Source organism: Pseudomonas sp. NPDC096925 (assembly GCF_044762545.1).
In the GTDB taxonomy this organism is placed as follows: domain Bacteria; phylum Pseudomonadota; class Gammaproteobacteria; order Pseudomonadales; family Pseudomonadaceae; genus Aquipseudomonas.
Genome location: NZ_JBIWEM010000011.1, coordinates 1 through 55,459, shown reverse-complemented (window position 1 = coordinate 55,459; position 55,459 = coordinate 1). Strand labels below are relative to the sequence as shown.

General features: G+C 64.8%; 49 protein-coding genes, 1 other RNA gene and 1 pseudogene (1 of these 51 cut by a window edge). 28 read left to right on the top strand and 23 right to left on the bottom strand.

Annotated elements, in window-relative coordinates; all coding sequences use genetic code 11:
- Window positions 1-4,494 carry the 5' portion of an AAA family ATPase gene (locus tag ACIQYU_RS24395; protein ID WP_402802522.1) on the bottom strand. Its footprint begins 555 nt before the window's first position, so the window shows 4,494 of its 5,049 coding nt (coding positions 1-4,494); it begins with the start codon at window positions 4,492-4,494; its stop codon lies off the left edge, out of view.
- 239 nt (window positions 4,495-4,733) lie between these two features.
- On the opposite strand from ACIQYU_RS24395, the gene ACIQYU_RS24390 reads away from it, so the two are divergent.
- Both ACIQYU_RS24390 and ACIQYU_RS24385 read left to right on the top strand, forming a co-directional pair.
- Window positions 4,734-5,726 carry a response regulator gene (locus ACIQYU_RS24390; protein WP_402802520.1) on the top strand — a complete coding sequence of 331 codons (993 nt, stop codon included), beginning with the start codon at window positions 4,734-4,736 and terminating at the stop codon, window positions 5,724-5,726.
- Window positions 5,723-6,091 (top strand): response regulator transcription factor, encoded by a 369-nt coding sequence (locus ACIQYU_RS24385; RefSeq protein ID WP_207837528.1) that lies wholly within the window; start codon window positions 5,723-5,725, stop codon window positions 6,089-6,091. Before ACIQYU_RS24390 ends, ACIQYU_RS24385 begins: the two co-directional genes overlap by 4 nt.
- Before the next feature lie 176 nt (window positions 6,092-6,267).
- Here the strand turns inward: ACIQYU_RS24385 and ACIQYU_RS24380 are convergent, their stop codons facing one another.
- The 3 genes from ACIQYU_RS24380 to ACIQYU_RS24370 form a co-directional block, all read right to left on the bottom strand.
- On the bottom strand, window positions 6,268-7,758 hold the full coding sequence (locus ACIQYU_RS24380) for a YifB family Mg chelatase-like AAA ATPase (RefSeq protein ID WP_063912194.1): 1,491 nt from the start codon (window positions 7,756-7,758) through the stop codon (window positions 6,268-6,270).
- A 163-nt stretch (window positions 7,759-7,921) separates the two neighbouring features.
- On the bottom strand, window positions 7,922-8,275 hold the full coding sequence (locus ACIQYU_RS24375) for a gamma-glutamylcyclotransferase family protein (RefSeq protein ID WP_207837574.1): 354 nt from the start codon (window positions 8,273-8,275) through the stop codon (window positions 7,922-7,924).
- Window positions 8,276-8,542, bottom strand: a complete 267-nt coding sequence (locus ACIQYU_RS24370) for an accessory factor UbiK family protein (protein ID WP_207837577.1) — start codon at window positions 8,540-8,542, stop codon at window positions 8,276-8,278. It lies immediately after the preceding gene.
- Between the two features lie 405 nt (window positions 8,543-8,947).
- Here ACIQYU_RS24370 and glnK point away from each other — a divergent pair, with 405 nt between their 5' ends.
- The 3 genes from glnK (at window position 8,948) to sutA (ending at window position 11,424) form a co-directional block, all read left to right on the top strand.
- Entirely contained in the window at window positions 8,948-9,286 is a 339-nt protein-coding gene (gene glnK / locus ACIQYU_RS24365; RefSeq protein WP_002555808.1) for a P-II family nitrogen regulator, read from the top strand.
- A 46-nt stretch (window positions 9,287-9,332) separates the two neighbouring features.
- Window positions 9,333-10,664, top strand: coding sequence for an ammonium transporter (locus ACIQYU_RS24360; RefSeq protein ID WP_207837580.1), 1,332 nt, complete (start codon window positions 9,333-9,335; stop codon window positions 10,662-10,664).
- Between the two features lie 430 nt (window positions 10,665-11,094).
- Complete coding sequence (gene sutA, locus ACIQYU_RS24355) at window positions 11,095-11,424, top strand: transcriptional regulator SutA (protein ID WP_063912190.1); 330 nt, start codon at window positions 11,095-11,097, stop codon at window positions 11,422-11,424.
- A 180-nt stretch (window positions 11,425-11,604) separates the two neighbouring features.
- On the opposite strand, the gene ACIQYU_RS24350 is transcribed toward sutA, so the two are convergent.
- Genes ACIQYU_RS24350 through ACIQYU_RS24325 form a run of 6 tightly spaced genes read right to left on the bottom strand, consistent with a single transcriptional unit; the run spans window position 11,605 to window position 16,221 of the window.
- Window positions 11,605-12,300, bottom strand: coding sequence for an HAD family hydrolase (locus tag ACIQYU_RS24350; protein ID WP_207837582.1), 696 nt, complete (start codon window positions 12,298-12,300; stop codon window positions 11,605-11,607).
- Complete coding sequence (gene xerC / locus ACIQYU_RS24345; RefSeq protein ID WP_025341073.1) at window positions 12,297-13,196, bottom strand: tyrosine recombinase XerC; 900 nt, start codon at window positions 13,194-13,196, stop codon at window positions 12,297-12,299. The genes ACIQYU_RS24350 and xerC overlap by 4 nt, the downstream gene beginning before the upstream one ends.
- A complete protein-coding gene (locus tag ACIQYU_RS24340; protein ID WP_207837584.1) occupies window positions 13,196-13,906 on the bottom strand; it encodes a DUF484 family protein in 711 nt (236 codons plus the stop codon). Before ACIQYU_RS24340 ends, xerC begins: the two co-directional genes overlap by 1 nt.
- Before the next feature lie 13 nt (window positions 13,907-13,919).
- Window positions 13,920-14,750, bottom strand: coding sequence for a diaminopimelate epimerase (gene dapF / locus ACIQYU_RS24335; protein WP_063912186.1), 831 nt, complete (start codon window positions 14,748-14,750; stop codon window positions 13,920-13,922).
- A gap of 4 nt (window positions 14,751-14,754) precedes the next feature.
- Window positions 14,755-16,002: a diaminopimelate decarboxylase gene (gene lysA, locus ACIQYU_RS24330; protein WP_207837586.1), complete on the bottom strand. Its 1,248-nt coding sequence runs from the start codon at window positions 16,000-16,002 to the stop codon at window positions 14,755-14,757.
- 9 nt (window positions 16,003-16,011) lie between these two features.
- Window positions 16,012-16,221 (bottom strand): lipoprotein, encoded by a 210-nt coding sequence (locus ACIQYU_RS24325; protein WP_207837588.1) that lies wholly within the window; start codon window positions 16,219-16,221, stop codon window positions 16,012-16,014.
- A gap of 297 nt (window positions 16,222-16,518) precedes the next feature.
- Here ACIQYU_RS24325 and cyaY point away from each other — a divergent pair, with 297 nt between their 5' ends.
- The 3 genes from cyaY to rnk all read left to right on the top strand — a co-directional run bounded on the left by cyaY (window position 16,519) and on the right by rnk (window position 17,634).
- Window positions 16,519-16,851, top strand: a complete 333-nt coding sequence (gene cyaY / locus ACIQYU_RS24320; RefSeq protein ID WP_014592812.1) for an iron donor protein CyaY — start codon at window positions 16,519-16,521, stop codon at window positions 16,849-16,851.
- A 1-nt stretch (window position 16,852) separates the two neighbouring features.
- Complete coding sequence (locus tag ACIQYU_RS24315) at window positions 16,853-17,077, top strand: DUF1289 domain-containing protein (protein WP_207837590.1); 225 nt, start codon at window positions 16,853-16,855, stop codon at window positions 17,075-17,077.
- Between the two features lie 146 nt (window positions 17,078-17,223).
- Window positions 17,224-17,634 (top strand): nucleoside diphosphate kinase regulator, encoded by a 411-nt coding sequence (gene rnk / locus ACIQYU_RS24310; protein ID WP_087500868.1) that lies wholly within the window; start codon window positions 17,224-17,226, stop codon window positions 17,632-17,634.
- Window positions 17,635-17,775: 141 nt separating this feature from the next.
- On the opposite strand, the gene ACIQYU_RS24305 is transcribed toward rnk, so the two are convergent.
- Entirely contained in the window at window positions 17,776-20,631 is a 2,856-nt protein-coding gene (locus ACIQYU_RS24305) for a class I adenylate cyclase (RefSeq protein ID WP_241106085.1), read from the bottom strand.
- Between the two features lie 169 nt (window positions 20,632-20,800).
- On the opposite strand from ACIQYU_RS24305, the gene ACIQYU_RS24300 reads away from it, so the two are divergent.
- The gene (locus ACIQYU_RS24300) at window positions 20,801-21,253 is read left to right on the top strand and encodes a YaiI/YqxD family protein (RefSeq protein ID WP_013974739.1); all 453 of its coding nucleotides are present in this window, start codon (window positions 20,801-20,803) and stop codon (window positions 21,251-21,253) included.
- A gap of 179 nt (window positions 21,254-21,432) precedes the next feature.
- Here ACIQYU_RS24300 and elbB read toward each other — a convergent pair whose 3' ends face one another.
- Window positions 21,433-22,092, bottom strand: a complete 660-nt coding sequence (gene elbB / locus ACIQYU_RS24295; RefSeq protein ID WP_233694030.1) for an isoprenoid biosynthesis glyoxalase ElbB — start codon at window positions 22,090-22,092, stop codon at window positions 21,433-21,435.
- Between the two features lie 112 nt (window positions 22,093-22,204).
- Here elbB and ACIQYU_RS24290 point away from each other — a divergent pair.
- Window positions 22,205-22,831, top strand: a pseudogene (locus ACIQYU_RS24290) (sterol desaturase family protein); the annotation flags it as partial.
- A 501-nt stretch (window positions 22,832-23,332) separates the two neighbouring features.
- Here ACIQYU_RS24290 and ACIQYU_RS24285 read toward each other — a convergent pair.
- Window positions 23,333-23,977, bottom strand: coding sequence for a DedA family protein (locus ACIQYU_RS24285; protein ID WP_172827492.1), 645 nt, complete (start codon window positions 23,975-23,977; stop codon window positions 23,333-23,335).
- 213 nt (window positions 23,978-24,190) lie between these two features.
- Between ACIQYU_RS24285 and ppk1 the strand changes: the two genes are divergently transcribed.
- On the top strand, window positions 24,191-26,434 hold the full coding sequence (gene ppk1 / locus ACIQYU_RS24280) for a polyphosphate kinase 1 (RefSeq protein ID WP_233694031.1): 2,244 nt from the start codon (window positions 24,191-24,193) through the stop codon (window positions 26,432-26,434).
- On the opposite strand, the gene ppx is transcribed toward ppk1, so the two are convergent.
- Window positions 26,421-27,923, bottom strand: coding sequence for an exopolyphosphatase (gene ppx / locus ACIQYU_RS24275; RefSeq protein ID WP_063912176.1), 1,503 nt, complete (start codon window positions 27,921-27,923; stop codon window positions 26,421-26,423). The genes ppk1 and ppx overlap by 14 nt on opposite strands.
- Before the next feature lie 256 nt (window positions 27,924-28,179).
- Between ppx and trxA the strand changes: the two genes are divergently transcribed.
- From trxA to ACIQYU_RS24250, 5 genes are all read left to right on the top strand, one after another.
- Window positions 28,180-28,506, top strand: coding sequence for a thioredoxin TrxA (gene trxA / locus ACIQYU_RS24270; RefSeq protein WP_012274768.1), 327 nt, complete (start codon window positions 28,180-28,182; stop codon window positions 28,504-28,506).
- 328 nt (window positions 28,507-28,834) lie between these two features.
- Window positions 28,835-30,094: a transcription termination factor Rho gene (rho, locus tag ACIQYU_RS24265; RefSeq protein WP_003253661.1), complete on the top strand. Its 1,260-nt coding sequence runs from the start codon at window positions 28,835-28,837 to the stop codon at window positions 30,092-30,094.
- A 205-nt stretch (window positions 30,095-30,299) separates the two neighbouring features.
- Window positions 30,300-31,766: a 4-hydroxy-3-polyprenylbenzoate decarboxylase gene (ubiD, locus tag ACIQYU_RS24260; protein WP_025341062.1), complete on the top strand. Its 1,467-nt coding sequence runs from the start codon at window positions 30,300-30,302 to the stop codon at window positions 31,764-31,766.
- Window positions 31,766-32,734, top strand: coding sequence for a CDP-6-deoxy-delta-3,4-glucoseen reductase (locus ACIQYU_RS24255; protein WP_402802506.1), 969 nt, complete (start codon window positions 31,766-31,768; stop codon window positions 32,732-32,734). The genes ubiD and ACIQYU_RS24255 overlap by 1 nt, the downstream gene beginning before the upstream one ends.
- Window positions 32,735-32,980: 246 nt before the next feature.
- Window positions 32,981-33,631, top strand: coding sequence for a gamma-glutamylcyclotransferase (locus tag ACIQYU_RS24250; protein ID WP_025341060.1), 651 nt, complete (start codon window positions 32,981-32,983; stop codon window positions 33,629-33,631).
- 114 nt (window positions 33,632-33,745) lie between these two features.
- On the opposite strand, the gene ACIQYU_RS24245 is transcribed toward ACIQYU_RS24250, so the two are convergent.
- Complete coding sequence (locus ACIQYU_RS24245; RefSeq protein WP_207837599.1) at window positions 33,746-34,723, bottom strand: NADPH:quinone oxidoreductase family protein; 978 nt, start codon at window positions 34,721-34,723, stop codon at window positions 33,746-33,748.
- A 170-nt stretch (window positions 34,724-34,893) separates the two neighbouring features.
- Between ACIQYU_RS24245 and ACIQYU_RS24240 the strand changes: the two genes are divergently transcribed.
- Window positions 34,894-35,298, top strand: coding sequence for a flagellar basal body-associated protein FliL (locus ACIQYU_RS24240; protein WP_025341058.1), 405 nt, complete (start codon window positions 34,894-34,896; stop codon window positions 35,296-35,298).
- Between the two features lie 181 nt (window positions 35,299-35,479).
- On the opposite strand, the gene ACIQYU_RS24235 is transcribed toward ACIQYU_RS24240, so the two are convergent.
- The 4 genes from ACIQYU_RS24235 to ACIQYU_RS24220 form a co-directional block, all read right to left on the bottom strand.
- Entirely contained in the window at window positions 35,480-36,592 is a 1,113-nt protein-coding gene (locus ACIQYU_RS24235) for an ABC transporter permease (RefSeq protein ID WP_402802502.1), read from the bottom strand.
- Between the two features lies 1 nt (window position 36,593).
- A complete protein-coding gene (gene rbbA, locus ACIQYU_RS24230; protein ID WP_402802500.1) occupies window positions 36,594-39,314 on the bottom strand; it encodes a ribosome-associated ATPase/putative transporter RbbA in 2,721 nt (906 codons plus the stop codon).
- Window positions 39,311-40,270: an HlyD family secretion protein gene (locus ACIQYU_RS24225; protein ID WP_207837607.1), complete on the bottom strand. Its 960-nt coding sequence runs from the start codon at window positions 40,268-40,270 to the stop codon at window positions 39,311-39,313. Before ACIQYU_RS24225 ends, rbbA begins: the two co-directional genes overlap by 4 nt.
- Before the next feature lie 134 nt (window positions 40,271-40,404).
- Entirely contained in the window at window positions 40,405-40,854 is a 450-nt protein-coding gene (locus tag ACIQYU_RS24220; RefSeq protein ID WP_063912169.1) for an EVE domain-containing protein, read from the bottom strand.
- A 178-nt stretch (window positions 40,855-41,032) separates the two neighbouring features.
- Between ACIQYU_RS24220 and ACIQYU_RS24215 the strand changes: the two genes are divergently transcribed.
- Entirely contained in the window at window positions 41,033-41,185 is a 153-nt protein-coding gene (locus ACIQYU_RS24215; RefSeq protein WP_207837609.1) for a hypothetical protein, read from the top strand.
- 18 nt (window positions 41,186-41,203) lie between these two features.
- On the opposite strand, the gene ACIQYU_RS24210 is transcribed toward ACIQYU_RS24215, so the two are convergent.
- From ACIQYU_RS24210 to ACIQYU_RS24195, 4 genes are all read right to left on the bottom strand, one after another.
- On the bottom strand, window positions 41,204-41,812 hold the full coding sequence (locus tag ACIQYU_RS24210) for a 5-formyltetrahydrofolate cyclo-ligase (RefSeq protein ID WP_207837610.1): 609 nt from the start codon (window positions 41,810-41,812) through the stop codon (window positions 41,204-41,206).
- A gap of 78 nt (window positions 41,813-41,890) precedes the next feature.
- A non-coding RNA gene (ssrS, locus tag ACIQYU_RS24205) (6S RNA) lies at window positions 41,891-42,070 on the bottom strand.
- A gap of 17 nt (window positions 42,071-42,087) precedes the next feature.
- Window positions 42,088-42,408 (bottom strand): cell division protein ZapA, encoded by a 321-nt coding sequence (locus ACIQYU_RS24200; RefSeq protein WP_207837612.1) that lies wholly within the window; start codon window positions 42,406-42,408, stop codon window positions 42,088-42,090.
- Entirely contained in the window at window positions 42,405-42,587 is a 183-nt protein-coding gene (locus ACIQYU_RS24195) for a TIGR02449 family protein (protein WP_029886233.1), read from the bottom strand. The genes ACIQYU_RS24200 and ACIQYU_RS24195 overlap by 4 nt, the downstream gene beginning before the upstream one ends.
- A 181-nt stretch (window positions 42,588-42,768) precedes the next feature.
- Here ACIQYU_RS24195 and ACIQYU_RS24190 point away from each other — a divergent pair, with 181 nt between their 5' ends.
- The 10 genes from ACIQYU_RS24190 to gcvP all read left to right on the top strand — a co-directional run bounded on the left by ACIQYU_RS24190 (window position 42,769) and on the right by gcvP (window position 55,293).
- A complete protein-coding gene (locus tag ACIQYU_RS24190; RefSeq protein WP_063912167.1) occupies window positions 42,769-43,323 on the top strand; it encodes a YecA family protein in 555 nt (184 codons plus the stop codon).
- A 21-nt stretch (window positions 43,324-43,344) separates the two neighbouring features.
- A complete protein-coding gene (gene pepP, locus ACIQYU_RS24185) occupies window positions 43,345-44,679 on the top strand; it encodes a Xaa-Pro aminopeptidase (RefSeq protein ID WP_207837614.1) in 1,335 nt (444 codons plus the stop codon).
- On the top strand, window positions 44,676-45,875 hold the full coding sequence (gene ubiH, locus ACIQYU_RS24180) for a 2-octaprenyl-6-methoxyphenyl hydroxylase (protein ID WP_207837616.1): 1,200 nt from the start codon (window positions 44,676-44,678) through the stop codon (window positions 45,873-45,875). The genes pepP and ubiH overlap by 4 nt, the downstream gene beginning before the upstream one ends.
- On the top strand, window positions 45,872-46,357 hold the full coding sequence (locus ACIQYU_RS24175; RefSeq protein WP_207837620.1) for a DUF4442 domain-containing protein: 486 nt from the start codon (window positions 45,872-45,874) through the stop codon (window positions 46,355-46,357). The genes ubiH and ACIQYU_RS24175 overlap by 4 nt, the downstream gene beginning before the upstream one ends.
- 9 nt (window positions 46,358-46,366) lie before the next feature.
- A complete protein-coding gene (locus ACIQYU_RS24170; protein WP_207837622.1) occupies window positions 46,367-47,584 on the top strand; it encodes a 2-octaprenyl-3-methyl-6-methoxy-1,4-benzoquinol hydroxylase in 1,218 nt (405 codons plus the stop codon).
- 202 nt (window positions 47,585-47,786) lie between these two features.
- On the top strand, window positions 47,787-48,788 hold the full coding sequence (locus tag ACIQYU_RS24165; RefSeq protein ID WP_207837445.1) for an extracellular solute-binding protein: 1,002 nt from the start codon (window positions 47,787-47,789) through the stop codon (window positions 48,786-48,788).
- Between the two features lie 159 nt (window positions 48,789-48,947).
- Window positions 48,948-50,570, top strand: coding sequence for an iron ABC transporter permease (locus ACIQYU_RS24160; protein ID WP_233694035.1), 1,623 nt, complete (start codon window positions 48,948-48,950; stop codon window positions 50,568-50,570).
- 137 nt (window positions 50,571-50,707) lie between these two features.
- Window positions 50,708-51,790 (top strand): glycine cleavage system aminomethyltransferase GcvT, encoded by a 1,083-nt coding sequence (gene gcvT / locus ACIQYU_RS24155; protein ID WP_207837452.1) that lies wholly within the window; start codon window positions 50,708-50,710, stop codon window positions 51,788-51,790.
- A 51-nt stretch (window positions 51,791-51,841) separates the two neighbouring features.
- Window positions 51,842-52,225 carry a glycine cleavage system protein GcvH gene (gene gcvH, locus ACIQYU_RS24150; RefSeq protein ID WP_207837456.1) on the top strand — a complete coding sequence of 128 codons (384 nt, stop codon included), beginning with the start codon at window positions 51,842-51,844 and terminating at the stop codon, window positions 52,223-52,225.
- Between the two features lie 194 nt (window positions 52,226-52,419).
- A complete protein-coding gene (gene gcvP / locus ACIQYU_RS24145) occupies window positions 52,420-55,293 on the top strand; it encodes an aminomethyl-transferring glycine dehydrogenase (protein WP_233694036.1) in 2,874 nt (957 codons plus the stop codon).
- The last annotated feature ends 166 nt before the right edge of the window (window positions 55,294-55,459 follow it).

Genomic DNA, 55,459 nt, shown 5'->3' with positions numbered 1-55,459 from the left:
CAGGTCGGGCTTGGCGCGCTTCAGCCAGCGCAGGCTGGCAGCGGCGTTGGAAGCGATGCCCAGCAGCGGCTGGCTGATCTCGTGTGCGATGGACGCCGACAGCTCGTTCATCACCTGCAGTTGTGCGGCGCGCGCCAACTCCGCGCGGGAGCGGCGCAACTCGGCCTCCATCTGGGCGCGGGTCTGGTTGTCTTCGGCCAGGCGCGTGTAGAACTTGGCAGTCTGCAGCGACACTGCCGCCTGCGAGGCGAGAATTTCCAGCATGGCCAGGCGCTGGCCACCGAACAGGTTCGGCACCAGGCGGTTTTCCAGGTACACCAGGCCGATCAGCACGCCCTGGATCACCAGCGGCAGGCATAGCACCGAACGGGCGTTGCGCGCCTGCAGCTGCTCGCGGAAGGCCTCGGGGCAATCGCGCTGGGCATCATTGAGCACCAGCGGCTTCTTGGTGCGCATGGTGGCGTTGACGATCGACAGCGGCGCCTGGGTCATGAACTTCTGGCAGTCGTCCATGCTTACGTGCAGCCCGCCGTCGTCGATGTGGGCGAGGGCAGCCATCTGGAATTCGGCGCCGCTGACGATCAACAGCGCACCATGATCGGCGCCGGAGTGCTGGGTCAGGTGGCCCATCAGGGTTTCGATCAGGCCTTCAAGCAGCACTTCCTCGGACAGTGCCCGTGCTGCTTCGATGCCGACTTCCAGGTCGAGCTTGGCCTGGTGGGTGGCGCGGTAGGTTTCCTGGATCGGCTGGGTGCGCAGGAACGGGTGCAAAGCCTCCAGCTGGTGCACCTTGCCGGTCGCGCCCCAGATATGGAAACAGTCACGGGCAATACGCAGGTGCAGGTTGGCGCCGGAGATCAGGCCGCTGGGGATGCACACCTCGGCCAGCTGTTCGTGGGCCAGCGCCTGCTCGTGGATGAAACCGGCGGCGGTGGCGGCGATCTGTGCCTGGTCGAAGCAGCGGATGGCGGCCAGGCCGTCGCCCTCGAGCTTGGCGATCACGCCTTCGATCAGCAACAGCTTGTTGCGGAAGGTGGCCGGGTTGAAGCTGGCCCAGCGGTCGAAGCGCTCGCGCAGGGCCTGCAGCTCGCGCAGCTTGTCGGCCAGGCTGCCAGCGGCCTCGGGGCTGCCCAGGGCCAGGCCGCGGAACAGGTGATAGTCGGCCAGGTTGATGTGCGCCGGTGCCGCCCAGGTGTTGTCTCCGGCCAGTGCCAGGTTGCGCATGGCCTGCGGGATATTGCCCAGATAGAAGGCGCTCATGCCGGCCAGCAGGTACTGGAAGAACCGCGTGGTGGGCGATTTCGAGACTGCGCCCGCGGCCGGGCAGGGCGTGCCGCTCAAGTTGGCGATGAATGCTTGCTGGGCCTGCAGGATCTGCTCGATATCGCGGTAGCCATGGCGGCGTACGGTGGCCAGGCCTTGCGCCACTTCCTCGACCACGTCCGGCAGGCAGCGGCCCATGAACAGCGAGTCGGAAACCAGGTGGTTGCAGGCATAGCAGCTCATCGCCAGGTCGCCGCTCAGGCGCACCGAGTCGACCGCGTCCAGCGCGGTGCGGCGGGCGAACTCCATGGGCGAGGTCCAGGCGCTGACCTGGTCCAGGGCCAGTAGCGCGCTGGTCAGGTCGGCCTCGAAACCGTGCCGCTCGATCAGCTTGAGCGCGGCCAGGCAACAGGCATGGCCGTCATGGTAGGCGCCGAAATGCTCGGCAATCATCACCCCGTACCAGGCCATGCCGTAGGTGCTGCCCGGGGCAACGCCGTGCAGCAGCGACAGCTCCATGAGCTTGGCCAGGTGCAGGAAGCAGATGTCGTCCTTTACGAAAAACGATGACGACAGGGTGGCCAGCAGGCTGATCGCAACCGTCACTTCCTCCGAATCGGTGCACGGCAGCGACTCCAGGCAGTGCCGGCCTTTCTGTTCGACCAGCGCCTGTACCCGGGCATGACTGGCTTCGATCTGTTGCCAGTCGCCCCCCCGCACCGGGCTTGTACCCAGCAAGTCCAGGCCGGAGAGGGCGCTGTCGATGGCCGCCTGATAGTCGCCGCGCAAGGTGTACAGCAGAGCCTGCAGCCGGCACACCCGCGCCTGGTCCAGCGCCGAGCGTGCGCGCTGGCGGCATTCAGTGATGCGGGCCTCGGCCGCGATCATTCGCGACAGTTGCATGTCGCACTCCGTCGCCATGCAGGCGATGGCAAAGCCATGCGTGGCGCGGCTTTCCAACGTGGCGCCGTGGTGCAGCAACTGCTCGGCCGTATGCAGGTAGCCAGCGGCCTGCTCGAAGGCGCCGTCGTCGCGGGCGCGTGATGCTGCTTCGCGTAAAAGCTGCAGGAACGCTTCGCAGTCGTCCGCTGCAAACCCGTATGGGCTGGCGCGTTGCAGCTGGTTGGCGAGCTCGAACAGCACCTCGTGCAAGTCATCTTGCCAGGCGTGGCGCATGGCCAGGGCAATATGTGCATGCAGCGAGGCACGCTCGCGCTCGGGCGTGAGAGCGTACGCGGCCTCCATCACCCGTTCGTGGGCGAAGCCCAGGCCGTTCTGGCCCGGTTGCAGGAAACCCGCGCCAATCAAGGCTTTCAACGGTTCGCCGGGCACTTTGGCGAGGACTTGGTGAAGCAGGCGTTCATCGCAACGGCTGCCCGCAGCGCCAGCCACCCGCAGCAGGTCGCGCTGCGGTGCCGGCAGGCGCGCCAGGCGGTGGATCAGCAGGTCGGCGACATTGTCGGAATAGCGATGGCGGGCCACGGCCTGCAGGCACCATGACCAGCGCATGGCCTGGGTGTCGAAGGTGAACAGCTGGTCCTCGACCATGGCCCGGAGGATCTGATTGATGAAGAACGGGTTGCCCGCCGTCTTGCCGTGCACCAGTTCGGCCACCTGAAATGCGTCCTCGGGGCCGACGTGGTAGCGCTCACCGATCAGCTCGGTTACCGCCCCAACGCCCAGGGGCTGCAGGTTCAGTGTGGTGCTGCGCACCGTTGCTGGTAGGGCAAGGGGTGTACTGCCGGCTGGCGCATCATTGCGCCGGGCGAAGATCAGCAACAGGTTGCCGGGTGCGTGAGCGAGCAGTTGCGCCAGCAGCTGCTGGCTGGCGTCGTCGGCCCACTGCAGGTCATCGAAGAACAGCACCAGCGGCTGGCCGGGGCGGCTGAACACCTGCAGGAATTCGACGATCGCGCGCTGCTCCTTCTGCAGTGCCAGGCGCGTGGGCTTGGCCGGCAGATCGGGCAGGGGGCCGAGGATCAGGTGCAGGTCTGGCGCCAGCTTGCCGAGCAGCCGGCCATGGCCTTTGATGCGGCGCAGGATCTCGCGGCGCAGGGTGTCGAGGTCCTGGCTGTTCTTGGCCAGCAACTGGGTGGTCAGCGCGCCGAGAATTTCGACCCAGGGCGCGTAGGACACGGACTGGGCAACGCTGTTGCACTTGCCGATGGCCCAGTAGCCTTTGGCGTTGGCCTTGAGAGCTGCCTCGACCAGGCTCGACTTGCCCATGCCGGCGGCGCCGTTGATGAACAGGGCATGTGGATTGCTGTCGCGGCGCAGGGCCTTGAGCAGCATGGCAATGGCTTTCTGTTCGGCGCAGCGGCCATACAGGCGTGCACGGCTGGGCGTGACCGGGTCGGCACAGCCTGGTTCGAAGGCCTCCATGGTCTTGCTGGCATCCCACTGCCGCTGGCAGTGGGCCAGGTCCACCGCCAGGGCGCGGGCACTCTGGTAGCGGGCGTCCGGCTCTTTGGCCAAGGCCTTGGCCAGGATTCGGCTGAGGGGTTGCGGCACATTGCTGTCCACTTCGCAGGCCGCCCGCGGCTGCACGCCGGCATGCAGCTGGCGCCAGTGCTGGGTGTCGCGCCCGGCCAGCGGCAGTTCGCCCAGCAGTAGCTGGTAGAGGATCGCGCCCAGGGCATAGATGTCGCTGCGTCGGTCGCTGCTGCTGCCATGCGGGCAGACCTGTTCCGGCGCCAGGTACGCCCAGTTGCCGAGCGGGGTGCCCTGTTCGCTGATAAGCTCCGCCGGGTCGGCGCGAAAGCAGCCCAGCCGCACTCGCTGATTGGCGTGCAGACACACATGCTCGGGCTGCAGCGCGCCGTGCAGTACATTGCGTTCGTGCGCCTGGGCCAAGGCATTGGCCGCGTTCACCGCGATCTCGAGAAACGGCGCCAGGGCCGTCGGGCCTTCAGCGATCAGGTCAGCGAGGGAGCGGTCGGCCGGGTACACCAGCAGCGGGCCTTCGGCCGAACGTACGAACGCCGAGGGGATCACCGCCCACTGCGGGTCCAGTTGCAGGCGGTAGTCACGCTCCAGGCGCTGGCAGGCGGCTGGGGCCTCGCGCGGGGCGCGTACGGCTATCCAGGCCTGGTGGGTGGCAGGGTCTTGAAGACGGAAGTAGCTGAGCTCACCTTCCTGGCCGAGCGCGCTGATATCGCACCGGTTCAGCCAGCCCTCATCCACCGACTGGTCGTAATCGATGGGCCTGTGGGCAAGGCGTTCATCGAGCATAAAGCACCCCCTGCTAGCGACATCATGAAGCGCGAGTATACGCAGCCGGCCCAGTACGGATGCGGGCTGCAGCCGGCCTGGCAGGAACGGGCACGCTGTTGTCCGTTATCGTCCCCTGGGGGCTGGCGGGCTTTTGTATAGTCCTCAAGCCAACCTATCCCTCGGGATAATTGTCTGAATGCGTACGCAGGCCTAGGCTGGCGGGGCTGCGAATACGCCTGTGCCCGCGCGAGGAAGCCATGATCCGAATCGGTAATGCCCAGGTGTCGCTGGAGCGGCGCGAAGCCTTTGTTGACGGCAAACCGGTCCTGTTGGGCGGGCGTGCCTTCGAGGTGCTGGCCACGCTGATCAGGGCCAATGGCCGGGTGGTCGGCAAGGAGGAATTCTTCAGCCAGGTATGGGCCGGCACGGTGGTCGAGGACAACAACTTGCAGGTGCAGGTGTCTTTGCTGCGCAAGGCCTTTGGCGACCGCGGCCTGATCCAGACCGTGCCGCGCCGGGGCTACCGCCTGGCCGCCGAGATCAGCCTCGAAGTACCTGGCAAGGCGCTGGACAAGTCGCCGTTGTGCGCTGTGGCCGACACTGTCGAGCTGTTCGATGAGCGCTTGAACGTGCCGGTGCTGGTGGTGGATGACGACCCGTCGGTGCGCACGGCGTTGGGCCGTCTGCTGCGCTCGCAGGACATCCCGCATCATTTGTTCGCCAGTGCCGAGGCACTGTTCGAGGCCCGCCTGGAAACCCCCTATGCCTGCCTGTTGCTGGACATGCACCTGCCCGATACCAGCGGCCTGGAGGTGCAGGACGCGCTGCGCCGGCTGGCGCTGCCCTGGCCGATCGTGTTCATGACCGGCTTCGGTACCATCCCGATGACCGTCCAGGCCATGCGCGCCGGGGCCGTGGAGTTCCTGACCAAGCCGTTCGACGAAGACCAGCTGCTGACACTGTTGCAGGCGGTGCGCACGAGTGCCGTGGCCGAAGGGCGCAAGTGGCGTCATGCGCGGCAGGTCGAGGAAAAATATCAGCGCCTGACCCAGCGCGAGCGCCAGGTGTTCTCGTTGGTGGTCGGCGGCCTGTCGCACAAGCAGATCGCCAGGCAGATCGGCACCAGCGAGGTGACGACCAAGGTGCACAAGAAGAACATCATGAACAAGATGCAGTCCCGTTCACTGCTGGAGCTGGTGGCCATGCACAACGTCATCGGATTGCAGCCTGAGGGCCTGGGCGGCGCATGAGCAGAGCGGTGTGCATCGTCGACGACGATGCGTCGGTGCGCAAAAGCCTGGCCAACCTGCTGCGTTCGGCAGGGCTCGAGACTTTGTCGTTCGCTGCGGGGGACCTGTTCCTGGCCTCGGCATTGGCACGGCAGGCGGGGTGTGTGCTGCTCGATCTGAAGATGCCTGGGATGAGCGGGCTGGCGGTGCAACGCGAGCTGGCCCGGCTGGGGTGGGGGTTGCCGGTGATCTGCATGTCGGCGCATTGGGATGAAGGGGCGGTGCGGGCGGCGATGGCGCTTGGGGCACTGGTGTGCCTGGGCAAGCCATTTTCCGAAGAGGTGCTGCTGAAGGTGGTTGAGGATGCTTTGGTGGGTAGCCAGTGAAGCCTGTAGCGGCCCTTTCGCGGGTGAACCCGCTCCCACAGGTACTGCGCTGGTCTCAAGAACTGTGCAGTACCTGTGGGAGCGGGCAAGCCCGCGAAGAGGCCGATAGCTTCAACCGCCATCTCAGCACACTTGCGCAATCAATATGCTTGTAGCGAGGTAATGCTCGCCGCAATCTAACTGCTCCCTGGCCGGTACTGCAGCGCCTCGGCAAGATGCGCCCGGCCAATTGCCTGGCTACCCTCCAGATCCGCCAGCGTTCGCGCCACCTTCAGCAACCGGTGTGCCGCGCGCAACGACAGGGACAGCCGCTCACAGGCCCCCTCCAGCCAAGCCTGGTCCGCCGCCGCCAACCCACAATGGCGGCGCAATCCCTCAAGGTCGAGAAACGCATTCGCACACCCCTGCCGCCGCTGTTGCACTTCGCGCGCTTCGGCCACCTTGGCCGCGACATCGGCACTGGTCTCGCCGCAGGGCTGGTTGTTCAGCGTGGTGCTCTCCCGGGCCACGGTCAGGTGCAGGTCGATACGGTCCAGCAGCGGCCCGGACAGCTTGTTGCGATACCGCGCGATCTGCTCGGTGCTGCAGCGGCAGCGGCCGGTAGGGTCGCCCAGGTAGCCACAAGGGCAGGGGTTCATTGCCGCCACCAGTTGGAAACGTGCGGGGAAACGCACCTTGTCGCGGGCCCGGGCAATCACAATCTCGCCCGACTCCAACGGCTCACGCAACACTTCCAGCACCCGCCGCTCGAATTCCGGCAGTTCATCCAGGAACAGCACCCCATGGTGGGCGAGGGTGATTTCGCCCGGTTGCGGCCGGCTGCTGCCGCCGACCAGCGCCGGGCCGGAAGCGGAGTGGTGCGGATGGCGAAAAGGACGCTGCGGCCAACTGCTCAGTGGCGTATGGCCGCTGACCGACTGGATCGCCGCCACTTCCAGTGCTTCGTGCTCGTCCAGCGGTGGCAGCAGCCCCGGCAGGCGGCTGGCGAGCAAGGTCTTGCCGGTACCGGGAGGCCCGGTGAACAGCAGGTTGTGCGCCCCGGCCGCCGCTAGCAGCAGTGCGCGCTTGGCTGCCAGTTGGCCCTGCACCTCGCTCAGGTCCGGGTACGGGCGTTGCTGCAGGATCAGCCCGTTGGCGGCATACGGCGGCAACGGCACCTGGCCGTTCAGATGGGCGACCAGCTCCAGCAGATGCCCCACCGCATACACCACCAGCCCGCCTGCCAGGCTGGCTTCCTCGGCGTTCTCCCGTGGCACCACCAGCGCCCGGCCGGCTTCGCGTGCCGCCAGTGCCGCGGGCAACACGCCCTGCACCGGGCGCAAGTTGCCAGACAGCGCCAGTTCACCCAGGCATTCGACTTCGGCAAGGGTGGCCGTTGGCACCTGGCCATCGGCGGCGAGAATGCCCAGGGCAATGGCCAGGTCATAGCGCCCGCCATCCTTGGGCAGGTCGGCGGGGGCGAGGTTCTGGGTGATGCGCCGCTGCGGGTAGTTCAGGCCTGAGTTGACGATGGCGCTGCGTACCCGGTCCTTGCTCTCTTTGACCGTGGTTTCCGGCAGGCCGACCAGGGTGAGATGGGGCAGGCCGTTGGCCAGGTGGGTTTCGACGCTGACGGCTGGTGCCTGCACGCCCACCTGGGCGCGGCTGTGGACGAGGGCTAGGGACATGGACGCTCCGTTGTCGCTGAACAGGGCCGCTTCCTGCGGCTTTGCAAGCATAGCGAGGGCGGCCCGGGTCGGCGCAAGAAGTGTGCGTCGTAGTTTTTCAGGCAGGGGTTGCCCCCTGCATTCTCACCCCGTTGGGTTCGTGCCTGCTGCACGCCCGAAGAACTCAGGCGCGGACATAAACCCAGGCGGTCAGGCCCGAAGCGAGGGTGACGGCCACGCGCTTGTAGTCGGCGACTTCATAGCGGTCCGCTGCCGCCAGCTCTTCTTCGCTGATCTGGAAGACCATGCCGGCCACGCTGTCGTCGGCCTGGCTGCTGGGGGTAACGATAGGGTGATGGGACTTGCCGCTGGCTGCCAGCACGGCCGGGTCGGTGATCTCGACCCAGTCCTGGCGGTAGCCCAGCATGCGGTCGGCCTGCCCGCTCAGTTCGCGGCCGAAGTTGGCCAGTTGCACGGCCTTGTCCTGCAGGGTGCCGTAGGAAAACAACAATACCGGGTAAGCGCTGGAGGGCTGCATTCACTCATCCTGTGGGGTCGGGTCAAGCCGGGCTTCCAGCTCGGCTACTTGTTTTTCCAGGGCCTCGAGGCGTGCACGGGTGCGCGCCAGTACGACCATCTGGCTGTCGAATTCTTCGCGGCTCACCAGGTCCAGCTTGCTGAAGGCACCCTGCATCAGCACCTTGAACTGGCTTTCCAGTTCGGCGCGGGGCTGGGCGGTATCACTGCTGAACAGGCGCGAGGCCTGGTCGCTCAGGGCGTCGAGAAGGGCTTTGGGCGCAAGCATGGGGCTGTCCACTGAAACTGAGAAATGGCCGGCAGTGTAGCACGGGCGACACTGGCACCAGATTGCACATTGTTCCCACAAATAGCATGCGCCCTCGCCACGCAGTTGCACATTTTTCGAGCAACGCGTCAGGTGGGTGTGCACCGAAATTGTGCATGTTTTCCATGCTGGCGACTGGCCAATCCCGACCAAATCACATAACTCGCTGTTTTCCCGTGCGTTGGCAGAACTGGCAAGGTTTCTGCAATGACCCGTATGAGCCATGCACTGATGCAGTTCCTTGTGACCAGGCAGTGCGCACGCGGAGCCGGATGCCGACGACGCGTTACAAAGCCAAGCGCTGCGCTTAGACTTGAGACGGGTTTGTTTTCCTGGGGCAAGTCCACCAAATCGGGAGAGAGTTTCATGAAGCTAGTCACAGCCATCATCAAGCCGTTCAAGCTGGACGACGTGCGCGAGTCGCTGTCGGAAATCGGCGTGCAGGGCATCACCGTCACCGAAGTCAAAGGCTTCGGTCGGCAGAAGGGCCACACCGAGCTGTATCGCGGTGCTGAATACGTGGTCGATTTCCTGCCCAAGGTGAAGATCGATGTCGCCATCGATGACAAGGACCTTGATCGGGTAATCGAAGCCATCACCAAGGCAGCCAACACCGGCAAGATCGGTGACGGCAAGATTTTCGTGGTGAATCTGGAGCAGGCGATCCGTATCCGTACCGGCGAAACCGATACCGACGCGATCTAAGCAGCAACAAAGCCTCACCAAACCCAACGCCCCAGGAGAAAACAACATGACTCTGCGTAAGATCGCAGGGCTAGGAGCCCTATTGTCCCTCGTAATGCCCGGGCTTGCCCTGGCCGAGGAAGCTGCCCCAGCGCTGAACTCCGGCGACACCGCCTGGATGCTGACCGCAACGGCGCTGGTGCTGTTCATGACCATTCCGGGCCTGGCCCTGTTCTATGGCGGTATGGTGCGTTCCAAGAACGTGCTGTCGGTGATGATGCAGTGCTTTGCGATCACTGGCCTGATGAGCATTCTCTGGGTCATCTACGGCTACAGCATGGCCTTCGATACCACCGGTATGGAAAAGGGCGTGCTCAACTTCAATTCCTTCGTCGGTGGCTTCTCCAAGGCGTTCCTCAGCGGCGTCACGCCCTCGAACCTGACCTCGGCTGCCGCACTGTTCCCTGAAGCGGTATTCATCACCTTCCAGATGACCTTCGCCATCATCACCCCGGCATTGATCGTCGGTGCCTTCGCCGAGCGCATGAAGTTCTCCGCGATGCTGGTGTTCATGGGCATCTGGTTCACCCTGGTCTATGCGCCGATCGCGCACATGGTCTGGAGCGGTGACGGTGCGTTGATGTGGGACTGGGGTGTGCTGGACTTCGCCGGCGGCACTGTAGTGCACATCAACGCCGGTATCGCTGGCCTGGTCTGCTGCCTGGTGCTGGGCAAGCGCAAGGGCTACCCGACCACCCCGATGGCCCCGCACAATCTGGGCTACACCCTGATGGGCGCGGCCATGCTGTGGATCGGCTGGTTCGGCTTCAACGCAGGCTCTGCCGCTGCCGCCAACGGCACCGCCGGCATGGCCATGCTGGTGACCCAGATCGCCACTGCCGCCGCGGCCCTGGGCTGGATGTTCGCCGAGTGGGTCGGCCACGGCAAACCGAGCGCCCTGGGCATCGCCTCGGGTGTGGTCGCCGGCCTGGTCGCCATCACCCCGGCTGCCGGCACCGTGGGCCCGATGGGCGCCCTGGTGATCGGCCTGGTCTCGGGCGTGATCTGCTACTTCTGCGCCACCAGCCTCAAGCGCAAGCTGGGCTATGACGACTCGCTGGACGCCTTCGGCGTGCACGGTGTCGGCGGTATCATCGGTGCCATCCTCACCGGCGTGTTCGCGGCACCGGCCCTGGGTGGCTTTGGCGCGGTCACCGACATCGGTGCCCAGGTCTGGATCCAGGCCAAGGGCGTGATCTTCACCGTGGTCTACACCGCCATCGTCACCTACGTGATCCTCAAGGTGCTGGATCTGGTGATGGGCCTGCGGGTCAGCGAAGAAGAAGAGTCGGTCGGCCTCGACCTGGCTCAGCATAACGAGCGCGGCTACAACCTGTAACTGCGGCGCGGTAAAAACTTGCCCGGCTTGCCGGGCATTTTTTTTGCCAGATTTTTAGCATTTCCCGCACGGCAAACGGTTTATCCGACACGTTCGCGACGTAGGCAGAAAACTTACAAAACGCAGAGCATTCATGGTGCTTTGTTTTTTCCGCTGGCGCGCTAGAATGCGCGCCGAAGGGTGTTTGACGAGTAGTCCACACGCTTCGCCAGCCTTTGCTAGGCTTGCCAATAGCGTGTGGCCAGCAGGGGCTAAAGGATTTGTCGGGTCCTGCCAGGAGCAGGGCCTGCCGGGTGCCGCCTCCCATCAGGAGCGCTGACCCAAGGGCAGTGGCCTAACCCACGGCCAGTTGATTTTTCACTGGTGGCTGCCGGTCTACGGCTGCACTGGTCTATAACTAACCTGCTTTTCGCAAGTCATGAGGTAGAACATGAGCGACGACGATCTGGAAAATGATGACCTCGAAGTAGGCGACGAAGACGAGGGCGATGAAGGCCTCGAAGCGGCAGCCGACGATGGCGCCGAAGACGCTGGCGATGACGACAGCAGCCCGGCACCCGTTGCCAAGGGCAAATCCAAGGCGGCGGTCTCGGTAGACGAGATGCCGAGCATGGAAGCCAAGCAGAAGGAGCGTGACGCCCTGGCCAAGGCCATGGAAGAGTTCCTCGCTCGCGGTGGCAAGGTTCAGGAAGTCGAGGCCAACGTGGTCGCCGACCCGCCCAAGAAGCCGGACAACAAGTACGGCAGCCGCCCTATCTGAGTGGCTGATCCAAAAAAGCCCGCCGTCGCTGCGGGCTTTTTTGTGCCTGTCGGTTTTGTTTTGCCTGTGCCGGCCTCTTCGCGGGTAAACCCGCTCCCACAGGGACGGCGCAGGACCTGAGGGCAGTGGTGAACCTGTGGGAGCGGGTTTACCCGCGAATGGGCCGCGCAGCGGCCCCTGTCAGCGCCAGCGCGCGAGGATGTCGGGCAACTGCGACAGGCGCTGGATCTCGGCATCCGGCGCCTGCTCGCCTACCCAGGGCTTGCCCAGGGGGTTGAACCACACCGCCCGCAGCCCGGCACGCTGGGCACCGGCGATGTCATCGCCGGGGTGGTCGCCAATGTGCACCGCCGCGCTGGCCTCCACGTCACCGCGGCGCAGGGCTTCGAGGAACGGCGCCGGGTCCGGCTTGCCGATGCCGAGATCCTCGGCACACAGGGCAAAGCGGAAATAATCCGCCAGCCCCAGCCGGCTCACGTCGGCATTGCCGTTGGTGACCACGCCCAGGGTGTAGTGATGGCGCAGGATCTCCAGCACCGGCTGCACCTCCGGGAAAATCTCTACCTGGTGGCGGGCATGCAAGAACACTTCGAAGCCTTCATTGGCCAGTTCCTGCGCATGCTTTTCGCTGTAGCCGACTTCTTCCAGTGCATGGAACAGCACCCGTCGGCGCAGGGCGCTGATACGGTGCTTCAGGCCGGGTTCGGCTTGCACCAGGCGCTCGCGGATGGCGAACAGGTGCTCCACCGGCACGCCGCCAAGGATTGGGGCGTTGGCTTCGAGCCAGTCGCGCAGCACGACTTCCGCGCTGGCGATTACCGGCGCGGTATCCCACAGGGTGTCGTCGAGGTCGAAAGTGATCAGCTTGATGCTCATGAGTCTGTGCCTTTGCTGCGTTTGGCCCGAGGGTGGGCGCTGTCGTACACCGCGGCCAGGTGCTGGAAGTCCAGGTGGGTGTAGATCTGCGTGGTGCCGATGTCGGCATGGCCGAGCATCTCCTGCACCGCGCGCAGGTCCTGGGACGATTCCAGCACATGGCTGGCGAAGGAGTGGCGGAGCATGTGCGGGTGCAGGTGCTGGCCCAGCTCGCGCTCACCGGCTGCTTTCACCCGTTGTTGAACGGCCCTTGGGCTGATGCGGTTGCCCTGGCGGGTGATGAACACTGCGCGGTCGCGCGGGTTGCCGATGCCGCGCAGGCGGTACCATGCCTGCAAGGCCTCGCGGGCCTTGCGGCCAACCGGTAGCACGCGGGCTTTGCCGCCCTTGCCCAGCACCTGCACCAGGCCGGCGGCGAGGTCGAGGTGATCGAGGTCGAGGTTGGTCAGCTCGGACAGGCGCAGGCCCGACGAATAGAACAGCTCGAGGATAGCCTGGTCGCGACGGGCGATGAAGTCATCGTCGACCCCGCCATCAAGCAGTTGCAGGGCGCGGTCGGTATCCAGCACCTTGGGCAGCCGGCGTTCGCCCTTGGGCGCGCTCAGGCCGCTGGCCGGGTCGTGCTGGCACAGGCCTTCGCGGTTCAGGTAGCGGTACAGGCCGCGCACTGCCGACAGCAGCCGCGCCAGGCTGCGCGATGACTGGCCATGGTGGTGCTGGCGGGCGATCAGCTGGCGCAGCTGCTGAATCTGCAGCGCCTGCCAGCCGGCAATGCCGTGTTCCTTGCAGTAGGCGACGACCTTGTCCAGATCGCGACGGTAGCCCAGCAGGGTGTGCTCGGACACCTGGCGCTCATTGCGCAGGTGTGCGCAATAAGCCTCCAGCTGGCGTTCCATCAGCGTACCGGGCGCAGGGTCTGGGTAACGCGTGGCACAACGCGGCCAAGTACTTCGGCGATGTAGCCGAGGAACAGGGTGCCGACGCTGCTCTTGTAGTGTTGCGGGTCGCGGCTGCCGATCGCCAGCACCCCGTGCAGGCCCTGGTATTCCAGGGCAGCCACGGCGCTGGAGCCTACTTCCCGGCGCTGTTCTTCACCGAACAGGAAGGCCAGTTCGTGCTCGCGCAGGTTGCCGCTGACCGTCTTGCCGCCGCCCAGCAGGGCTCCGATGGCCTGCTGTGCTTCGGCGTTGCTGACCCAGCGCCCGACCGGCGCGACGTTTTCGCCGAACAGGATCAGGCTGACGAAGGGCACCTGGAATTCCTGGCGCAGGCTGTCTTCGACCGCCATCACCACTTCTTCCAGGTTGCCGGCGTCGAGCAGGTCGAGGATCAGCCGGCGGGTCTTGTCGAACAGCCGGTCGTTGTCGCGGGCTACATCCATCAGTTGCGACAGGCGGTGGCGCATCTCGATGTTGCGGTCGCGCAGCAGCTTGAGCTGGCGCTCCACCAGCGACACGCTGTCGCCACGCTGGTGGGGGATGCGCTGTTCGATCAGCAGCTCGTCGTGTTCGGCGAAGAAGGTGGGGTGGGCGCGCAGGTAGGCGACCACCGCTTCGGCATCGAGCTCAGCGGACTGCTGGGGTACAACCTGGGGCTGATCGGTCATGGCGGTTACTCGCTTAGAGACGAACCTGTCCTTCGTAGACGCGTACGGCCGGGCCAGTCATCACAACGGGCTTGCCGGGGCCGGCCCATTCGATGTGCAGGCGGCCACCGGGCAGGTCGAGGGACACCGGGGAGTCCATCCAGCCCTGGCTGATCGCTGCCACGGCGGCGGCGCAGGCGCCAGTGCCGCAGGCCTGGGTTTCGCCCGCGCCGCGTTCCCACACGCGCAGGTTGGCGCGGTGGCGGTCGATGACCTGGAGGAAGCCGGCATTCACCCGCTGCGGGAAGCGCGGGTGGTTCTCGATCTTCGGGCCCAGTTGGTGCACGGGGGCGGTACGCACGTCGTCGACACGCAGCACGGCATGCGGGTTACCCATGGACACGGCGGCAATCGAATGCACCTGGCCGTCGACTTCCAGTGGGTAGCTCAGCGCCTGCTCGTCGGCGACGAAGGGGATTTCGGCAGGGATGAAGCGCGGTGGCCCCATGTCGACACTGACCTGGCCGTCATTCTGCACGTCCAGTTCGATGATGCCGCTCTTGGTTTCCACGCGGATACGCTTTTTCGCGGTCAGGCGCTTGTCCAGCACGAAGCGGGCGAAGCAGCGCGCACCGTTGCCGCACTGCTCGACCTCGGAGCCGTCGGCGTTGAAGATGCGGTAGCGGAAGTCCACTTCCGGGTTGTTCGGTGCCTCGACGATCAGCAACTGGTCGAAGCCGATGCCGGTGTGGCGGTCACCCCATTGCTTGGCGTGCTTGGGCTGGATGTGCGCGTGCTGGCTGACCAGGTCGAGGACCATGAAGTCGTTGCCCAGCCCATGCATCTTGGTAAAACGCAGCAGCATGGGCTTACTCCGGCAGCAGGCTTTCGCCAGCGTACAATTCGGCGATGGTCTCGCGGCGGCGTACTTCGAAGGCCTGGTCACCGTCGACCAGGATTTCAGCGCAACGGCCACGGGTGTTGTAGTTGGAGCTCATGACAAAACCATAGGCGCCCGCGGACTGTACGGCCAGCAGGTCACCTTCGGCCAGGTTCAGCACGCGGTCCTTGCCGAGGAAGTCGCCAGTCTCGCAGATCGGGCCGACCAGGTCGTAGGCACGGCCTTCGCCTGTGCGTGGCTTGACCGCACTGACGCCCATCCAGGCCTGGTACAGGGCCGGGCGGATCAGGTCGTTCATCGCCGCATCGATGATGGCGAAGTCCTTGTGTTCGGTGTGCTTGAGGTATTCCACGCGGGTCAGCAGGACGCCGGCGTTGGCCACGATATAGCGGCCCGGTTCGAACACCAGTGCCAGGTCGCGGTCGCCAACGCGTTCGCGGATGGCCTTGATGTAGTCGCCCACCAGCGGCGGCTCCTCATCGCGGTAACGTACGCCGACACCGCCACCCAGGTCCAGATGGCGCAGGTGGATGCCGCACTCGGCCAGGCGGTCGACCAGCACCAGCAGGCGGTCGAGGGCATCGAGGAAAGGCTCGACGGTGGTCAGCTGCGAGCCGATGTGGCAGTCGACACCGACCACTTCCAGGTTCGGCAGCTGCGCGGCGCGCACGTAGATGGCCTCGGCATCGGCGATGGCGATGCCGAACTTGTTTTCTTTCAGGCCGGTGGAGATGTACGGGTGGGTGCCGGCGTCGACGTCCGGGTTGACCCGCAGCGAGACCGGGGCAACCTTGCCCATCTCGGCGGCCACCACTTGCAGGCGCTCCAGTTCATCGGTGGATTCGACGTTGAAGCAGTGCACGCCGACTTCCAGGGCACGGCGCATGTCGTCGCGGGTCTTGCCAACGCCGGAGAACACCACGCGGTCGGCACGGCCGCCAGCGGCCAGCACGCGCTCCAGCTCACCGCCAGAGACGATGTCGAAGCCTGCGCCCAGGCGCGCCAGCACGTTCAGTACGCCGAGGTTGGAGTTGGCCTTGACCGCAAAGCACACCAGGTGCTCGGTGCCTTGCAGGGCGTCGGCGTAGCTACGGTACTGGGCCTCGATGTGGGCACGCGAATAGACGTAGGTCGGGGTACCGTAGCGTTCGGCGATGGCCGACAGGCCCACGCCTTCCGCGAACAGCTCGCCGTCGCGGTAGTTGAAAGCGTTCATCTGGTTTCCTTACTGCGCTGGCGACTGCTCGGGCTCGGACTGCAGCTCGGGCTGCTGCGTCGGGGCCGGCTTGGCTTTTGGCTGGTACTGGTGCGACTTGTGGCTGGCCTTGCCGTCCTTGCCGTCTTCAGGCAGGTACAGCGGGCCTTTCTGACCGCAGGCCGAAACGAGGCAGGCAACAGCGACCAGCGCCGCGAGGGAGGAAATCAGGCGCTTCATGGGTGAAATCCTTAGAAATATGCAGTATTGCGACCGAGTATACCGAGCGACCGACGGCTTGCCTATGCAAGGGCCGGCCCGCCGGGCGGGCTATTCTTACCGCCTGCAAAGGCCCTTTCGCGGCTAAAGCCGCTCCCACAGGTACTGCACTGGCCTCGGGCCTTGCGCTACCCCTGTGGGAGCGGCTTTGGCCGCGAAGGGGCCTGTGAAGGTAGCGGCTAAACCTTTGCATTCGGCGGCAAGCGCCCGTATCTTGCCGGGCTTGCCTGTAACGCAGCCAATTTCGAGGTTCCTGCAATGAGTTTGAGTGAAGCGCGTTTCCATGATCTGGTCGACGCGACCCAACAGGCCCTGGAAGACCTGTTCGACGAGAGCGGCCTGGACCTGGACATGGAAAACTCCGGCGGCGTCCTCACCGTCAAGTTCGAGGGCGGCGCCCAACTGATCTTCAGCCGCCAGGAGCCGCTGCGTCAGCTGTGGCTGGCCGACCGCTCCGGCGGTTTCCACTTCGACTACGACGAAGACAGCGGCAAGTGGGTGTGCGAGAAGAGCGAGGAGCTGCTGGGCGAAATGCTCGAGCGCATCGTCTGGGAGCGGGCCGGCGAGAAGCTGGACTTCGACGAGATCTGACATGAGTAGCACCCAGACCCGGCCGCCCAAGCCGCTCTACAGCAATGTCAGCCCCGCCGTGCCGTCGCCCTGCATCAGCGTTTGCCGGCTGGACGAACAGCGGGTCTGCACAGGTTGCCACCGGCATGTCGAGCACATCCGCGAATGGCGCTCGGCCGATGACGAGAGGCGCCGGCAGATTTGCCGCGAGGCCCAGGCCCTGCGCGACCAGGCTAAGGCACACTGATCGCAAGGGCTTGAGTATTTACCCGGCTGTGGTAACGTCGGGTTCTGCGTCGGTGACGCCAAAGCCTTCACAAACCCCGCCCTTGGGCGGGGTTTTGCTTTATCTGCACGATGAAAACCGCCTGTTCAAAGGAGTCTGACTGGATCATGAGCACCAAGCCTTCCCTCATCCTCACCCGATTGGACGTACAACGTCTGGAGCGTCTGATCGACAGCCTCGACGAGAGTACGCCGGGTGTGCTCGCCTTGATGGGCGAGCTGGACCGCGCCGAGCAGGTGGTCGGTCACGAGGAAGTCCCGGCTGGCGTGGTGACCATGAACTCGCGCGTGCACTGCCGTGAGGAAGCCAGCGGCAAGGATTACCACCTGACCCTGGTGTACCCGAAGGATGCCGGACCGGAAGGCAAGGTCTCGATCCTGGCGCCGATTGGTTGCGCCTTGCTGGGGTTGTCGGTGGGCGAGCAGATCGACTGGCCGGCACCGGGGGGCAAGACCCTCAAGCTGAAGTTGCTGGAAGTGGAATACCAGCCAGAAGCCGCGGGCGATTTCGACCTGTAAGGGCCATGGGGGCCGCTTTGCGGCCCATCGCGACACAAGGCCGCTCCTACAATGTCCGCGTAGTCCCCATGAGTTGGGTTTGCACGATCGATGCAGGAGCGGCCTTGTGTCGCGAAAGGGGCGCAACCCGCCCCTGGCAATTCAAGCCTCTTGCGCCAAAACCTGCTCCAACCCCTCGTTCAAAGCCTGCTCCAGCTCCCGCTTGTAGCGCAGGTACACCTGTGTCGACCCCAACTGGTCATCCAGCAACTCGGACAAGTCCAGGTCGGTGATGTAGCAGCGGTACTGCCCTGCACCTCGTCGCTGGCCGATGATCTGCCGGGCCACCACCGCATACAGCTGCTCACCATGCTCCAGTTCGGAAAACTCCTGCTGGTCGCAATACAGCGTCACATGGGCCGCGCCGGCCACCCCGGCCTGGATGATCGCCTGCACCTCATAGTAAGGCTGGTCGCTACCTTCGACCGGGGCCAGGCGCGGCTCGATGCTGCGGGCCTTGCCTGGCCCGGACGGCAACAGTTGCGCGTAGAGGATGTCCAGCGAGGCCGGCCGCAGGTTATCCAGCGGAAGCCGGGCATCGCGGCGCATCACCACCGAGCGCAGAAAACGCTGCAGCGGCAACAGCAGGTGGGCTTCGTCGTGCAGGGGCAGGCGTTGTTGCCACAGGGCGTTGTATTCATCCAGCACATACAGCTCGGCCCAGCCACTCTGCAGGCGGTAGAACACCTGGATGCAGGCCGGCCGGCCCTGCTCCAGCACCAGGCGCAGGTCGTGGTCCTGCAAAGCGTTGGCATCCAGGTACAGCGGGCTGTAGGCAATACGCTCTTCGCCCAGGTGCTCCAGCAGCGCCTCATGTTCGGCCAGGGTGGTCAGGCCGACATGCCCGGGCAGCAGCTCCAGCACATGGGTGTGCTGGGCCACCTGCAGCAGGTAGCGGTGGTTCAGGCCCTGGTCCAGCAGCAGCTGCACGGTGTCGAAAATTTCCTCCACGCGTTGGCCGATGGCCTGGGCGCGGCTCTGGCAGAAGCAGCGCACCCGCACCCTCGGCCGGTGGCCGCGCAGCACGGGGCTGTTGAGGAAGTCGCGCAGGCAGCGCACCAGCGCGTGCTCGCCATCAAAGCGCTGGACCAATACCTCGTTCCAGCTGTTGAGGGTGACCTGGTCCAGGGTCAGTACCAGGTTCTCGCGCACGCCTGCATAGCTCAACGAGTCGGTGCGCTCGGTGGTCATCAGGATGTTCAGGTCGCGGTGGTGACGCAGCGGGTCGATGGCGACGTTGACCAGCAGCAGCACTTCGTCGGCAACGCTGGGTTGCAGCAGGCGCACCTCGCTGACGGTCGGCAAGGGCAGGGGGATGCTTTGCTGCAGGCAGCCGACCAGGTTGAACAGCTCGTATTCGCTGAGGTCGCTGACACCCGGGTGCAGCGCCAGGCGCGTGCTGCTGTCGATCACCCCGTTGCGATGGGCCCAGGTCAGCAGTTCGAGCAGCTCGCGGCAGCGCTTGAGCGGGCTGAAGTGGTCCACCTCATGGGGGCTCAGGTTGCCGGTGTACAGCCCCCAGTGGTGGCTGCCGGGCTCCTTGCGGTTGGGCGCCTGGACCAGGGTCAGGGTACCTTCGGCCAGGTCCGGGGCGATACCAGGGTTGATCACTTCGACCTTGCCGGCGCGGCGCTCGAAGGCCGCGTAAAGCCGCCTGCCCAGCACATTGAGATCGCGCTGGTCGGCGCGGCTGCTGGCGTTCTGGGTGCGGGCGAACTGGCTGAGGAAGCGGTAGCTGTGGTTCAGTTCGGCCACCAGTTCACGGCGTTCGACGGCAACTTGCTGCACTTTCCATTGGCTGCGGCTGTCCAGCAGGGCCAGCTGGCGCTCGTCCCAGCCCCACTCGTCGGCCAGGCGTTGCAACAGTCGGCGTTGCCAGCCATTGGCCCGGGCCGGGTCGCTGAGCTTCTTGTTCACCTTCAGGTACAGGCTGCGCCGCACCAGCTCCAGGCGCGCGAATTCGCCACGCTGCAGCAGGTAGCGCTCGATACGCCGGTACACCATCACGTAGGGGTCCAGCTCGTCGAGGTCAAGCTGGTTGGCGAACACAGCCTGCTTGTAGTCCAGGCTCAGGCAGCGTACGGAGGGGTGTTCGCTGGCGTAGGCCTCGGTCAGCAGCAACTTGAGCAGCGACTTGTAGGGTGAGTCGATACCTTTGAACAGTTGCCACAAGCCGGCGCCGACGAACTCGCCGGGCGGGATGTGGGCCAGGTTGCCGAGATCGAGGGCGTCCTGACTGCGGATGAAGCGCTTGGACAGCAGGGTCTGGGTGTAGGCGTGGTAATGGTGTTCCTGGTAGACCGGCACCAGCCACCACAGCGGCGTACGCCCGGCCAGCCAGATAGTGGTGCGATAGAACTCGTCCAGCAGCAGATAGTGCTGGGTGGTGCCGCAGTCGTCGGAGCCGAGCTGGCCTTCGCGTTGGCCCTGGGCGAAACCTTGCGTGTCGATCAGGAAGAAGTGCGCCTCGGCACCCAGGCTTTCCGCCCACGCCTCCAGCAGCTGGCATTTGCGCCGCAGTTCGTCCAGCAGCTCGTCGGCCAGGCCGGGTGCATGGCACACCCACAGGTCCATGTCGCTTTGCTCGGCCTGGGCCAGCGAGCCCAGGCTGCCCATCAGGAACAGGCCGTGGATCGGCCGAGGTGAATTGCCATGGCGGGCCTTGTAGGTGAACGAGCGGGCCAGGCGCTGGGCCTCGACTACCAGGTCGGTACTTGGCTCGTAGCCCGATACGCCAGCGGGGGTGCTGCCGGAGACATAGCCCGGCAGCAGAGGGTGGTTCACATGAAACAGCAGCGGCAGCAGCGTCAGCACCTGTTGCTGGCGCGTCGACAGGCCCTCCAGGGCCCGCTGCAGCCGGCCCTGGTTGAGCCGCAGGAAGCGCGCACGCAATGTCGCCAGGACCTTGCGGTCGATACCTTCGTCCAGGTCGGGGCGGATTTCGTGGGGGTGGTTCATTGCGCACTCGGGCAGGCCAGCGGAGCTGTGGCGAGTTTAGCCTGAGTGGCGCAGGTGGATAAGCGGCAATTGAAATATTGGCGCCATTTTTCCAGCGTGCGTGAGCTGCTCCAGCTTTCGCTGCGCTTGAGGCATGATGGCGGCCTAAAGCTGATTGCGAGGTTTTCCGATGCGTGTTTGGATCGATGCCGACGCCTGCCCCAAGGCGGCCAAGGATCTGATCGTCAAGTTCGCCCTCAAGCGCAAGTTCGAGGTGGTGATGGTGGCGGGCCAGGCTGTGGCCAAACCGGCGTTCGCGATCGTGCGCCTGATCGTGGTGCCCAGCGGCATGGACGCGGCCGACGATTACCTGGTGGAGCACGCCGTGCCCGGCGAGCTGGTGATCTGCAGTGACGTGCCGTTGGCCGACCGCCTGGTGAAAAAGGGCGTGGCGGCGCTGGACCCGCGCGGGCGCGAGTTCGACGAGCGCAACATGGGCGACCGCCTGGCTGCGCGCAACCTGTTCACCGAGCTGCGCGAGCAGGGCCAGGTGGGAGGAGGGCAGGCGCCTTATGGCGAGCGTGAGAAGCAGGCGTTTGCCAATGCGCTGGACCGGATCATTGCCCGGTTATCCAAACCCTGAAGCGACCCTGCTGGCGGGGTGGGTGCGACGTGTGGGAGCGGCCTTGTGTCGCGAAAGGGCCGCGAAGCGGCCCCAGGATTTCAGCTTCGCCGCATAAATTGCCGGGGCCGCGCTGCGGCCCTTTCGCGACACAAGGCCGCTCCCACAGGGACCGCGTCAGATTCTGAATCTTGCACCCGTTACTCGTGGGTCAGCTCCAGCACCCGATCCACCAGCTTGTAGATCCCGCCAGCCGCTTCACTGATCGACTTGGCCTCCATGTATGCCGGGGTAGTCACCAGCTTGCGCTGGATGTCCTCGACAATATCGTGCACATCGCACTCTTCATGGGTGCCACCCATCTTCGTCACGGCCGCCGCAGTGCCGGCGTCGCTACCAATGGTGCAGACCACGCCTGGCCCGTAGATCTTCGCCGCCAGCGCCGGCGAGATGCAGATCAGGCCAACCGGCTTGCAGGCGTCGGCAAAGGCTTCGGCCAGGGCCAGCACATCCGGGTGGACGCTGCAGTTGGCGCCTTCCACGGCAAAGTTGGACAGGTTCTTCGCCGCCCCGAAACCGCCCGGCACGATCAGCGCATCGAAGTCTTCGGCCTTGGCTTCGCGGATGTCCTTGACCTCACCGCGGGCAATGCGCGCCGACTCCACCAGCACATTGCGCGACTCGGGCATTTCCTCGCCAGTCAGGTGGTTGATCACATGCATCTGCGCAATGTTCGGCGCGAAGCACTGCACCTGCGCACCACGCTGGTCGAGGCGCAGCAGGGTGATCACGCTTTCGTGGATTTCGGCGCCGTCATAAACGCCACAGCCGGAAAGAATCACCGCTACTTTTTTTGTCATGCTTTTTACTCCAGTGTCGAGGCGCTAAATGTCCTCTAGTTTGGCAGATGTAGCCATAGGGATTCCTGCGAGCGCGGCCTAATCTTGGCGGATAACGTCTGAGGTCGTACCCATGGACCTGATCCTGCTGGCCGTGCCGTTCTTCTTCGTGCTGATCGCCGTCGAGCTGGTGGCTGACCGCGTACGTGGCCAGCGCAACTTCACCCTGGCCGACTCGATCAACAGCCTCAGCACCGGCGCGCTGTCGACCAGTACCGGCTTGCTGACCAAAGGGGTAGGGCTGGTGACCTATGCCCTGGCGTTCGAGCACCTGGCGCTGCTGCGCCTGCCACCGCAGGCCTGGTGGGTGTGGCTGCTGGCCTTTGTCCTGTATGACTTCTGCTACTACTGGCTGCACCGTCTTGGCCACGAGCGCAACGTGCTGTGGGCTGCGCACTCGGTGCATCACCAGAGCGAGGAGTACAACCTCACCACGGCGCTGCGCCAGACCAGCAGCGGGTTCATCTTCTCGTGGCTGTTCTACCTGCCGCTGGCGTTGCTCGGTGTGCCACCGCTGGTGTTCATCACGGTGGCCTCGCTCAACCTGCTGTACCAGTTCTGGGTGCATACCCGGCACATTCCCAAGCTGGGCTGGCTCGAGTGGGTGTTGATCACGCCATCCAACCATCGCGTCCACCATGCGCAAAATCCTGCTTACTTGGATCGCAATTATGGCGGCGTGTTCATTCTCTGGGACCGTCTGTTCGGCACCTTCAAAGAGGAGGACCCGGCCGAACCGGTGGTGTTCGGGGTGACCACGCCGCTGGCCAGCTGGAACCCGTTGTGGGCCAACCTGCAGTTCTATGCCCAGCTCTGGCACGATGCCCGGCGCGCCGGCAGCCTGTGGGACAAGCTGCGTATCTGGTTCATGCCCACCGGCTGGCGCCCGGCCGATGTGGCCGCACGCTACCCACAGGCCAAGCAGGACCTGGCGTTGTTTCGCAAGTTCGAGGTGGCCCTGGGCCGCGCGCAGCAGGCCTATGTGGCGGCGCAATTCGTGGTTTACGTGGCGCTGGGCAGCTACCTGATGGATGTGGCCGAGCGCGTGCCAACCGCCGCACTGGTACTCGGCTGGGCGCTGATGGCGTTTGGTTTGTTCGTGCTGGGCGCGCTGCTGGAGAACCGGCCATGGGCCGTGCGCCTGGAGTGGGTACGGCTGTTGGCGAATGCGCCGGCGCTGTACCTGGCCGGCGCACTGGGCTTAGCGGTGGTCGTGCCGCTGGCCTGGTTCCTGCTCGTGGCTTACAGCCTGCTCAGCCTCTGGGGCCTGGGGCATGCCCGCCGCCTTGCGCTCCGCGCGCAACGTGCGGAAGCGCCGGCGCAGCCACAGCAGGCCGCCCAGCGCCAGCAGGCCGCCGAGCACCCATAGCTCGTAGCGCTTCACATTGCCCAGCAGGCCTTCGAGGATGGCGCCGAAGTGATACGCGGCCGCGCCCAGGGCCACTGCCCAGATGGCCGCGCCGATACCGTTCAGCAGCAGGTAGCGGCGTGGCGGGTAGCCGGACAGACCAATGGCCACCGGCATGACCGTGCGCAGGCCATAGACGAAGCGGAAACTCAGTACCCAGATGTCGGGGTGGCGACGGATGTGGTCCAACGCCCGGTCACCCATCGCCTGCCAGCGTGGTTTGCGTGCCAGGATCCTGCGCCCGTGGCGACGGCCCATGAAGTACCACAGCTGGTCGCCGGCATAGCTGCCGAAAAACGCCACCAGGCACACCAGATTGATGTCCATGTAACCGCGGAACGCAAGGAACCCCGCAAGCACCAGAATGGTCTCGCCTTCGAAGAAGGTGCCTAGAAAAAGGGCGAAGTAGCCGAAATCCTGCAGGAATTGTTGAAGCATTTTCTGAGGTGCTGGCGAAATGAACGCGAAGCCTACCCCTTCGCGCGCGTTCGTGAAAGTGTCCAAATGTGTCTCGACATGAACAATTCCTGCTCGGAGAATGCCAGAAGCCACGCGCCATGGCTTGCCCTGGTGTGTAATACAGGCGTCATAATGGGCGCTTATCTTGCCGCTCAATTGATGATAGGGCGTTAACGTCCTCAGGAACGCCAGATGAATAATGAAGTGCTAACCCCTGTCGCGATCAAGGATGCTCAGGAAATCCCCGAAGAGATGGTGCAGACCCCGCCAGACCTGCCGCCGGCGCCCGTGCCTGCGGCAGAACCGGTGGCAGAGCCTGCGGCTCCGGCGCCCGCACCGGCCCCGGCGATCATCGTCCCAGGCCTGGACGACAGCAGCCTGTACATTCATCGCGAGCTCTCGCAGCTGCAATTCAATATCCGTGTGCTGGAACAGGCGCTGGACGAGAACTATCCGCTGCTCGAACGCCTCAAGTTCCTGTTGATCTTCTCCAGCAACCTCGACGAGTTCTTCGAGATCCGTGTCGCCGGCCTGAAGAAGCAGATCAACTTCGCCCGTGAACAGGCCGGCGCCGATGGCCTGCAGCCGCACCAGGCACTGGCGCGCATCAGCGACCTGGTGCACAGCGAAGTAGAGCGCCAGTACGCAATCCTCAACGACGTGCTGCTGCCCGAGCTGGAAAAACACCATATCCGCTTCATCCGCCGCCGTTACTGGACACCCAAGCTCAAGACCTGGGTGCGCCGTTACTTCCGCGACGAAATCGCCCCGATCATCACCCCGATCGGCCTGGACCCGACCCACCCGTTCCCGCTGCTGGTGAACAAGAGCCTCAACTTTATCGTCGAGCTCGAAGGTGTCGACGCCTTTGGCCGCGATTCGGGCCTGGCGATCATCCCGGCCCCGCGCCTGCTGCCGCGGGTCATCCGCGTGCCGGAAGATGTGGGGGGGCCAGGCGCCAACTACGTGTTCCTGTCGTCGATGATCCACGCGCACGCCGACGACCTGTTCCAGGGCATGAAGGTGAAAGGCTGCTACCAGTTCCGCCTGACCCGTAACGCCGACCTGGCGCTGGACTCCGAAGAAGTCGACGACCTGGCCCGCGCCCTGCGCGGTGAGCTGTTCTCGCGCCGCTATGGTGACGCCGTGCGCCTGGAGGTGGCCGACACCTGCCCGAAACACCTGTCGGACTACCTGCTCAAGCAGTTCAGCCTCAGCGAAAGCGAGCTGTACCAGGTCAACGGCCCGGTCAACCTTACCCGCCTGTTCAGCATCACCGGCCTGGACAGCCATCCCGAGCTGCAGTACACCCCGTTCACCCCGGCGATCCCCAAGCTGCTGCAGAACGCCGACAACATCTTCAGCGTGATCGGCAAGCAGGACATCCTGCTGATGCACCCGTTCGAGTCCTTCACCCCGGTGATCGACCTGCTGCGCCAGGCCGCCAAGGACCCGCACGTGCTTGCCGTGCGCCAGACCCTGTACCGTTCCGGAGCCAACTCGGAAATCGTCGACGCGCTGGTGGACGCGGCGCGTAACGGCAAGGAGGTCACCGCGGTGATCGAGCTGCGGGCGCGCTTCGACGAAGAGTCCAACCTGCAGATGGCCAGCCGCCTGCAGGCTGCCGGTGCGGTGGTGATCTACGGTGTGGTCGGCTTCAAGACCCACGCCAAGATGATGCTGATCCTGCGTCGCGAGCAGGGCGAGATCGTGCGTTATGCGCACCTGGGCACCGGCAACTACCACGCCGGCAACGCCCGCCTGTACACCGACTACAGCCTGCTGACCTCCGACGACGCCCTCACCGAGGACGTCGGCAAGCTGTTCAGCCAGTTGATCGGTATGGGCAAGACCCTGCGCATGAAGAAACTGCTGCACGCGCCGTTCACCCTGAAGAAGGGCATGCTCGACATGATCGCGCGGGAAACCCAGTTCGCCCTCGAAGGCAAGCCGGCGCATATCATTGCCAAGTTCAACTCGCTGACCGACGCCAAGGTCATCAAGGCGCTGTACAAGGCCAGCCAGTCGGGCGTGAAGATCGACCTGGTGGTGCGTGGCATGTGCTGCCTGCGCCCAGGCATTCCGGGGGTTTCCCACAACATCCAGGTGCGCTCGATCATCGGCCGCTTCCTCGAACACACCCGGGTGTTCTACTTCCTCAATGGCGGCGAAGAGCAGATCTACCTGTCCAGTGCCGACTGGATGGAACGCAACCTCGACAAGCGCGTCGAGACCTGCTTCCCGGTGGAAGGCAAGAAGCTGTTGCTGCGGGTGAAGAAGGAACTGGAAGGCTACCTGACCGACAACACCCACGCCTGGACCCTGCAGCCGGACGGGCGCTACGTGCGCAGCACGCCGACCGGCAACCAGAACCCGCGCAGTGCCCAGGCGACCCTGCTGGAGCGCCTGAGCAACCCGGTCCTCAACGTACGCTGAGGACGAAGCCGACCCGGGCCAGCCACTCTGCCTCGTTGGCGAAGTCGGCCTGGGTCAGCTGGTTCTGTTCCAGCCAGCCCTCCGGGAAGGCCACATCGAGGCTGCTGTCGGCAGCCTTGAGCTCGACCTTCGGCATCTGCTGGTTGCCACGGATGTGGTGGAACAGGATGGCGAAGCGCAGCAGCACGCACAGGCGCAGCAGCTTGACCCCTTCCTCACCCAGCTCGGCGATCTTGTCCTTGGGGATGTTGCGGCGGTGGCCGCGCACCAGCAAGGCCATCATCTGCTGGTCCTCGCGGGAGAAGCCCGACAGGTCGGAGTGCTCGATCAGGTAGGCGCCGTGCTTGTGGTAGTGGTAGTGGGCGATATCCAGGCCGATTTCGTGCACTTTCGCTGCCCAGCCGAGTAGATCGCGCCAGTTCCCGTCTTTCAGGTCCCACGCGTCGGCCACCTGGTCGAAGGCGTGCAAGGCCTTGCGCTCGACGCGCGCGGCCTGGCCCTGGTCCACGTGGTAGCGTTCCATCAGCGAGTTCAGGGTGCGTTCGCGCACGTCTTCGTGGTGGTGGCGGCCCAGCAGGTCGAACAGCACGCCTTCGCGCAGGGCACCGTCGCAGTGGTCCATGCGTTGCAGTTCCAGGGCATCGAAGATCGCTTCGAGAATCGCCAGGCCCGCCGGGAAGATGGTGCGGCGGTCCGGCTTGACGCCTTCGAAGTCGATCTTGTCGACCTCGCCCAGCTTGAACAGTTTGCGCTTGACCCAGGCCAGCCCCTCGGCGTTGACCTCGCCATTGCCCAGGCCGCCAGCCTTGATGGCGGCGCCGATGGCGCGAATGGTGCCGGACGAGCCGATGGCCTCGTCCCAGGTCAGGCGATGCAGGGCATTCTCGATGCTCATCAGTTCCAGGCGCGCAGCAGTGTAGGCCTGGGCGTAGCGGGCCGGGGTGATCTTGCCGTCGCGGAAGTAGCGCTGGGTGAAGCTGACGCAGCCCATCTGCAGGCTTTCGCGCAGCAGCGGCTCGAAGCGCTGGCCGATGATGAACTCGGTACTGCCGCCGCCGATGTCGGCCACCAGGCGTTTGCCCGGGGTGTCGGCCAGGGTGTGCGACACGCCCAGGTAGATCAGGCGCGCTTCTTCACGGCCGGAGATCACCTCGATCGGGTGGCCGAGGATGGCTTCGGCGCGCTGGATGAATTCGTTGCGGTTGCGCGCTTCGCGCAAGGCGTTGGTGCCGACGATGCGTACCGAGCCTGCCGGCATGCCGTTGATCAGCTGGGAAAAGCGCTTGAGGCAGTCCAGGCCTCGTTCCATGGCTTCTTCGCTGAGCATGCGCTCTTCGTCGATGCCGGCGGCCAACTGAACCTTCTCGCCGAGCCGCTCGAGAATGCGGATTTCGGTATGGTGGGCCTTGGCCACGACCATGTGAAAGCTGTTGGAGCCAAGGTCGATGGCGGCGATCAGGGACAGGTTCTTCGCGATGGTATGCGGCATGATCTGGTTTTTCTCGGTCGTTAACCCGGCAATCGTGCCACGATAGCAGGCTATCGCCAACGCGTGACACTCAGCCGTTGTGCTGGCCTTGATGCAAGGCAATGTGCCATTCGATGCTATGACACTCGTATGACGGTTTCGATTCGCGGCGTCTTGCACAACTATAGTTACACTCAATCGTCCGCGACTTCCTGTAGGAGACGGGTGCGGCTATGATGGGCAACGTTTTTTATTGCTTACGACCTTGGAGATTTCCATGAGCGACAAAATCAAACACGTCACCGACGCCAGCTTCGAAGCCGACGTACTGCAGGCTCAAGGCCCGGTGCTGGTCGACTACTGGGCTGAATGGTGCGGCCCATGCAAGATGATCGCTCCGGTTCTGGACGACATCGCTGCTACCTACGAGGGCAAACTGACCGTCGCCAAGCTGAACATCGACGAGAACCAGGAAACCCCGGCCAAGCACGGTGTGCGTGGTATCCCGACGCTGATGCTGTTCAAGAACGGCAACGTCGAAGCCACCAAGGTCGGCGCCCTGTCCAAATCGCAGCTGGCCGCGTTCCTCGACGCCCACCTGTGATGTGAAAAAGCCCCGCAGATGCGGGGCTTTTCTTTGTCCGAAGGGCCTGTGGGAGCGGGTTTACCCGCGAATTCGATGCCGAACCCGCTGCCGCCTTCTCGGGTAAACCCGCTCCCACATGGCACGATTTACCCGGTCAAAACCACTAGACGTCGAAAAAAGCAAGTGTTACATTCGGCCTCGCACTGCTTTTCCAGTGCCCTCTACACGCCGTCGCCGAAGCATCCCTAATTCGAATCAGTACGCGATCCTGTCGCCATCTAGCGGCGCGGCCTCATTAAGCCAGAAGCTTAATTCTCCCTTCTTACATGATTACGTCATTCCCCTTATGAACCTGACTGAACTCAAGCAAAAGCCGATTACCGATCTTTTGGAAATGGCCGAACAGATGGGCATCGAAAACATGGCCCGTTCGCGCAAACAGGACGTGATTTTCGCCCTGCTGAAGAAGCACGCGAAAAGCGGCGAAGAGATCTCGGGTGACGGCGTGCTGGAGATTCTCCAGGATGGTTTCGGTTTCCTGCGTTCGGCTGATGCGTCCTACCTGGCCGGCCCTGACGATATCTACGTCTCGCCCAGCCAGATCCGCCGTTTCAACCTGCGTACCGGCGACACCATCGTCGGCAAGATCCGCCCGCCGAAGGAAGGGGAGCGTTACTTCGCCCTGCTGAAGGTCGACACCATCAACTTCGACCGCCCGGAAAACGCGAAGAACAAGATCCTGTTCGAAAACCTGACGCCACTGTTCCCGAACAAGCGCCTGAAGATGGAAGCCGGTAACGGTTCCACCGAAGACCTGACCGGCCGCGTCATCGACCTGTGCGCCCCGATCGGCAAAGGCCAGCGTGGCCTGATCGTTGCCCCGCCGAAAGCGGGCAAGACGATCATGCTGCAGAACATCGCGGCCAACATCACCCGCAACAACCCCGAGTGCCACCTGATCGTCCTGCTGATCGACGAGCGCCCGGAAGAAGTGACCGAAATGCAGCGCACCGTGCGCGGCGAAGTGGTCGCCTCTACCTTCGACGAGCCGCCAACCCGCCACGTGCAGGTTGCCGAGATGGTGATCGAGAAAGCCAAGCGCCTGGTCGAGCACAAGAAGGACGTGGTCATCCTGCTGGACTCCATCACCCGTCTGGCGCGGGCTTACAACACCGTGATCCCGAGCTCCGGCAAGGTACTGACCGGTGGTGTCGACGCCCATGCCCTGGAGAAGCCGAAGCGCTTCTTCGGTGCTGCGCGTAACATCGAGGAAGGCGGTTCGCTGACCATCATCGCCACCGCGCTGGTCGAAACCGGCTCGAAGATGGACGAAGTGATCTACGAAGAGTTCAAGGGCACCGGCAACATGGAGCTGCCGCTGGACCGCCGCATCGCCGAGAAGCGTGTGTTCCCGGCCATCAACATCAACCGTTCCGGTACCCGCCGCGAAGAGCTGCTGACCGCCGACGACGAACTGCAGCGCATGTGGATCCTGCGCAAGCTGCTGCACCCGATGGACGAAATCGCCGCCATCGAGTTCCTGGTCGACAAGCTCAAGCAGACCAAGACCAACGACGAGTTCTTCCTGTCGATGAAGCGCAAGTAAGCGTTTCAGGCCAGGCAGTAATTGGGGCCGCTTTGCGGCCCTTCGCGGGCACGCCCGCTCCCACAGGTTCAGTGAGATCCTTGTGGGAGCGGGCGTGCCCGCGAAGGGGCGCGAAGCGGCCCCAATGCATTTTTGCCCCCAAACAAAGCCCGAACGGCGCTACACTCTGCACCCCCGACCGATACGGCCAACACGAGGCTTCTGCATGCAGTATCGCGACTTGCGCGACTTCATCCGTGGCCTGGAACAGCGCGGCGAACTCAAGCGCATCCAGGTTCCGATCTCCCCCGTCCTGGAAATGACCGAGGTCTGCGACCGCACCCTGCGTGCCAAGGGCCCTGCATTGCTGTTCGAAAAGCCGACCGGCTTCGACATCCCGGTGCTGGGCAACCTGTTCGGCACCCCGGAGCGCGTGGCCATGGGCATGGGCGCCGAGTCGGTCGATGAACTGCGGGAAATCGGCAAGCTGCTGGCCTTCCTCAAGGAACCCGAGCCCCCGAAGGGCTTGAAGGATGCCTGGTCCAAGCTGCCGATCTTCAAGAAAGTCGTGTCGATGGCGCCGAAAGTGGTCAAGGACGCAGTGTGTCAGGAAGTGGTGGTCGAGGGGGACGATGTCGACCTCGGCGCACTGCCGATCCAGCACTGCTGGCCGGGCGACGTGGCGCCGCTGATCACCTGGGGCCTCACCGTCACCCGCGGCCCGAACAAGGACCGCCAGAACCTGGGCATCTACCGCCAGCAGGTGATCGGCCGCAACAAGGTCATCATGCGCTGGCTCAGCCACCGTGGCGGTGCCCTGGACTACCGCGAGTGGTGCGAGAAGAACCCTGGCCAGCCGTTCCCGGTCGCCGTGGCCCTGGGCGCTGACCCGGCCACCATCCTCGGCGCCGTGACCCCGGTGCCGGACACCCTCTCCGAGTACGCCTTCGCCGGCCTGTTGCGCGGCAACCGCACCGAGCTGGTCAAGTGCCGGGGCAGCAACCTGCAGGTACCGGCCACCGCCGAAATCATCCTGGAAGGCGTGATCCACCCGGGCGAAATGGCCCCGGAAGGCCCGTACGGCGACCACACCGGCTACTACAACGAAGTGGACAGCTTCCCGGTGTTCACCGTCGAGCGCATCACCCACCGGCAGAAACCGATCTACCACAGCACCTACACCGGCCGCCCGCCAGATGAGCCGGCAATCCTCGGCGTGGCGCTGAACGAGGTGTTCGTGCCGATCCTGCAGAAGCAGTTCCCGGAAATCGTCGACTTCTACCTGCCGCCGGAAGGCTGCTCCTACCGCATGGCGGTGGTGACCATGAAGAAGCAGTACCCGGGCCACGCCAAGCGCGTGATGTTGGGTGTGTGGTCGTTCCTGCGACAGTTCATGTACACCAAGTTCGTTATTGTCACCGATGACGATATCAATGCCCGCGACTGGAACGATGTGATCTGGGCCATCACCACGCGCATGGACCCCAAGCGTGATACGGTGATGATCGACAACACCCCGATCGACTACCTGGACTTCGCGTCGCCGGTATCCGGGCTGGGGTCGAAGATGGGGCTGGACGCCACGCACAAGTGGCCGGGCGAGACTACACGCGAATGGGGACGGGTCATCGTCAAGGACGAAGCCGTCACCCGCCGTATCGATGAGCTGTGGGATCAGTTGGGAATAGATTGATGCAGGTAACGTTGCAGCCGTCCGGGGCGGTGCTGGCGCTCGAACCCGGGGAACGGATCCTGGATGGAGCGCGGCGGCTGGGCTATGACTGCCCGAACAGCTGCCGCAATGGCAATTGCCATGTCTGCGCCGCGCTGTTGGTCGAAGGCCGGGTACGCCAGGACGGCGAAGTCCGTGACCATGGCGAACTGTTCACCTGCATTGCCGAACCGCTGGAGGACTGCGTGTTGCTCTGGGATGGTGTGCTCGCCCTGGGCGAGCTGCCGGTGCGCAAACTGGCGTGCAGTGTCAGTGAGTGCGTCGAGGTCGGTGGCGACGTCTGGCGTGTGCGTTTGCGCGCGCCAGCCGGCAAACCGCTGCGTTATCACGCCGGGCAATACCTGATGATCGAGCGTGACGGCGGCAAGCAGGCGGCCTTCTCGCTGGCTTCTGCGCCGCATACCGGGCGTGAGCTGGAGCTGCATGTGCTGGCGCGCGAGCCCAGTGCGCTGCAACTGATCGAGCAGCTCAAGCGCGACGGCCTGGCACGCATCGAAATGCCGTTCGGCGACACCCATCTGGCCGAGTTGCCCGACGGGCCGCTGGTGCTGATCGCTGCCGGCACGGGCATGGGCCAGATGCACAGCCTGGTCGAGCATTGCCGGGCCCAGGGCTTCAAGCACCCGGTACACCTGTACTGGGGCGTGCGCCGGCCCCAGGACTTCTACCAGATCGAGCACTGGGAAGAATGGCAGCGCCTGCCCAACCTGTTCCTGCATCAGGTGGTCAGCGACCTGTGCGGCTGGGAAGGCCGATGCGGCATGCTGCATGAGGCGGTCTGCGAGGATATTGCCGACCTCAACAGCGTGCATGTATATGCCAGCGGCTCGCCGAACATGATCTATGCCACTCTCGACGCGTTGGTCGAAGCCGGTATGGATGCGCATCGCATGCGCGCCGATGTGTTTGCCTACGCACCCCGTGGCTAATAACCGAAGTTTGAAAGTATGGGTATAAGGCGGTAATTGTTACCGCCTTGGCTAATAACTTTCACCGTTTTTGAAACAGTACTTTCCGGTCGTCGGCAGCGCGGATGAAACGCTGGCGTGAGGGCTTGAGTATTCCTGCCTTTCTGTCCTATGGTTACTGCAAGCGCCCTTGGTAAATAGGCCTTGGGCCGCATCGTAATCGAATCTCGCTACATCCGTAGTTCACAGGGATAATGGCGGCAGCTTATGTCGGCACTTGAAAGTATGTCCTGGGAAGTTTCATATCCTCCGACACTCGACTTCGGTCAGCAACATACTCGCGAACAGTTGTTCAATTCCATGAAGACAACCATGTCTCGCCATCAGGGTGGGCCGGTGTGGCTGTTCGCCTATGGTTCGTTGATCTGGCGGCCGGAGTGCAACTCCGTGGAGCGCCAACGCGCGCGGGTACATGGTTACCACCGTGGCTTGTACCTGTGGTCGCACGAACACCGCGGCACCCCGGAAACTCCCGGCCTGGTGTTCGGCCTGGACCGTGGTGGCTCCTGCAGTGGTTTTGCCTACCGGCTGGATGAAAGCAGCCTGGACGAGTCGCTGATGGCCCTGTGGCAGCGCGAGATGCCGTACCCGGCGTACCGGCCGCACTGGCTCAGTTGCCGGTTGGGCGATGGCAGCAAGGTGCAGGCCCTGGGCTTCGTGCTGGAGCGGCATTTGCCGTGCTATGCCGGGAACCTGCCGGACACCTTGCTCAGCCAGATCCTGGCCAGTGCCAAGGGGCGCTATGGCACCACGCGCGATTATGTCGAGCAAACCTTGAATGCCCTGCGCAGTCACCAGATGCCTGATCGCAACCTGGAGGCGCGGTTCAGGCGCTGCCATAACCTGCGGGAGGTTTGATTACCTGTGCCGGCCTCTTCGCGGGTGAACCCGCTCCCACAGGTACTGCACATTCCTTGAGGGCGGTGCGGTCCCTGTGGGAGCGGGTTCACCCGCGAAAAGGCCGGAACTGTCTTACCTGGCCAGTACGACCAACTTACCCACAGCCTGCCGCTGCCCCAACTTTTCAATGGCAGCCCCCGCCTCAGCCAGTGGATAAGTCTGCGACACCAGCGGCTTCAACTTGCCTTCGGCATGCCAGGCAAACAGCTGCCGGAAGTTGGCCGCATTGTCCTCCGGCTGACGCTGGGCAAACGCCCCCCAGAATACCCCGAGCACCGCCGCGCCCTTGAGCAACACCAGGTTGGCCGCCAGCTGCGGGATAGTCCCGCTGGCAAAGCCCACCACCAGCAACCGGCCATTCCAGGCCAGCCCGCGCACCGCCTGCTCGAACAGCTCGCCGCCCACCGGGTCGTAGATCACGTCCACCCCCTGGCCACCGGTCAGGCGTTTGATCTCGTCACGCAGGCTGGCCTGGCGGTAGTCGATCAGTTCGTCCGCCCCGGCCGCCTTGGCCACGGCCAGTTTTTCCGCACTGCTGGCGGCCGCGATTACCCGCGCACCCATGGCCTTGCCGATCTCCACCGCTGCCAGGCCGACCCCGCCGGACGCGCCCAGCACCAGCAGGGTCTCGCCCGCCTGCAGCTGGCCGCGCTGGCGCAGGGCGTGCATGGAGGTGCCGTAAGTCATGCCGAACGCCGCAGCAGTGGTGAAGTCCATGCTCGCCGGGATCGGCAGCACGTTGTAGAACGGCACCGCCACTTGCTCGGCAAACGCACCCCAGCCGGTCAGCGCCATGACCCGGTCGCCGACCTTGAACGCGCCGGCCTTTTCCCCGACTGCGGCCACCACACCCGCCGCCTCGCCGCCGGGGGAGAATGGCAATGGTGGCTGGAACTGGTACTTGCCTTCGATGATCAGGGTGTCGGGGAAATTGACCCCGGCGGCCTGGACATCCAGCAGGATCTCGTTTTTCTTTGGCACCGGGCTGGCCACCTCTTCCAGCACCAGGTTTTGCGCCGGGCCCAGGGTTTTGCACAACACAGCTTTCATCGGGGCTATTCCTTTGCGGGTCGTGGCCGATAAGTGTAGGAGGGCCGCCTGCCCGGTCAACGAGCATGGCCTGCCCTGATGTGCAGGCATAAGTGGCGGCACAAGCCCGGGCTTGGGTTTGAGCGGCATGCTGGGTAAGCTGGCGCCAACTGTATTTGAGGAGCGAATTCGTGAAAGCGTGGATCTTGATGGTGCTGGCGCTGCTGCTGCCGGCTGCGGCCATGGCCGAGGAAGCCAAGGAAGGGGCGCCCAAGGTAGCCTACATCAGCCTGAGCCCGCCCTTTGTCGGCAACTATGCCCTCGACGGCAGCCCGCGGCTGCGCGTGTACAAGGCCGACGTGGCCCTGCGCGTGACCGGCGACGAAGCCGCGAAGGCGGTGAAGCACCACGAGCCGCTGATCCGCAACCAGCTGGTGGCGCTGTTCACCCAGCAGTCGGTGGACAGCATGAGCAATGTCGAGGCCAAGGAGCATCTTCGCCAGGAAGCGCTGAAGCAGGTGCAACAGGTGATGGAAGCCGAAGAGGGCAAGCCGATCGTCGAAGACCTGCTGTTCAACAACCTGATCGTGCAGTGACCGGCAAGCCGGCTCTCTCAGGAACAGCGCAATCCGGACTGTGGCGCGATCCCTGTGGGAGCGGCTTTAGCCGCGAAGAATCCAACGCGGTGCATGGCACCGGCTGCGCCGGTGTTCGCGGGTAAACCCGCTCCCACAGGAATCGCGCAATCTTTCAGATTTTGAGCCGGGTATGCGCGGCTCAGGACGCCAGGCTACGGCGAAACCGCGCCAGCGCCACGCTGAAGAACACCAGGCCGATCACGGCCAGCGCCAGGATGTCTGGCCACACCACCGTCCACCCGGCATCACGGAACAGGATTGCGGCGCCAAGGCTGACGAAGTGCGTCGATGGCGATCCCTGCATCACCCATTGCAGCCACTGCGGCATGCTGTCCAGCGGCGTGCTGCCGCCGGACAGCAACAGCATCGGGATGATCACCGGGATCGCCAACAGGCCGAACTGCGGTGTCGAGCGCGCCAGGGTGGCGAGGAAAATGCCCAGCGCGGTACTGGCGAACAGGTACAGTGCGGTCACGGCCAGGAACAGCCCCATCGAACCGGACAGCGGCACGCCCAGTGCGCCCTTGACCACCACCACCAGCGAAATCCAGGTGCAGATCACCACCACCAGCGCGTTACTGGCGATTTTCGCCAGCATGATTTCCAGCGCGGTCAACGGCAGTACCAACAGGTGGTCGAGGGTGCCGTGCTCACGCTCGCGCAGCAGCGCGGTGCCGGTAAGGATGATCGCCAGGATGGTGATGTTGTTGACGATCTGGATCACCGCCAGGAACCAGCCACCCTCCAGGTTGGGGTTGAACAGGGCCTTGGCGTTGATTGCCACCGGGCTCTGCGTGTTGATCCGCTGGCTGTCGTCGAGCAGCTCGCGCTCGAAGATGCGGCCGATGTAGCCGGCACCCATGAATGCCTGGCTCATGGCCGTGGCGTCGACATTGATCTGCAGTTCCGGCGAGCGCCCGGCCAGCAGGTCGCTCTGGAAATTCACCGGCACGTTGATCACGAAGGTGTACTGGCCGCTGTCCATGGCCTGGTCCAGGCGCCCCGGGGCCAGCGGCACGGCGGGCTGGAACTCGGGCGGTTGCAGGGCTTCGCCAAGCTTGCGCGACAGCTGGCTGTGGTCTTCGTCCACTATCGCGACACTGGCGTTGTGCACGCCGATCACCGAGCCGGCTGCGGGCATGTAGATGGCCACGCTGAAGGCATACAGCAGGAACAACAGCAGCACACTGTCATGGCGCAGGCTGGTCAGCTCTTTCAGGCCCAGGCGCAGGGTGTGGTTCAGGCGCGACATCTCAGGCCTCCTGCTTCTTCAGCATGGCCAGGCTCAGGCCGGTGAACACGGCAAAGAAGCTGAGCAGGATCAGGCACTGCGGCCACAGTTCGCGCAGGCCCAGTGCCTTGGTGAAGGTGCCGACCGCGATGTCGAGGAAGTAGCCCGCCGGGAACAGCTGGCCCATCACCGCTGCCGCGCCGTCCAGCGACGAGCGTGGCACGATCAGCCCGGAAAACTGGATGGTCGGCAGGCTGGTGATGATCATGGTGCCCAGAATGGCGGCGATCTGGGTGCGGGTGAAAGCCGAAATCAGCAGGCCCAGGCTGGTGGTCGCCAGCAGGTAGGCGACGCCGCCACAGGCCAGGGCCAGCACGCTGCCCTTGAGCGGCACGGCGAACAGCCAGCGGTTCATCGCCACCAGCAGCGCCAGGTTGACCAGGCTCACGGCCAGGTAGGGCGCCTGCTTGCCGAGCAGGAACTCCAGGCGGGTGAGGGGCGTGGCGTAGAAGTTGGTGATGGAACCGAGCTCTTTCTCGCGGACGATGCCGAGCGCGGTGAGCATGGCCGGGATGAAGGCCAGGATCAGTGCCATCACCCCCGGGCCGATGGCGTTCACGCTGACCACATCCTGGTTGTAGCGAAAACGGGTTTCCAGGCGCACCAGGTCCTGGCGCGGCTGCGGCTGCGGGCTGGCCTTGGCCAGTTGCTCGAGGTTGGCCTGGTGCACGGCTTCCACGTAGTTGCGGCTGGTTTCCGCGCGGAACGGCATGCCGCCGTCGAGCCAGGCGGCCACTACCGGTTGGCGCCCGGCGTACAGGTCGCGGCCAAAGCCGGGCGGAATTTCCAGCGCCAGTTTGATTTCCGAGCGCTGCAGGCGCTGATGCATTTCGCGGGTATCGCGGATGGGCGCCTGTTCGGCGAAATAGCGTGAGCCACGGAAGGCTTCGAGGTAGGCCCGGCTTTGCGGGCTCTGGTCCTGGTCGTGCACGGCGAAGGCGAGGTTTTCCACATCCAGGGAAATGCCATAGCCAAAGATCACCATCATGAACATCGCACCCAGCAGGGCGAAGGCCAGGCGCACCTTGTCCCGCAGCAGCTCCTTGCCCTCACGGCTGGCCACGGCCAGCAGGCGACGCAGGCTGAAGCCCTGGCGCAGCGCCGGCGCAGGCGTGGCGGCCTGCTCCAGCACGGCGTTGTCGGTGGCTTGTGGCGCCAGTTCCTGGGCCTGTTCCAGGCAGCGAACGAACGCGTCTTCCAGGGTGTTGCCCTGATACTGGCGCTGCAGGGCATCCGGCGTGTCGCAGGCCAGCACCCGGCCGGCATGCATCAGCGAGATGCGGTCGCAGCGCTGGGCTTCGTTCATGAAGTGGGTGGAGAGGAAAATGGTCACGCCCTGCTCGCGTGACAGCTCCACCAGCAAGCGCCAGAAGTCGTCGCGGGCGGCCGGGTCGACGCCGGAGGTGGGTTCGTCGAGGATCAGCACTTCCGGGCGGTGCAGCACCGCCACCGCCAGTGACAGGCGCTGGCGCAGGCCGAGGGGCAGGGCGGCGGATGGCTGGTCGGCGATGGCGCCCAGGTCGAAGCGCTCGATCAGTTCGTCGATACGCTGGGCGCTCTCGGCCTTGGGCAGGTCGAACAGGCGGGCATGCAGGGTCAGGTTCTGCCGGGTGCTGAGCTCTCCATACAGCGAGAAACTCTGTGACATGAAACCGACCCGCTTGCGCGTGGCCAGGTCGCTGGCATCCACCGGGCGGCCGAGCAGGCTGGCGCTGCCCTCGCTGGCCGGCATCAGGCCGGTGAGCACTTTCATGGTGGTGGTCTTGCCACAGCCGTTGGAGCCGAGGAAGCCGAAGATCTCCCCGCGGCCAATGGCGAAGCTGACCTTGTTCACTGCAGTGAAATCGCCAAAGCGCAGGGTCAGGTCGTGGGCCTCGATGGCGACCGGGCTGTCAGTGGCCGGACGCGGTGGAATGATGAGCGGAGAGTGTTGCGCCTTGCCCGCGCCCTGGTAGTGGGTGAAGGCGTCGTCCAGCTTGCCGCTGGGGGTGACTGCGGCCAGTTCATGGCTGGGGCCTGCGGCCAGCAGGCGGCCGCCATCGAGCATCAGGCAATGCTCGAACTGTTCGGCTTCCTCCATGTAGGCGGTGGCCACCAGCAGGGTCAGTTGCGGGCGCTGCGCGCGCACCTGTTCGACCAGCTCCCAGAAGCGCCGCCGTGACAGCGGGTCGACGCCGGTGGTCGGCTCGTCGAGGATCAGCAGGTCCGGCTCGTGGATCAGTGCGCAGCACAGGCCCAGCTTCTGCTTCATGCCGCCCGACAGCTTGCCCGCCGGGCGCTCGGCAAAGCGCTGCAGGTCGGTGGCCTGCAGCAGGTTGGCCATGCGCTGTTCGCACTCGCGGCGGCCGAGGCCGAACAGGGTGGCGAAAAAGCGGATGTTCTCGCGGATCGACAGCTCCGGATACAGGTTGTTGCCCAGCCCCTGCGGCATGAACGCCACTTTCGGGTACAGTGCCGCGCGATGGCGGCGCTGGCGGATCGAGCCACCCAGCACCTGCAGCTCGCCCTGTTGCAGGCGCTTGACGCCGGCAATCAGCCCTAGCAGGGTCGATTTGCCAGCCCCGTCAGGGCCGATCAGCGCGCAGCGAGTGCCCGCTGGCAGGCTGAAGCCAAGGGGGTGCAGGGCCAGCAGGCCGCCATAGCGATGGCTGATACCTTCGGCCAGCAGTGCCGGGGCGTTCATTGCAGGTTGGCCGGCCAGTCCACCTCAGCCGTGCGGACATAGCCGGCGCCTGGCATGCCCGGCTTGGCCTGCGGCACGGCGCCAGGGTCGGTCAGGCGTAGCTTGACCCGGAATACCAGCTTCTGCCGCTCGTCGCGGGTTTCCACCTGTTTGGGGGTGAACTGGGCCTTGGCCGCGACAAAGGCCACCTTCGCCGGCAGCGCCCGCTCGGGCAGGGCGTCGAGCACGATCCGCGCCTGGTCGCCGACGGTCAGCCGGCCGCTGGTGGAGGCCGGCAGGTAGAGGTTCATGTACTGGTCGCTGGGGTCGATCAGCATCAGTACGCGGCCGCCGGCACCCAGCACTTCACCGGGTTCGGCCAGGCGCAGCTGGATGATGCCGTCGATCGGTGCGCGCAGGCTGCTGTCGTCGATCTCGCTGGTGAGCTGCGCTACCTGGGCCTCGGCGGCGCCGATGGCGGCCTTGATCGCCGCCAGTTGGGCGCGGGCGGCGACCACGGCGGCGTTGGCCGTGTCGAAGCGCGCCTGCTGTTGGTCGAGCAGCTGCTGGCTGGCGTACTTGCGCTGGAAGATCTCGCGCACGCGCTTGAGCTCCTGGCTGGCCAGCAGCAGTTCGCTCTGGCGCAGCTGCACGCTGGCCTGGGCGGCGGCGTAGTTTTCCCGGGCGCGCAGTACTTCGGCTTCGGCCTGGCTGCGCTGGGCCTGCATGGTGCGGGTGTCGATACGCGCCAGCAGCTGGCCGCGAGTGACCTTGTCACCTTCGTCGACCAGCACCTCGGCCAGGCGCCCGGGGATCTTGCTGGCGATCTGCACTTCGGTGGCTTCGAGGCGGCCGTTGCCCATGCTCAGGCCTTCGGGCAACTGGTCGTGGAGCGACTTCCAGTATCCCAGCCCGCCGGCTGCTGCGAGTAGGGCGATCAGCGCGGTGGCGAAGATCCTGGGGGCGTATCGGTTCATCGGTCTGCATCCTTGCGGTCATGCACACTGCATCATGGCTTGCGGTCATGAGCGACGTGTTGATGCCGGTCAAAGTCCTTATGCGGTGCCTGTGGGAGCGGCCAACTGTGCAAAGACTGACCTTAGCCGCAGTTTCAACGCAAAGCGACAATCACTGCCCATTGCTCTGGCGTCACCGGCATCACCGACAGGCGGCTGCCCTTTTGCACCAGCGGCAATTCGGCCAGGCCGGCCTGCTGTTTCAGCCAGCCCAGCTCCAGCACCCGCGGCAGGGTTTGCACGTGGGCCACATCCACCGCGCTCCACGGGTTCTTGTCGGTCGTGGCCTTGGCATCGTAGTAGTGGCTTTGCGGGTCCAGCGCGGTCGGGTCCGGGTAGGCCGCGCGGGTGATCCTGGCAATGCCGGCGATGCCGGGCTGCGGGCAGCTGGAATGGTAGAAGAAGAACTCGTCGCCAACGCTCATGGCCCGCAGGAAATTGCGCGCCTGGTAGTTGCGCACGCCGTCCCAGCGCGCTTCGCCGAGGCGGCCGAGGGCTTCGATGGAGAGCTCGTCGGGCTCGGATTTCATCAGCCAGTAGGCCATGGGTGCTGCTCCTGAAATGGTTTGAAATAACCTGTTGCACGAAACCGACAGCCGGTTGACGTCAAGGTTTGCGTGCGGACGCAGGTTGTCGGAAAATGCGCCCCGATTAAAGCGCGATGCTCCGGCGATACCCAGAAAATCGCCGAGCCTGAACAGTTTGCCTGGGGGGCAATCTTCGATGAATCAACGTAACAAGCCGGATCTGCTGTGGATCCTGGTGTTCATTTTCGGCCTGGGTGTGGTCACTACCGGTTATGCGCAAGGGTTCTGGGAGCGCAAGCTGGACAACGCCTATCAGATGCCGGTCGACGCCAGCCAGCCGCAACGTTGATGCCCCCGCCGGCGCCGCTCAACGCGGCGCCAGGTACCAGCCCCGGTCCGAGACCGTCCCCTGCAGCGGTACATCCCAACTGGCCTGGGCAAGCCGCTCGACCTTCTGGCATTCATGTGCCAGCCCCAACAGCAACGGCTTTTTCCAGCTCTGCCGACGCGCCTGGTAGGCCAGGCTGCGATCATAGAAACCACCGCCCATTCCCAGGCGCCCGCCCACTTCGTCGAAACCCACCAGCGGTAGCAGGATCAGGTCCAGCGACCAGATCGGGCGCTGGCGCTTGCGCTCGGTGACCGGCTCGGGAATGCGAAAGCGGTTGGGCTTGAGCTTCTCGCCCTGCTCGAAGCGCTGGAACACCATGCGCGTGCGCGGCCAGGCGTGCAGTACCGGCAGGTAGGTGCGCTTGCCGCGGCGCTGGGCTTCGCGCAGCAGCAGGCAAGGGTCGATTTCGCCGTCGTTGGGCAGGTACAGGGCAATGTGCCGGGCGCGGCGGAACAGCGGGTGCTGTGCCAGCTGGCGGTACAGGCCAACGGCGGCCTGGCGTTGCTGGGCAGGGGTGAGGGCGCGGCGGGCATTGCGGAGCAGGCGACGGAGCTGGGGGCGGGTGAGCTGCGCGGTGTCGGTCATGGCACGGGCGATCCCAGGTGCTGGCCAACGTGGTCGGCCAAAACGAATTGCCCGCCACAGGGGCGGGCAAGAGAATTCAGGCTCCCCGACAAGACCGCTATCGGTGTAGCCCTTGAACCCGAAAGTTCAAGGTGGAGATTGCAGGGGGCGTTAAGGCTTTCCGTCGGGCGGACATGCACACCGGCCCCAGCGTGCAACCCCCGTGGTTGTGCGTATCGGCTCAGGGACATAACCGACTGGCGCATCCCCCAGGGAGTGGCGCCAGTATACCAATCTCAGCCGATTTTGGTATCCGTGTCGTCGGACAGTGCCTGGTCGACCCGTTCCAGCAGGTCGCGCACCTGCTCGCGGGTGGTGCCGCCTGCCGGGGCAGCGTTGCGGTCTTCCTGGCGGTGCAGCATTTCGTGGGTGATGTTCAACGCAGCCATGACCGCGATGCGATCGGCGCCGATCACCTTGCCGCTGCTGCGGATCTCGCGCATCTTGCCGTCCAGGTAGCGCGCGGCGCTGACCAGGTTGTTGCGCTCTTCCGGCGGGCAGATGATCGAGTATTCCTTGTCGAGGATCTGCACGGTGACGCTATTGCTTGAACTCATGAGTCTTGCTCCAGGGCCTTGAGGCGTAAAATCATCGACTCGACCTTGCGCTTGGCGATCTCGTTCTTTTCGATGAGGTGGGCGCGCTCTTCGCGCCAGGATTTTTCCTGAGCTACTAGGAGTGCATTTTGCCGTTTTAGTTGCTCGACACGTTCGATCAGCAACTCGAATCGGCTCATCAGTGCCTGCAGGTCGTTCTCTTGCGTGGGTTGCACTCGATTCGCTCCGTCGTTCAGTCACCTGGCGATGATGCCTCTCCCTGGGCGGCGACGGCCAGTGCCGATGGTCTTGGCGCGCCTGCCGGTGCTAGGATACAAGGTCTCCATTCTAGTCATTGCGCCGTCTGGCGCCTAGCTGCCCATGCCCAATACCCAATCGCCCTACATCGCCTTCGCCATGCTGCTGTCCAGCAATGGTCATCCTGTCACCCCGGCCGAACTGCACGGCCTGCTGATCGGCCGCAGCTGCGCCGGTGCCGGCTTCGACGCCGACGGCTGGCTGGCCGATGCCGCCCAGTTGCTGGAAACCGAACCCGGTGACAGCGTGCGCAACGCCCTGGTCGGCCTGCAGGAAATGGTCAAGGGCGAGCTGACCAGCGACGACATGGCGATCGTCCTGCTGCTGCCTTCCGACGACGCCGCCCTGAGCGACCGCGCCACCGCGCTGGGCCAGTGGTGCCAAGGCTTCATTACCGGCTTCGGCCTGAATGCCGGTGGCAAGGACCTGTCCGACGAAGCCAAGGAAGTGCTGCAGGACCTGGTGGCCATTTCCCAGGTTCAGGAAGCCCTCGAAGAGTCCGACGATGGCGAGAGCGACTACATGGAAGTCATGGAATACCTGCGCGTGGCACCCCTGCTGCTGTTCTCCGAGCTGGCCAAGCCGGCCGCCCCCGCGCCCAAGCCATCGCTGCACTGATCAACCGGGGGTAGTCTGCCCATGAGCCACATTCCCAAGGCCGAATATGCCCGTCGGCGCAAGGCGCTGATGGCGCAGATGGTCCCCAACAGCATCGCCATCCTGCCCGCCGCCGCGGTTGCCATCCGCAACCGCGACGTCGAGCACGTGTACCGCCAGGACAGCGACTTCCAGTACCTCAGCGGCTTCCCCGAGCCGGAGGCGGTGATTGCGCTGATCCCGGGGCGCGAGCATGGCGAATACGTGTTGTTCTGCCGTGAGCGCAACCCCGAGCGCGAGCTGTGGGATGGTCTGCGAGCCGGCCAGGAAGGCGCGGTGCGCGATTTTGGCGCTGACGATGCCTTCCCCATCACCGACATCGACGAGATCCTGCCGGGCCTGATTGAAGGCCGCGAGCGGGTCTACAGCGCCATGGGCAGCAACCCCGAGTTCGACCGCCGGCTGATGGACTGGATCAACGTGATCCGCTCCAAGGCGCGCCTGGGTGCCCAGCCGCCGAACGAGTTCGTTGCGCTGGATCATCTGCTGCACGACATGCGCCTGTATAAATCGGCAGCGGAAGTGAAGGTGATGCGCGCTGCCGCAGCTATCTCGGCGCGGGCCCACGTGCGGGCCATGCAGGCCTGCCGGGCCGGGTTGCACGAGTACAGCCTGGAAGCCGAGCTGGACTACGAGTTTCGCAAGGGCGGGGCGAAGATGCCGGCCTACGGCTCGATCGTCGCGGCCGGGCGCAATGGCTGCATCCTGCACTATCAGCAGAACGACGCCCCGCTCAAGGATGGCGACCTGGTGCTGATCGATGCCGGCTGCGAGATCGACTGCTACGCCAGCGACATCACCCGTACCTTCCCGGTCAGCGGGCGGTTTTCCCCCGAGCAGAAGGCCATCTACGAGCTGGTGCTCAAGGCCCAGGCCGCGGCGTTTGCCGAAATCGCCCCCGGCAAGCACTGGAACCACGCCCACGAGGCGACCGTGCGGGTCATCACCGCGGGCCTGGTGGAACTGGGCCTGCTGACCGGCGAGGTGCAGGCGCTGATCGACAGCGAGGCCTATCGAGCCTTCTATATGCACCGCGCCGGGCACTGGCTGGGCATGGATGTGCACGATGTGGGCGAGTACAAGGTGGGCGGCGAGTGGCGGGTGCTTGAACCCGGCATGGCGCTGACCGTCGAGCCAGGCATCTACATAGGCGCCGACAATCAGGCCGTGGCGAAGAAATGGCGCGGCATTGGTGTAAGGATCGAGGACGACGTGGTAGTGACCAGGCAAGGCTGTGAAATCCTGACTTCGGGCGTGCCGCGCACGGTCGCCGAAATTGAGGCGCTGATGCAGGCTGCCCGCAAGGACGCCGCATGAATCGGGTAAACCTGGCGATCATCGGTGGCGGCCTGGTGGGCGCGAGCCTGGCCCTGGCCCTGCAGGCCGGGGCCAAGGCGCGAGGCTGGAAGATTCTGCTGATCGAGCCGTTCGCCCCCGGTGACAGCTTCCAGCCCAGCTACGATGCGCGTTCGTCGGCACTGTCGTTCGGTACCCAGCAGATCTACCAGCAGCTGGGCCTGTGGCAGGCCATCGGCCATCGCGCCGAGCCGATCCGGCAGATTCACGTGTCCGACCGCGGCCGCTTCGGCGCCACCCGCCTGGATGCCCTGGAAGAGGGCGTGCCAGCGCTTGGCTACGTGGTGGAAAACGCCTGGCTGGGCCAATGCCTGTGGCAAGGGCTGGACAGCGAGGTGGTGAGCTGGCGCTGCCCGGCGGAAGTGACCGCGATGCAGGCCATCGAAGGCGGCTACCGCCTGCAGCTGAACGACGACACCCAGCTGGAATGCGACCTGGCGGTACTGGCCGACGGTGGCCGCTCCGGCCTGCGCGAACAACTCGGCATCCACGTGCGCCACACGCCTTACCAGCAGAGCGCGTTGATCGCCAATATCACCCCGGGCGAGGCCCACGGCGGCCAGGCCTTCGAGCGGTTCACCGAAGACGGCCCCATGGCCCTGCTACCGCTGCCGGATAACCGCTGCGCGCTGGTCTGGACCCGTCAGGGTATGGACGCGCGGCGTCTGGCCGACATCGACGAGCGCAATTTCCTGCGCGAGCTGCAGGGCGTGTTCGGCTATCGCCTGGGCGCCTTGCGCCAGGTGGGCGCAAGGCACCTTTACCCACTGTCGCTGATCGAGGCCCAGGAGCAGGTGCGGCCGCACCTGGTGGTGCTGGGCAACGCCGCGCACAGCCTGCACCCCATTGCCGGCCAGGGTTTCAACCTGTCGCTGCGTGACGTGCAGGCGCTGGCCGAGGCGTTGCTGGCCGGCCCGCAGCAGCCGGGCGACCTGACCACATTGCAGGCCTACCACCAGCGCCAGCGCCTGGACCAGGCGATGACCATCGGTTTTTCCGACCAGGTCACCCGCCTGTTCGGCAGTAGCCAGCCGTTGCTGGCTGCCGGGCGCAACCTTGGTCTGCTTGGGCTCGACCTGCTGCCACCGGCGAAAAGCTGGTTCGCCCGCCAGGCCATGGGCCTGGGCACCCGCCCCGATCCGCGAGGTCAGTCATGAGTGACGACGCGCGCAGGCTGGCGCGCCGGGCGCGCCTGTTGCGCTGGCGGCTGAACCTGTTCCCGCCGCACCTCGGCGCTGGTATCCACGTGCAGCACATCAGCCCGGACCTGCGCAGCGTCAAGGTGGCGATGAAGCTGACCCGCTGGAACCGCAATTATGTCGGCACCCAGTGCGGCGGCAGCCTGTACGGGATGGTCGACCCGTTCTACATGCTGCTGTTGATCGAGCAGCTGGGGCGTGACTACATCGTCTGGGACAAGGCCGCCAGCATCGATTTCATTTCGCCGGGCAAAGGCCCGGTGTATGCCGAACTCCACGTCGATGACGCGCTGCTGGACGAAATCCGCCAGCAGACCGCCACCGGCAAGAAGTGCCTGCCGCGTTTGCAGGTCGATATCCGCGACGGTGCCGGCGAGCTGGTGGCGCGGGTCGATAAAACCCTATATGTGCGGCTCAAGCCGCAAGCGAGGCTGGCGTAAGGCATGGAAATGCGCGCAGATCTGTTGATTGTCGGTGCCGGTATGGTCGGCAGCGCCCTGGCCCTGGCATTACGCCACAGTGGCTTGCAAATCCTCTTGCTCGACGGTGGCCCGCTGACGGTCAAGCCGTTCGATGCCCAGGCCCCGTTCGAGCCGCGCGTCAGCGCGCTGTCGGCAGCCAGCCAGCGCATCCTCGAGCGCCTTGGCGCCTGGGACGGTATTGCCCAGCGGCGTGCCACGCCCTACTCGGACATGCATGTGTGGGATGGCAGCGGCACCGGGCAGATTCACTTCTCGGCCGCCAGCGTGCATGCCCAGGTGCTCGGCCATATCGTCGAGAACCGGGTGGTGCAGGATGGCCTGCTGGAGCGCCTGCATGACAGCGACATCGGCCTGTTGCCCAACGCGCGGCTCGAACAGCTGCGCCGCTCCGGCGACGAGTGGCTGCTGACCCTCGCCGATGGCCGCCAGCTGCGTGCGCCGCTGGTGATCGCGGCCGACGGTGCCAACTCGGCAGTGCGGCGCCTGGCCGGCTGTGAAACCCGCGAGTGGGATTACCTGCACCACGCCATCGTCACCAGCGTGCGTTGCAGCGCGGGGCACCAGGCCACGGCCTGGCAGCGCTTCACCGATGACGGGCCGTTGGCGTTCCTGCCGTTGACCCGCGATGGCCAGCAAGACTGGTGCTCGATCGTGTGGTCGACCACCCCGGAGCATGCAGAACAGTTGATGGCGCTGGATGAAGCGGCCTTCCTGAAGGCCCTGGAGCGGGCTTTCGAGGGGCGCCTGGGGGATGTGCTGCAGGCCGACCCGCGGGTGTGCGTGCCGCTGCGCCAGCGCCACGCCAAGCGCTATGTGGATGAAGGCCTGGCATTGATTGGCGATGCTGCGCACACCATTCACCCGCTGGCCGGGCAGGGCGTCAACCTGGGCTTCCTCGATGCGGCGGTGCTGGCCGAAGTGCTGGTCAACGCCTGCGAGCGTGGCGAGCGGCTGGCGGATGTGAAGGTGCTGAGCCGTTACGAGCGGCGGCGCATGCCGCACAACCTGGCGCTGATGGCGGCGATGGAAGGGTTCGAGCGGTTGTTCCAGGCCAACCCGTTGCCGTTGCGCTGGTTGCGTAACAGCGGGTTGAAGCTGGTGGAGCAGATGCCGGAGGCCAAGGCGCTGTTCGTGCGGCAGGCGCTGGGTTTGAGCGGTGACCTGCCGGATCTGGCCAAGGCTTGAGATTGCCGGGGCCGCTTTGCGGCCCTTTCGCGACACAAGGCCGCTCCCACAGGGGGACGCAATCTCTTGTGGGAGCGGCCTTGTGTCGCGATGGGCTGCACAGCAGCCCCCTCTGCAACATCCGGTAACGCCTATGTAGATGAGTCGGAAAATGGGATTCACTACCATTTGCGCCTCTCATACGATCCGAGGAGTGCTTTCCATGTTGCCACGCAAGCCCCTACTGGCCGCCCTGGCCCTGACCCTGTTCGGCGGCATCGCCCAGGCAGCGGACGAAGTGGTGGTGTACTCCTCGCGCATCGACGAGCTGATCAAGCCGGTGTTCGATGCCTATACCGCCAAGACCGGGGTCAAGATCAAGTTCATCACCGACAAGGAAGCCCCGCTGATGCAGCGCATCAAGGCCGAGGGCGACAACGGTGTGGCCGACCTGCTGCTGACCGTCGATGCCGGCAACCTGTGGCAGGCCGAGCAAATGGGCATCCTGCAGCCGATCAAGTCCGACATCATCGACCAGAACATCCCGCCGCAGTACCGTGCCTCGTCCCACGACTGGACCGGTCTGAGCCTGCGCGCCCGCACCATCATCTACTCCACCGAACGGGTCAAGCCGCAAGAGCTGAGCACCTACGAAGCCCTGGCCGACAAGCAGTGGGAAGGCCGCCTGTGCCTGCGCACGGCGAAGAAGGTGTACAACCAGTCGCTGACCGCCACCCTGATCGAGACCCACGGCGAGGCGAAGACCGAGCAGATCGTCAAAGGCTGGGTCAACAACCTGTCCACCGACGTATTCTCCGACGACAACGCGGTGATCCAGGCCATCGAAGCCGGCCAGTGCGACGTGGGCGTGGTCAACACTTACTACTACGGCCGCCTGCACAACCAGAACCCGAAACTGCCGGTGAAGATCTTCTGGCCCAACCAGGGTGACCGCGGCGTGCACGTGAACCTGTCGGGCATCGGCCTGACCAAGCATGCGCCACACCCGGAGGCGGCGAAAAAGCTGGTGGAGTGGATGACAGGCGAGGAAGCACAGAAGCTGTTCGCCGACATCAACCAGGAGTTCCCGGCCAACCCGAAGGTCAAGCCATCGGACGAAGTAGCGGCGTGGGGCAGCTTCAAGGCTGACAGCATTCCGGTGGAAATTGCCGGCAAGCGCCAGGCTGAAGCGATTCGCTTGATGGATCGGGCTGGCTGGAACTAAGCGCCAGGCTTTATCCTTCCGGGGCCTGCAAGGGCCCTTTCGCGGGTAAACCCGCTCCCACAGGACCGCACAACACTCAAAGGCAGTGCAGGTCCTGTGGGAGCGGGTTCACCCGCGAACGACCGCGCAGCGGTCGCCATCGCAATCGAGAATCAAGCCTTGCCCCACACCCCCCAACGCCGCTGGTACCTCCCGGTCGCCCTGATCGCCGCCCTGGTGCTCCTGCCCCTGAGCGTCCTGCTGCTGTCCTGGCAATCGATCGACCTGCAGATCTGGTCGCACCTGCTCGACACCCAGATGAGCCGCCTGCTGGGCAATACCCTGACCCTGGTAGCGGGCGTGGGCATTGGCGTCACCGTGCTGGGCGTCAGCCTGGCCTGGCTCACCAGCCTCTGCGAGTTCCCCGGCCGGCGCTGGCTGGACTGGGCGCTGATGCTGCCGTTCGCCATCCCAGCGTACGTGCTGGCGTTCGTCTTCGTCGGCCTGCTCGATTTTGCCGGCCCGGTACAAAGTGCCCTGCGCGAGGTGTTCGGGCCGATGCGCCTGCCGCGGGTGCGCTCCACCGGCGGGGTGATCGTCGTCCTGGTGCTGGTGTTCTACCCGTATGTCTACCTGCTGGCGCGCACCGCATTCCTGGCCCAGGGCAAGGGCCTGATGGAAGCGGCGCGGGTGCTGGGGCTGTCCCCGCTGCAAGCGTTCTGGCGCGTGGCCCTGCCCATGGCTCGGCCTGCGGTCGGTGCCGGTATTGCCCTGGCCCTGATGGAAACCCTGGCCGACTTCGGCGCGGTGGCGGTGTTCAACTTCGACACCTTCACCACGGCCATCTACAAGACCTGGTACGGCTTCTTCAGCCTGTCCAGCGCGGCCCAGCTGGCCAGCCTGTTGCTGCTGGCGGTGATGCTGGTGCTGTATGGCGAGCGCCGCGCCAGGGGGGCCAGCCGCAGCGGCAACGAGCGGCCGCGCGGGCAGGCGCTGTATCACCTGCGCGGGGTAAAGGCATTGCTGGCCAGTGGCTGGTGCCTGCTGGTGTTTGCCTGTGCCTTTGTCATCCCGTTGCTGCAACTGCTGGCGTGGTTCTGGCAGCGCGGCCGGCATGACCTGGACGAGCGCTATGTCGGCCTGGTGCTGCACACCCTGTACCTGGGCGGCATGGCGGCGCTGGTCACGGTGTGCGTGGCGTTGCTGCTGGCCTTTGCCCGGCGCCAGGCGCCGACGGGCGGGATCCGCGCCGGGGTCGGCCTGGCCAACCTGGGCTATGCCTTGCCCGGCTCGGTGCTGGCGGTGTCGATCATGCTGGCCTTCAGTTACCTCGACAATCATCTGGTCATCCCGCTGTCCAGCTGGCTGGGTGGTGCCGGCAAACCGCTGCTGCTGGGCAGCCTGGCCGCCTTGCTGCTGGCCTACCTGGTGCGTTTCATCGCAGTGGCCTACGGGCCGCTGGAGAGCAGCCTGGAGCGTATCCGCCCGTCATTGCCCGAGGCATCCCGTAGCCTGGGCGTCGGTGGTGCGGGATTGTTTTTCAAGGTGTATCTGCCGCTGCTGGTGCCTGGCGCCCTCAGCGCCGCCTTGCTGGTGTTCGTCGACGTGCTCAAGGAAATGCCGGCCACCTTGCTGATGCGCCCGTTCGGCTGGGACACCCTGGCGGTACGGGTATTCGAGATGACCAGCGAGGGTGAGTGGGCGCGTGCATCGCTGCCGGCCCTGACCCTGGTGCTGGTGGGCTTGCTGCCGGTCATCGGCCTGATCCGCCGTTCGGCACGTCGACCCGGTCACAGTCACTGAGGGTGCCAGCTGGCGCCCTTGCGGCTACAATGCGCGGCACTCGCGCGGCGGGTGTCTGCAACAAAAGCTGATAAGAAAAGCTGACGACCCAATGTCATCGACCGCCGCCGCTTCGCCACGCCCGGAAGGAGAAACCCATGGGACAGCGCACGCTTTTGTATGACCTGCACCTGGCGCTTGGCGCCAAAACGGTCGATTTCGGTGGCTGGGACATGCCCCTGCACTATGGCTCGCAGGTCGAGGAGCACCATCAGGTGCGCAGCGATTGTGGGGTGTTCGATGTTTCCCACATGACCGTGATCGATGTCGATGGCTGCGACGCCACTGTCTGGTTGCAGCGTCTGCTGGCCAACGACGTGGCCCGCCTCGACGACACCGGCAAGGCGCTGTACAGCCTGCTGTTGCAGGCACAGGGCAGGGTGATCGACGACCTGATCGTCTACCGCACGGAACTCGGCTACCGCCTGGTCACCAACGCTGCCACCCGGACCAAAGTACTCGACTGGCTGCAACTGCAGCGCGAGGGCTTTGCCGTGGACTTCCAGGTCCGCTCCGACCTGGCCATTCTTGCCATCCAGGGCCCGCATGCCCGCGAAAAGGTCGCGGCCCTGCTCAGCCCCGCGCGCGCGGCGCTGATCCGCGAACTGCGCCCGTTCGAAGGTGTTGCCGAAGGTGACTGGTTCATTGCCCGCACCGGCTATACCGGTGAAGATGGCCTGGAAATCATGCTCCCGGGCGAGCAGGCCGTGGCCTTCTTCAACGACCTGGTCGGCGCAGGCATCGCCCCCAGCGGCCTGGGCGCCCGCGACACCTTGCGCCTGGAAGCTGGCATGAACCTGTACGGCCAGGATATCGACGAAACTCACACCCCGCTCACCTCCAACCTGGGCTGGAGCATCGCCTGGGAGCCGGCCGAGCGTGACTTCATCGGTCGCGCCGGTCTGCTGGCGGAAATCGAACAGGGCGTGCAGGAAAAACTGGTCGGCCTGGTGCTGGAGGAGCGCGGCGTGCTGCGTGCCCATCAGGTGGTGCGTGTGGCCGGGATTGGCGAAGGAGAGATCACCAGTGGTAGTTTCTCGCCTACGCTGAGCAAGTCCATTGCCCTTGCCCGCGTGCCCATGGCCACCGGCGACCGGGCCGAGGTGGAAATCCGCGGCAAGTGGTACCCGGTGCGGGTGGTCAAACCGACCTTCGTGCGCCACGGCAAGATCCTGATCTGAACAATTTTTAACCGGCGGGCGTACCGCTGAGCCAATCGAGGAATTCAAGACATGAGCAATATCCCCGCCGACCTGCGTTTTGCCGAAAGCCACGAGTGGGCTCGCCTGGAAGCCGATGGCACCGTGACCGTGGGTATCAGCGACCACGCTCAGGAAGCCCTGGGTGACGTGGTGTTCGTCGAGCTGGCCGAAGTCGGCAAGGTGTTTGGCGCTGGCGATGCTGCCGGTGTGGTCGAGTCGGTCAAAGCCGCTTCGGACATCTATGCCCCGGTCGCCGGCGAAGTGATCGCGGTCAACGAAGAGCTGGCCGACAGCCCTGAACTGCTCAACGAAGAACCTTACGAGTCGTGGATCTTCAAGCTCAAGCCAAGCAACCCGGCCGAGCTGGACAAGCTGCTGGATGCTGCTGGCTACAAGGCTTTGATCGGCGAGTAAGACCGCGTCGCCTTCTTCGCGGCTAAAGCCGCTCCCACAGGTACTGCATAGCGTCTTATACCTGTGCGGTCCCTGTGGGAGCGGCTTTAGCCGCGAAGAGGCCGGGCCTGCAAGCAACTTTCCCCGCAAAATCGGCAATCCCTTCCTAGACTTGTAAGTCTCCATGAGAGCTGTTCCAGGAAGAGAGCGTCGTCATGTCCCAGTCGCCATCCCTGCATCAACTGCAAGAGCTCAACCCTTTCCTGCGTCGCCATCTGGGCCCCGATGCCGCGGAGCAGCAGGCCATGCTCAACGCGCTGGGGGTCGCCAGCCGCAGTGAGCTGATCGAGCAGACCGTACCGCCAGACATCCGCCTCAATCGCCCCCTCGACCTGCCGCCGGCGCTGGACGAACAGGCCGCCCTGGCCAAGCTCGCCGGTTACGCCGGGCAGAACCAGGTCTGGACCAGCCTGATCGGCATGGGCTACCACGGCACCATCACCCCCACGGTCATTCTGCGCAACGTGCTGGAAAACCCCGGCTGGTACACCGCCTATACCCCCTATCAGCCCGAAATTGCCCAAGGCCGGCTGGAGGCGCTGCTGAACTTCCAGCAGATGGTCATCGACCTCACCGGGCTGGCCCTGGCCAATGCCTCGCTACTCGACGAAGCCACCGCCGCCGCCGAGGCCATGGCCTTGGCCAAGCGGGTGGCGCGCAACAAGAGCAACGCTTTTTTCGCCGACGAACACTGTCACCCGCAGACCCTGTCAGTACTCAAGACCCGCGCCGAGGGCTTTGGCTTCGAGCTGATCGTCGACTCTGTGGATAACCTTGGCAAACACGCAGTTTTCGGTGCCTTGCTGCAGTACCCGGACACCCACGGCGAGGTACGCGACCTGCGCCCGCTGATCGACCATTTGCACAGCCAGCATGCCCTGGCCTGCGTCGCCGCCGACCTGCTCAGCCTGGTGGTGCTGGCACCGCCCGGGGAGCTGGGCGCCGATGTGGTGCTGGGCTCGACCCAGCGCTTTGGCGTGCCGATGGGCTATGGCGGCCCCCACGCGGCCTATTTCGCCTGCCGCGATGACTACAAGCGGGCCATGCCGGGGCGCATCATCGGCGTGTCGCGCGATGCCCGTGGCAACACCGCGCTGCGCATGGCCCTGCAGACCCGCGAGCAGCATATTCGCCGCGAGAAGGCCAACTCCAACATCTGCACGGCTCAGGTGCTGCTGGCCAACATTGCCGGCTTCTACGCGGTGTACCACGGCCCGGAAGGCCTGCAGCGCATTGCCCAGCGTGTGCACCGGCTGACCTTCATCCTGGCCGCCGGCCTCGAAGCCAAGGGCATCAAGCGCCTCAACCAGCATTTCTTCGACACCCTCACCCTGGACGTCGGCGGCACCCAGGCGGCCATCATCGAAAGTGCCGAAGCCGCGCAGATCAACCTGCGCATCCTCGGCCGCGGGCACCTGGGCGTGAGCCTGGACGAGACCTGCTCGGAGCAGACGGTGCTGCGCCTGTTCGACATCTTCCTGGGGGTGGACCACGGCCTCGATATCGCTGCACTCGACCAGTTGGCCCTGCCCGAAGGCATCCCTGCCAGCCTGGTGCGGCGCACGCCGTTCCTGGCCCACCCGGTGTTCAACCTGCACCACAGCGAAACCGAGATGCTGCGCTACCTCAAGCAGCTGGAGAACAAGGACCTGGCGCTGAACCAGTCGATGATCCCGCTGGGCTCCTGCACCATGAAGCTCAACGCCACCAGCGAGATGATCCCTATTACCTGGCCTGGCTTTGCCCAGCTGCACCCGTTTGCTCCGGCGGCCCAGGCCACCGGCTACAAGGCGATGATCGACGAACTGGAAAGCTGGCTGTGCGCCATTACCGGCTTCGATGCCATCTGCATGCAGCCCAACTCTGGTGCCCAGGGTGAGTACGCCGGCCTGATGGCCATTACCCGCTACCACCGCAGCCGCCACCAGCCGCAACGTACGCTGTGCCTGATCCCGTCGTCGGCCCACGGCACCAACCCGGCGTCGGCGCAAATGGCCGGCATGGAGGTGGTGATTGTCGATTGCGACGATGATGGCAACGTTGACCTGGCAGACCTCAAGGCCAAGGCTCACGCGGCCGGGGACCGTTTGTCGTGCCTGATGATCACTTACCCGTCGACCCATGGCGTGTATGAAGAGGGTATTCGCGAAATCTGCGAAGTGGTCCACCAGCACGGTGGCCAGGTGTACATGGACGGCGCCAACCTCAATGCCCAGGTGGGGCTGGCACGGCCGGCGGATATCGGCGCCGACGTTTCGCACATGAACCTGCACAAGACCTTCTGCATCCCCCACGGCGGTGGTGGCCCGGGCATGGGCCCGATCGGTATCGGCGCGCACCTCAAGCCGTTCGTCGCCAGCCACCCGGTGGTGCCGGTGCCCGGCCTGGACCCGAACAACAGCGCGGTCAGCGCCGCGCCCTGGGGCAGTGCGAGCATCCTGCCGATCAGCTGGATGTACATTGCCATGATGGGCCCGCAGCTGGCCGATGCCAGCGAGGTGGCGATCCTCTCGGCCAACTACCTGGCCAGCCAGCTGGGGGGTGCCTTCCCGGTGCTGTACCGCGGGCGCAACCAGCGGGTGGCGCATGAGTGCATCCTCGACCTGCGGCCGCTGAAGGCGCTGACCGGCATCAGCGAAGAGGACGTGGCCAAGCGCCTGATGGACTATGGCTTCCACGCGCCGACCATGTCGTTCCCGGTACCGGGCACGCTGATGGTCGAGCCGACCGAGAGTGAATCGAAAGCCGAGCTGGACCGTTTCGTCGAGGCAATGCTGGCGATTCGGGCGGAAATTGGCGAAGTGCAGGAGGGCAACTGGCCGGCGGAGAACAATCCGCTCAAGCATGCGCCGCATACCCTGGCCGATGTGCTGGCGGTGTGGGACAGGCCCTACAGCCTGGAGCAGGCGGTGGCGCCCAGTGCTCACGTGCGCCAGCACAAGTACTGGCCAGCGGTGAACCGGGTCGACAACGTGTATGGGGACAGGAATCTCTTCTGTGCTTGTGTGCCGGTGGAGGCTTATCGCTAATTGTAATTTGCCTTTGCCGGCCTCTTCGCGGGTAAACCCGCTCCCACAAGGTTTGTACAAGTTTTGAGTACTGCGCAATACCTGAACTGCGCCCCTGATGTTGGACAAAAATCCAACCTCAGGGGCGTTTCACATGAGCAAGCACACCAGACAGTTCAAGCTTTCC

What these genes read in the sequence shown, in the direction of transcription:
- ppx (WP_063912176.1), bottom strand. Translation starts at nt 27,923, where the DNA reads ATGCCGCATACCATCGCGAAGAACCTGTCCCTGATCGCCGCCATCGAC.
- ACIQYU_RS24245 (WP_207837599.1), bottom strand. Translation starts at nt 34,723, where the DNA reads ATGAAAGCTGTGTTGTGCAAAACCCTGGGCCCGGCGCAAAACCTGGTG.
- ACIQYU_RS24390 (WP_402802520.1), top strand. Translation starts at nt 4,734, where the DNA reads ATGATCCGAATCGGTAATGCCCAGGTGTCGCTGGAGCGGCGCGAAGCC.
- ACIQYU_RS24285 (WP_172827492.1), bottom strand. Translation starts at nt 23,977, where the DNA reads ATGCTTCAACAATTCCTGCAGGATTTCGGCTACTTCGCCCTTTTTCTA.
- ACIQYU_RS24360 (WP_207837580.1), top strand. Translation starts at nt 9,333, where the DNA reads ATGACTCTGCGTAAGATCGCAGGGCTAGGAGCCCTATTGTCCCTCGTA.
- ACIQYU_RS24195 (WP_029886233.1), bottom strand. Translation starts at nt 42,587, where the DNA reads ATGAGCCGATTCGAGTTGCTGATCGAACGTGTCGAGCAACTAAAACGG.
- ACIQYU_RS24210 (WP_207837610.1), bottom strand. Translation starts at nt 41,812, where the DNA reads ATGACCGACACCGCGCAGCTCACCCGCCCCCAGCTCCGTCGCCTGCTC.
- ACIQYU_RS24220 (WP_063912169.1), bottom strand. Translation starts at nt 40,854, where the DNA reads ATGGCCTACTGGCTGATGAAATCCGAGCCCGACGAGCTCTCCATCGAA.
- ACIQYU_RS24300 (WP_013974739.1), top strand. Translation starts at nt 20,801, where the DNA reads ATGCGTGTTTGGATCGATGCCGACGCCTGCCCCAAGGCGGCCAAGGAT.
- cyaY (WP_014592812.1), top strand. Translation starts at nt 16,519, where the DNA reads ATGAGTTTGAGTGAAGCGCGTTTCCATGATCTGGTCGACGCGACCCAA.
- ACIQYU_RS24200 (WP_207837612.1), bottom strand. Translation starts at nt 42,408, where the DNA reads ATGAGTTCAAGCAATAGCGTCACCGTGCAGATCCTCGACAAGGAATAC.
- ppk1 (WP_233694031.1), top strand. Translation starts at nt 24,191, where the DNA reads ATGAATAATGAAGTGCTAACCCCTGTCGCGATCAAGGATGCTCAGGAA.
- gcvH (WP_207837456.1), top strand. Translation starts at nt 51,842, where the DNA reads ATGAGCAATATCCCCGCCGACCTGCGTTTTGCCGAAAGCCACGAGTGG.
- gcvP (WP_233694036.1), top strand. Translation starts at nt 52,420, where the DNA reads ATGTCCCAGTCGCCATCCCTGCATCAACTGCAAGAGCTCAACCCTTTC.
- ACIQYU_RS24235 (WP_402802502.1), bottom strand. Translation starts at nt 36,592, where the DNA reads ATGTCGCGCCTGAACCACACCCTGCGCCTGGGCCTGAAAGAGCTGACC.
- ACIQYU_RS24385 (WP_207837528.1), top strand. Translation starts at nt 5,723, where the DNA reads ATGAGCAGAGCGGTGTGCATCGTCGACGACGATGCGTCGGTGCGCAAA.
- ACIQYU_RS24340 (WP_207837584.1), bottom strand. Translation starts at nt 13,906, where the DNA reads ATGACCGATCAGCCCCAGGTTGTACCCCAGCAGTCCGCTGAGCTCGAT.
- ACIQYU_RS24375 (WP_207837574.1), bottom strand. Translation starts at nt 8,275, where the DNA reads ATGCAGCCCTCCAGCGCTTACCCGGTATTGTTGTTTTCCTACGGCACC.
- elbB (WP_233694030.1), bottom strand. Translation starts at nt 22,092, where the DNA reads ATGACAAAAAAAGTAGCGGTGATTCTTTCCGGCTGTGGCGTTTATGAC.
- ubiH (WP_207837616.1), top strand. Translation starts at nt 44,676, where the DNA reads ATGAATCGGGTAAACCTGGCGATCATCGGTGGCGGCCTGGTGGGCGCG.
- ACIQYU_RS24350 (WP_207837582.1), bottom strand. Translation starts at nt 12,300, where the DNA reads ATGAGCATCAAGCTGATCACTTTCGACCTCGACGACACCCTGTGGGAT.
- rnk (WP_087500868.1), top strand. Translation starts at nt 17,224, where the DNA reads ATGAGCACCAAGCCTTCCCTCATCCTCACCCGATTGGACGTACAACGT.
- ACIQYU_RS24190 (WP_063912167.1), top strand. Translation starts at nt 42,769, where the DNA reads ATGCCCAATACCCAATCGCCCTACATCGCCTTCGCCATGCTGCTGTCC.
- ACIQYU_RS24380 (WP_063912194.1), bottom strand. Translation starts at nt 7,758, where the DNA reads ATGTCCCTAGCCCTCGTCCACAGCCGCGCCCAGGTGGGCGTGCAGGCA.
- rho (WP_003253661.1), top strand. Translation starts at nt 28,835, where the DNA reads ATGAACCTGACTGAACTCAAGCAAAAGCCGATTACCGATCTTTTGGAA.
- ACIQYU_RS24175 (WP_207837620.1), top strand. Translation starts at nt 45,872, where the DNA reads ATGAGTGACGACGCGCGCAGGCTGGCGCGCCGGGCGCGCCTGTTGCGC.
- ACIQYU_RS24255 (WP_402802506.1), top strand. Translation starts at nt 31,766, where the DNA reads ATGCAGGTAACGTTGCAGCCGTCCGGGGCGGTGCTGGCGCTCGAACCC.
- ACIQYU_RS24325 (WP_207837588.1), bottom strand. Translation starts at nt 16,221, where the DNA reads ATGAAGCGCCTGATTTCCTCCCTCGCGGCGCTGGTCGCTGTTGCCTGC.
- ACIQYU_RS24370 (WP_207837577.1), bottom strand. Translation starts at nt 8,542, where the DNA reads ATGCTTGCGCCCAAAGCCCTTCTCGACGCCCTGAGCGACCAGGCCTCG.
- ubiD (WP_025341062.1), top strand. Translation starts at nt 30,300, where the DNA reads ATGCAGTATCGCGACTTGCGCGACTTCATCCGTGGCCTGGAACAGCGC.
- gcvT (WP_207837452.1), top strand. Translation starts at nt 50,708, where the DNA reads ATGGGACAGCGCACGCTTTTGTATGACCTGCACCTGGCGCTTGGCGCC.
- ACIQYU_RS24225 (WP_207837607.1), bottom strand. Translation starts at nt 40,270, where the DNA reads ATGAACCGATACGCCCCCAGGATCTTCGCCACCGCGCTGATCGCCCTA.
- sutA (WP_063912190.1), top strand. Translation starts at nt 11,095, where the DNA reads ATGAGCGACGACGATCTGGAAAATGATGACCTCGAAGTAGGCGACGAA.
- pepP (WP_207837614.1), top strand. Translation starts at nt 43,345, where the DNA reads ATGAGCCACATTCCCAAGGCCGAATATGCCCGTCGGCGCAAGGCGCTG.
- ACIQYU_RS24165 (WP_207837445.1), top strand. Translation starts at nt 47,787, where the DNA reads ATGTTGCCACGCAAGCCCCTACTGGCCGCCCTGGCCCTGACCCTGTTC.
- ACIQYU_RS24315 (WP_207837590.1), top strand. Translation starts at nt 16,853, where the DNA reads ATGAGTAGCACCCAGACCCGGCCGCCCAAGCCGCTCTACAGCAATGTC.
- ACIQYU_RS24215 (WP_207837609.1), top strand. Translation starts at nt 41,033, where the DNA reads ATGAATCAACGTAACAAGCCGGATCTGCTGTGGATCCTGGTGTTCATT.
- ACIQYU_RS24170 (WP_207837622.1), top strand. Translation starts at nt 46,367, where the DNA reads ATGCGCGCAGATCTGTTGATTGTCGGTGCCGGTATGGTCGGCAGCGCC.
- xerC (WP_025341073.1), bottom strand. Translation starts at nt 13,196, where the DNA reads ATGGAACGCCAGCTGGAGGCTTATTGCGCACACCTGCGCAATGAGCGC.
- ACIQYU_RS24305 (WP_241106085.1), bottom strand. Translation starts at nt 20,631, where the DNA reads ATGAACCACCCCCACGAAATCCGCCCCGACCTGGACGAAGGTATCGAC.
- lysA (WP_207837586.1), bottom strand. Translation starts at nt 16,002, where the DNA reads ATGAACGCTTTCAACTACCGCGACGGCGAGCTGTTCGCGGAAGGCGTG.
- rbbA (WP_402802500.1), bottom strand. Translation starts at nt 39,314, where the DNA reads ATGAACGCCCCGGCACTGCTGGCCGAAGGTATCAGCCATCGCTATGGC.
- trxA (WP_012274768.1), top strand. Translation starts at nt 28,180, where the DNA reads ATGAGCGACAAAATCAAACACGTCACCGACGCCAGCTTCGAAGCCGAC.
- glnK (WP_002555808.1), top strand. Translation starts at nt 8,948, where the DNA reads ATGAAGCTAGTCACAGCCATCATCAAGCCGTTCAAGCTGGACGACGTG.
- dapF (WP_063912186.1), bottom strand. Translation starts at nt 14,750, where the DNA reads ATGCTGCTGCGTTTTACCAAGATGCATGGGCTGGGCAACGACTTCATG.
- ACIQYU_RS24250 (WP_025341060.1), top strand. Translation starts at nt 32,981, where the DNA reads ATGTCGGCACTTGAAAGTATGTCCTGGGAAGTTTCATATCCTCCGACA.